This window comes from Halobellus sp. EA9, assembly GCF_051195055.1.
GTDB lineage: Archaea > Halobacteriota > Halobacteria > Halobacteriales > Haloferacaceae > Haloquadratum > Haloquadratum rubicundus.
Map to the genome: position 1 here is coordinate 166,508 of NZ_JBNTJW010000008.1, position 45,591 is coordinate 212,098.

Below are 45,591 nucleotides of genomic sequence, written 5' to 3' on the forward strand. Positions count from 1 at the left end.
GCGATCGCCGCCGACAGCGTACAGCCCGAGCCGTGGGTCGCGTCGGTGTCGACTCGCGGATGCGCGAACTCCCGAGCCCCGTCGGCGGTCACGAGCACGTCGCGGACGGCCGTGCCGTCGCCGTGGCCGTCGGTGACGAGCGCGGCGTCGGCCCCCATCTCGACGATTCGTTCGCCGGCCTGGCGGGACGTCAGATCCGCGTCGTCCTTATCTCCATCCCCGACGAGGACGGCCGCCTCGTCGCGGTTCGGCGTGACGAGCATCGCCTCGGCGACGAGGTCCGCGTAGGCGCGCTCGCCGGCGGGCTCCAGGAGGCGGTCGCCGGACGTCGCGACCATCACCGGATCGACGACGAGCGGGAACGGAGCGTCGGCGACGCACTCTCTGACGGTGCGGACGATCTCGGCGGTCCCGAGCATTCCGGTCTTCGCGGCGGCGACCTCGAAGTCCGCGGCGAGGGCCTCATACTGGGCGCGGACGTCGGCAGGATCGAGGACCGTCGAGCGCTCGACGCCCCGGGTGTGCTGTGCCGTGACGCTCGTCACGACGCTCGTCGGGAACGCGTCGTGGGCCGCCATCGTCCGGACGTCCGCCTGGACGCCGGCGCCGCCGCCGGAGTCGCTGCCGGCGATCGTGAGCGCGACGGGGAGCGAGACCGGCGCGGGGGTGCGCGCTCTCGCTCCGGTGCTTCCGCCGGTCCCGGCCATCAGGCGGACACCTCCCACGTCTCCCGCGTGTAGGCCATCTCCCAGAAGCGGTGTTCGAGCCGCGCGCTCGTCAGGAACGCCTCCCGCATCGCCTCGCGCTCGCCGGGGTTTGTCTCCGCGCAGCGGTCGACCAGTTCCCGCATCCACGACACCGACTCGCGGAAGGCGTCGCTCGTGTACTTCTCGATGAACGGCGTGTAGCGGTGCTCCTCGTCGGCGAGGTCCGCTATGTGCTCGGCGACGTCCAGGTACCCCTGGCCACAGGGGTAGATGGCGGCTGCGACCTCCGGGAACGATCCCTCGTGGGCGGTCCGCAGCAGGAAGTTCGTGTAGGCGACGCAGGTCGGCGCCTTCTCGGTCGACTCCAGATCGGCGGGCGCGAGCCCGTAGTCCTCGGCGAACTCGCGGTGGAGGTCCATCTCGTAGTCGACGACCGTGTGGGCGACGTCGAGGAGCCGCCGCATCCGGTCTTCGTCCGCCGCCTTCGTCCCCGCGACGGCGAACACGCGGGCGTAATCGAGCAGGTAGCGGTAGTCCTGGGTGACCCAGTGCCGGAAGGCGGCCTCGTCGAGCGTCCCCGCGGCGAGTTCGCGGACGAAGGGATGGTCCTTCTGGGCGGCCCAGATCGCCGCGCCGTCGTCGAGCAGCCGGTCGCTGAAGGCCGCGCCGTCGTCGGCTCCGGCCATCGTCAGTCGTCGGCGGAGGCGGGCGCGTCGCCCGGGAGGTCGACGACCGGCGCGTTCGAGCCGAGCTCGTCGAGGGCGACCTGCGCGGCGCGCTTGCCCGACAGCAGCATCGCCCCGAACGTCGGCCCCATCCGGGTGAGGCCGTGGGTCGTCGCCGTCGACAGGCCCGCAGTAATGAGCCCGTCGTGGACCTTCCCGGTCTTTTCGACGACCTTATCCTCGCTGTCCTGGGCCCACATCGAGTCGTGGCCCGGGGAGTCGTGGCCGGGCGCGCCGTACTCGCCTTCTTCGGTCGTGTCCATTCCCGTCGCGTGCGTCTCGGCGTGTTCGATCCCCGGCGCGTCGATGGCGCCGCGCTCCTGCAGTTTGGAGACGACGACGGCCTCGTGGCCCGTCGCGTCCACGACGAGATCGGACTCAACGGCGATCGGGTCGACGCAGGTGAGCTCGCGGGGGAGCGCGTGGACGGGCGACCAGTTCATCACGATGCCCGCGACGCGGTGGCCGTCCCGGACGACGACGTCTGTGAACTCCGTCATGTTCTGGATCTTCGCGCCGGCGTCGCAGGCGGCCTTGATCAGCGCGGAGCACGCGTGGGGGCCGTCCGCGAGGTGGAGGCCCGCGGTGTCGGACTCCTCGTGGGGAACGCCGAGTTCGTCGAGCACCTCGTCTGCGGGCTCGCGGACGGTGAGCTTGTTCATCAGGAAGCCGCCGAGCCAGAAGCCGCCGCCGAGGTAGTTGTTCTTCTCGACGACCATCACGTCGACCCCGCGCTCGGCCAGTTCCTTCGCGGTGACCAGTCCCGAGGGGCCGCCGCCGACGACGATGACCTCCGTGTCGGTGAAGTCGAGGAACTCCTCGCTCCAAGACTCCGCGATGGCGTTCGTGACCTGTGCGTCCGTCGCGTCGCTGAATCCGCTGAACGACATATCACCTAGTGATATCACTTAGTAATTAGTCGTTGCGGTCGACGGTCAGTAAGCCAACGGGGTCGAAGAACGGGATCCAAGAGGAAACCGAACGGCGGTGCGGCCGCTCTACGGGACAGAATACGGAGAAACGGGAGTCGACAGGAGTCCGAGCGCGCCGAGGCCTACTCCTCGCCGGACTCGTAGTACTCGCCGGCGGCCTCGGGGATGCGCGTCCGGCCGACGAGCGCGAGGACGACGATGACGACCACGAACGGCGTGATCCGGATGAGCTGCCGCGGGACGCCGATGCCTCGGAGCTGGAGGACGGTCTGCATCGCGTCCAGTCCGGCGAAGAGCAGCGTCGAGAAGAACGCGCCCACGGGGTTGTAGTTGCCGAAGAGGTACGCGACGATGGCGATGAACCCCTTGCCATTGACCATCGTCGGGCCGTTGCCGGTGAACTGCCCGAGGTCGAGCGAGAGCGCGGCGCCGCCCATCCCCGAGAGGACGCCCGAGAGCAACACGGCGGCGTAGCGGACGCGCGCGACGCTCACGCCCGCGGTGTCGAGCGCCTTCGGGTTCTCGCCGCTCGCGCGGACCCACCGGCCGAACGCCGTCCGCTCGAAGACGTACCACGAGAGCGCGACCGCCAGGAAGAGCAGGTAGACCGACGGCGACGCCGAGAAGAGCGCGCCGAAGAACGGGATCTGCGAGAGCACCGGAACCGAGACCGCGTTCGGCGTCGCCACCGTCGGCGTGTTCGGCCCGTTGTAGATCACCTGCGAGGCGAAGGGCGCCAGTCCCAGGGCGATGAGCCAGACCGCGAGTCCGGCGATGATCTGGTCCGCCCGGAACTCGATCGTCACGATGGCGAAAAGCCCCGCCAGGAGCGTGCTCGCGACCACGCCGCCCGCGAAGCCGATCCAGACGCCGCCCGTGACGTCTGTGACGTAGATCGCGGAGAACGCCGAGATGATGAGCAGGCCTTCGAGGCCGATGTTGATCACGCCCGATTTCTCGGCGAAAATCCCGCCGAGCGCGGCGAAGGCGATCGGGACGGACAGCCGCAGCGCCGACGCGAGCGTGTTGCGGTCGGTGATGACGTCCGCGAGCGTGCCGGCCAGCGAGTCGGGGAAGAGCCGGCCGGCGACGAGCAGCACGACGAGTCCGACGACCGTCGCCCCGGCGATGAGCGCTCGCGTCGAGTACCGCTCGACGAGGCTCTCGTCGGCGTCGACCGGGCCGTCCGAGACCCCCGCCTCACTCATCGGCGTCACCTCCCTCGGACTCGCTCCGACCGCCGTCGGTCGCCACGGCCCTCGGTTCCCGGCCGCCGACGAACCGCCCGCCGAGGAGCCGGAAGAACTCCGGCATCGCCACGAAGAGGATGATCAGCCCGCGGAGGACGCCCACGAGCTGCGGCGGCACGTCGGTCGCGAACTGGACGACCGTCGTCCCGCTCTTGAGGATCCCGAACAGCAGGGCCGCGATCCCGACGCCGATCGGGTTGTTGCCGGCGAGGATCGAGACGGTGATGCCGTCGAACCCGTAGGCGGGGAGGCCGGTCTGGAACGTCCCGAGCACCATCATCACGTACATCGCGCCCGCGACGCCGCCGAGCGCGCCCGACAGCGTCAGGCTCGTGACGATCGTGCGCGCGGAGTCGACGCCGCCGTACTCCGCGGCCCGCGGCTGGATCCCGCTGGTCCGGACGTCGTACCCGAACGCCGTGTGTTCGAGGACGTAGTAGAGCGCGCCGATGGCGACGAGGCCGAACGCGAGCGCGACGAGCGAGAAGTCCTGGCGGGCGCCGAACGCGATCGACGGGAAGCGCGCGTACTCCGGCAGCGGGACGGTCTGGTTCGCGGCGCTGTTGGGGTCTTTGAACGCTCCGCTGACGAGATACAGCGTCACGCCGGTCGCGATGAAGTTGAGCATGATCGTCGTGATGACCTCGTTGGCGTCGGCGTAGGCCTTCAGCAGGCCGGGGATCGCCCCGTAGAGCCCGCCGAAGACCGCGCCGACGAGGACGCCGAAGGGGAGCAGAAGCACCGTGCCTACGACGCCTGAGACCAGCGAAGACGCCCAGAGGACGCCGATCCCGGTCGCCAAGGCGCCGACGACCATCTGGCCCTGCGTCCCGATGTTGAAGATCCCGGCGCGGAAGGCCAGCGCGACCGACAGGCCCGTAAAGAGCAGCAGCGTCGTCTCCCGGAGCGTGACGGCGAACTGCCCGTTCGGCGACCAGTTCCCGCGGAACGGCTCGCCGAGCGCGCCGAGGAACAGCCGGTCGAAGACGGTCACCGGGTCGTAGCAGAAGCCGGTCCCGAAGTAGTACACGGCGTCGGTCGGCGCGCACGTCGTCATCCGTCCGGCGACGAGGACCAGGAGCGCTCCCAACACGATCGAGATGACGAGCGCCGCCGTGCTGATCAGGAGCCGCTCGGTCGCCGACGCGGACACGAGCCGTTCGAGCGCGTCGCGGGCGCGGTCGGCGGCGCTCACGCGCGCTCACCGCCTTCGTCCGCTCTGTCGGTCCCGCCGTCGGCCGCCGCGTCGGCCTCCGCCGCGCGGTCGCGCTCGTCCGGCCGCTCGCCGGCCATCAGCAGGCCGAGTTCCTCCTCTGTCGTCTCGGCGGGATCGACGACGTCGATGAACTCGCCCTCGTAGACGACCGCCAGGCGGTCCGAGAGCCCCTGGACCTCCTCCAGTTTCGAGGAGACGAGCAGGACGGCGACGCCCTGGCGCCGGAGCTCCAGCAGGCGCTCGTGGATGAACTCGATCGAGCCGACGTCGACGCCGCGGGTCGGATGCGAGGCGACGACCAGTTCGGGGTCGCGCTCGAACTCCCGGCCGACGATGAACTTCTGTTGGTTGCCGCCCGAGAGCGACTCCGAGGTGGCGTCGGGGTCCGGCGGGCGGACGTCGTACTCGTCGATGATCGCCTCGGCGTGCTCGCGGGTCGCCGGCCAGTCGATCCGCCCGTTCGGGCCGAACTCCTCGCTGTGTTGGCTCCCCAAGAGCGCGTTCTCGACGAGGTCGAAGTCCATCACGAGGCCGCGCTCCTGGCGATCCTCGGGGATGTAGGCCATCCCGGACGCGATCCGCTCGCGCCGGGACGCCGTGGTGACGTCCTCGTCGCGGAAGCGGATCGCCCCCGACTCGGGCTCGCGGAGCCCCGTCAGCGCCTCGACGAGCTCGGACTGGCCGTTGCCGTCGACGCCCGCGATACCGAACACCTCGCCCGCCCGGACGTCGAAGGAGACGCCGTCGACGGCGCGCACGCCGCGGTCGTCCTCGACGACGACGTCCTCGACGGCCGCGACGACGTCGCCCGTCTCCGCGGGCTCGCGGTCGACGTCGAGCAGGACCTCCCGGCCGACCATCAGCTCGGCGAGGTCCTCGCGGGTGGTCGCGTCGGCGTCGACGGTGCCGACGTTGCGGCCGTCCCGGAGGACGGTGATCTCGTCGGCCGCGCGCATCGCCTCGCCGAGCTTGTGCGTGATGAAGATGATCGTCTTGCCCTGGGCGGTGAGCTCTTCGAGGACGCCGAACAGCTCTTCGACCTCCTGGGGCGTCAGCACGGCCGTCGGCTCGTCCAGGATGAGGGTGTCGGCGCCGCGGTATAGCGCTTTGAGGATCTCGACGCGCTGTTGCTCGCCGACGGAGATCTCCTCGACGCGGGCGTCGGGGTCGACGTCGAAGCCGTAGCGCTCCGAGAGGCCGACGACCGCCTCGCGGGCGGCCGCGCGGTCGACCGCGAGGCCGCCCCACTTCCGCGGCTCGTTGCCGAGGGTGATGTTTTCGGTCACGGTCATCGGGTCAACGAGCATGAAGTGCTGGTGAATCATCCCGATCCCGGCGTCGATGGCGTCCCGCGGCGAGTCGAACGAGCGGGGCTCGCCGTCGAGGTGGACCTGCCCGGACGTCGGTTCGTAGAGGCCGTAGAGAACGTTCATCAGCGTCGTCTTTCCGGCGCCGTTCTCGCCCAGAAGCGCGTGGACGGTGCCGCGCTGGACTTCGAGATCGACGTCGTCGTTCGCCACGACCCCGGGGAACCGCTTGGTGATCCCCTCGAGGTGGACGGCTGTGGCCATAGATCTGTTACTCCCTGGTTCGAGGACGAACGAATAGGTTTGGATCTGGTCGCTGCCTCGCTACTGCGGCGAGGTCGGGACCGAGATGGTGCCGGCGATGATGTCTTCGCGGGCGCTCGCGATCCGGTCTTTGACGCCCTGCGGGATCTCCGAGCCGAGCTGTTTGCCGTAGATCAGCGCGACGCCGTCCTTCTCGAGGCCGAGGGAGACCGCCGTCCCGCCGGCGAAGTTGTCGTTGACGACCGCCTCAATCGAGTTGTAGACCGCGGTGTCGACCCGCTTGACCATACTCGCGAGGATGACGTTCGCGTAGGAGGGCTTCGTGATCGACTGGTCGCGGTCGACGCCGATCGCGAACTTGCCCTTCTCCTGGGCCGCCTGGAAGACGCCGGTCCCGGTGTTGCCCGACGCGTGGTAGACGATGTCGGCGCCGCTGTTGTACATCGCCAGTGCGGCCTCCTTGCCCGCGGCTGGGTCGTTGAAGCTCCCGGTGTAGTTCACGAGAACGTCGACGTCCTCGTCGCCGGCCTTCACGCCCGCCTCGTAGCCCGCCTGGAACTTCTTGATCAGGTCCGACTCGACCCCGCCGACGAAGCCGACGTTCGTCGAGTCGCCGGTGGTCGACCCGGCTCCCGCAGAGAAGTCCCGAGTGGTGAGCAGGCTCGCCAGCAGCCCCGCGAGGTACGAGCCCTCGTGCTCCTTGAACGTGTAGCTCGCGACGTTGGGCTCGTCGACCACCGAATCGACGATCATAAAGTTCTGGTCTGGATACGCCGGGGCCGTCTGACGGAGCGAGTCGGCCTGCAGGAAGCCGATGCAGCAGACCAGTTCGTAGTCGGGGTTCGTCGACTCCGCGAACTGCTGCTGGAAGGCGCCGAACTGCGACACCTGGTCGGGCTGGGCCTGACTGAACGAGATGCCCAGTTTCTCTTCGGCCTTCAGGACGCCCTGCCGGGCCTGGTCGTTGAACGACCCGTCGCCGAGGCCGCCGGTCGCATAGACCATCCCGATGTTGGCCGTCGGCCCGCTCGCGGTGGTCTCGGCCGCGGTCGTCTCCTCGCCGCCGCCGTCGCCGCCCGCGTCGGTCGGCGCCTCGGTCTCCGTCTCAGTCGATCCGCCGGTCGGGCCCCCGCTACAGCCGGCCAGTCCCGCGATTCCCGCCACGCCCGTCGCCTTCACGAAAGTGCGTCTATCCATTGCTATGGACACCTACCCAGTAAGGGACGCGATATGTTCATAAATTCGTCGCTTCCGGCCCCGCACACCCACTCCCGGGTGTGAAAACTGGACGGGTATTGGAAACCCGACCGCGGGGCGGCGGCTCGGGGCAACGCTACCGACGGCTCAGTCTGCGTCCTCGACCGCAGACTCGACGGCGGCCGTCACCTCGTCGACGAGGGCGTCGACGTCGTCGGACTCCGCGTAGACGCGGACGTACGGCTCCGTCCCGGAGGGGCGGACGAGCGTCCACGACGCGTCCGCGAACTCCAGTCGGACGCCGTACTCGGTGTCGACGTCGGCGTCGGGGAAGGCCTCCGGAAGCGACGACTCCAGGCGGGCCATCGCCTCGGCCTTCCGCTCGTCCGGACACGGGACGCTCACTTTCCGGTAGGGGCGCTCTGTGACCGGCGCGCGGAGGCCGTCGAGCCCCGACTCGGCGACGAGCCGCGTCAGGACGGCCGCCGAGGCGACGCCGTCGATCCAGCCGCCGTGTTCGGGGTGGATGTGCTTCCAGGGCTCGGCCGCGAAGACCACGTCCCCGCCGCCGGCGCGTGCGGCCGCGATGCCCTCGTGGAGCGCGCCGAGTCGGACCCGCTCGACGCGACCGCTGGCCGCGCGGACCCGCTCGTCGATCCGCCCCGAGGCGTTCGGCGTCGTCACGACCACGGGGTCGTCGGCGTCGGCCGCCTCGGTGAAGCGCTCGGCCAAGATCGCCACGACGGTGTCCTCGTGGACCACCTCGCCCTCGCCGTCGACGATCACGATCCGGTCGGCGTCGCCGTCGTGGCCGATCCCGAAGTCGAAGTCGCCGTCGCGGACGAACGCCCGGAGGTCCGCGAGGGACTCGGGGGTCGGCTTCGACTCCCGTCCGGGGAAGTGGCCGTCGACCTGGCCGTTCAGGGTGACGACGCGCGCGCCGAGCCCCCGGAGGACGCCCGGCGTCCCGAGCGCGCCCATCCCGTTGCCGCAGTCGACCGCGACGTCGAGGCCGTCGGCGTCGGCGCCGTACTCGCGGGCGTAGGCGACGACCGCCTCGCGGTAGTCCGGGAGCACCGTCTCCTCGGCGGAGTCGCCCCAGGCGTCCCACGGGGCGGGCCGCTGCTCGCCCGCGACGCGCGTCTCGATCGCCTGTTCGAGGTCTCTGTCGTACTCCTCGCCGTCGACGAACACCTTGATGCCGTTGTCCGTCGGGGGGTTGTGCGACGCCGTGAGCATCACGCCGCGGCGGCCCCGCGAGGCGTACGCGAGCGCCGGCGTCGGGACCACGCCCGCCCGACGGACGTCGACGCCGGCGGATTCGAGCCCCGCCTCGACCGCGGCCGCCAGGGCCGGGCCCGTCGTTCGCCCGTCCCGCCCCACGACGACGCTCGGCGTGCCGTTCGCCGCTCCCCCGTCCGGTTCGGTCCCGGTGACGTCGGTGCCGACGGCGCGACCCACCGCGAGCGCGAGTTCGGGCGTCACCCGCTCTTCGGCCGATCCGCGGATCCCAGCCGTCCCGAAAAGGTCCATACCCACAGTGGGTCCGCCGATCCCCTATAACTTCACGCTTGCCCGCCGGCCGTCGGCGATGTTGTCTGATAATGTGAATGCCATACATACAAATATCCAGACAGGTCGAGAATCCGTGACGTCTTTACGTCCGGAAAATCCGCGTACGCTGGTTCCTACTTAGTAGGAGCCACCCGCGATTATATATTAACTGGTGGGTATCATCCGAACGGAGGGCGAGACGTATGTCATCAAGCACGCGAAAACTGGACGCGGAGATTCTGGGTCGGACGACCAACTTCGAGTACTCCGAGCACTGGATCGGGTACGCCATCCTGATCCTGCGGGTCGTGATGGGCTGGACCCTGTTTCAGGGCGGCATCACGAAGCTCGTCACGTATCTCGACGCGAACCCCGAGAACAACTGGACGGCCGCGGGCTACCTCGCGAACGCGATCCCGCAGGCGAATCCCGCTCGGGAGCTGTTCATCTCGATGGCCGGGAGCCCGCTCATCGACATCCTCAACATGTGGGGGCTGACCCTGACCGGCTTGGGTCTCATCCTGGGCGCGCTCGTGCGCTGGAACGCGTTCTGGGGCGCCTTGATGATGCTGTTCTACTGGCTGTCGAGCCTCCAGGGCGGCCTGCTCGCGGGCCTGCCGCTGGCGCACGGCTGGGTCGTCGACGACCACATCGTCTACGCGGCCCTGCTGTTCGGCCTCGGCGCCATCGGCGCCGGCCGGATCGTCGGCGTCGACGAGTACCTCGAAGAGACCTCGATCGTGCAGAGCAACCCCTGGCTCAGGTACCTCCTCGGCTGACTCCCGGCTCCGGATTTTTCGCGGTGGCGACGCGGTCTCGGAGTCGGACGGTTCGACCGCGGATCTCCCGGACCGCCATCTTTTCCGTTCGGCGTCCGTACGCCGATCCGATGACCGACGACGCCAGCGACGCAGCCGACGCCGTCAGAGCGCACGTCTTCGTGAGCGGGACCGTCCAGGGCGTCTACTACCGCGCGTCGACGCGCGATGCGGCCCGCGAGCGCGACGTCGACGGCTGGGTGCGGAACCTCGACGACGGCCGCGTCGAGGCGGTGTTCGAGGGCTCCGAATCCGCCGTCGAGGAGATGGTCGAGTGGTGCCACACCGGGAGCCCGGCCGCCTCGGTCGAAGACGTCGCGGTCGAGTACGAGACGCCCGAGGGCGAGTCGGGCTTCCGCGTGCAGTGGTGAGCGCGAGTACGAGCACGGGCCCGAGCCCAAGCCCCGAGGGCGTGAGCGTGAGCGGAAGCGAGCCCCGCCTCGCCCGCTCACTCCTCGCCGAACGACCCGTTGAGGAAGGAGTCGATGCTGTTCTCGATGACCCGTGCGAGGATCTCGGCCATCGCCGTGTCGGCCGACCAAATCGCCGTCTCGTCGGCGCCCTCGCCGGGCGGCGTCGCCGAGAGCAACACCACGCGGTCGTCGACGATGAGGACCCGGCCCGGATGATCCATCGGCGGGTCGATCGCCTCGGCGACCTCGACGCCCTCGACGTCCGCGAAGATCGCTCTGACGTCCGCGTCCTCGCTGAGGACGCGAGCCGACGCCCCGGCGGCGATCCGCGACTGGAGGGTCGCCGGGAGGTCCGGCGGCACGAACGCCGGCGAGGGGGCCGCAAACAGGATCGAATCCGTCGCCTGGCGGGCGAGCTCCTCCACGCGGTTGTGGACCGGCTCGCGGCCGTGGATCGTCCAGACGTCGTCGCGGGTCTCCCGATCGGTCCGGGCCTCGCGCTGGGCTTCGAGGAACGAGAACGCGCGGTCGGCCTCGCGTTTCATCCGCTCTGCGAGCTGCCGCCGCGCGGTGTCCAGACCCACCGGCCGGTAGCGCTTCGGCGTCGACTGCTGGAGTTCGACCAGTCCGAGGTCGAGCAGCTCCTCGGCCGCGCCGTAGACCTGCGAGCGCGGCACGTCGGTCTCCTCGTGGATCTGCTTTGCCGTCGCGACGCCGAGGCGCTGGAGCGCGACGAACACGCGCGCCCCGTAGTTCGAGAGCCCGAGGCGTTCGAGCGCCTCCACGGCCTCGTGCTCGGAGACGTCGGTGTCGACCTCCGGGCTCATACTGATCCCCCGTCGACGTTCGTTCCGTCGAGCGGTTCGTCCGCGGCGGCCTCGGCCCCGGCGTCGCGGGGCCCCATCGCGGTGGTGGGATCGCCGTTGACGACGCGGTCCCAGGCCACGAGCGCCGACGGCAGGACGAGAAGCGACGCCAGGAAGGAGTAGACGATCGAGATCGCCGTCAGGATGCCGAACTGGCCGAGCACCGAGAGGACGGCCAAGACGAGCACGCCGATCCCGAACGCCGTCGTCGCCATGCTGCCGAGGAGCGCGCCGCCGGTCCCGATGACGGTGCGTTCGAGCGCCTCGACCAGCGGCCGCTCGCGGCGCTCGTCGATGAAGCGGTGGACGACGTGGACGGAGTAGTCGATCCCCAGCCCGATCGTCAAAGAGAGGATCGTCGCGGTGAAGGCGTTGAACGAGATGCCGAGCACCCGCATCGTCCCCGCGACGGCCGAGACCGCGACGACGATCGGCACGAGGTTGGCGATCCCGAGCGACGGCAGGCCCTCCAGGACCCAGTAGACGAGCACGAGGAACAGCACGGTCGCGCCCAGCGCGATCGAGAGGCTCGTGATCGCGGACTCGAAGATCAGGTCCGAGACCTGCTGGAAGACCACGGTGTTGCCCGTCGCGGTCGCCTCCGCGCGGAACCGGTCTGCGACCTCGCGGGCGGCCGCGGTCGCCTCGTCGTCGGAGGCGTCGGCACTCGTCGAATAGACGATCCGGACGCTCCGGTGGTCGTCCGCGAGGTACTCCGAGGCCCGGTCGCCGACGGGCGACCGCTCGAGCTCGCGGTAGATCGTCGCGAGGTTGTCGTCCGGCACGCCGTTGTCGTTGCGGTCGTTCCGCTCGACCAACTCGGCGAACTCGGGGTTCCGGTCCGCGTAGTCCTGGATGATGGTCACGATGCTCGTCGACTCCGCGCGGCGGTCGCCCGCGCTGACGAGGGCCTCGGGCGGGTTCTTGCCAGCGCGGTAGATCCGTTCGAGGGCGGCGTCGTTCTCCATCCGCCCCTCGACGTAGACGGTCACTGATCCCCCTTGAGTCCGCGTGAATTTGTCTTCGAGGAAGTTCAGCGTCGCGACGACGCCGTAGTCGCTCGGGGCGAACGGCTCCGGCAGCGACTTCAGGAACGGCGAGACCTCCTCGGGCGGGAGGAAGTCCTCCTGTGAGAACGAGGTGTCCACGCCGGTCGCGTAGCCGGCGGCGCCCGCGCTGAACAGGAGGGCGAGGACGATGACGGCGACGGGCACCTTCCGCGCGAGGAACACGCCCACCGAGAGGACGCGACCGAGGCTCGACCCCTCGCGACCGAGCGGGCTCCGACTGAACGTGGGGATGGGCCAGCCGTCGCGGCGGCGGTCGAGCCACACCTTCGCCGCGGGGAGGAAGATGCCGAAGATCAGGAAGGTGAACGTGATCCCGACGCCCGCGACGATCCCGAAGTCGCGGATCGGCGGCAGGCTCGACGAGAGGTTCGACAGGAAGCCGATGACGGTGGTGCCCGTGACGATGAAGAACGCGACGAGCAGCTGGTCGGTCGTGACGGTCATCGCCGACTCCACGTCGAGGCCGGTCGCGCGGTCCTCGCGGTAGCGGTTGATCGCGTGGATGCCGAAGTCGATCCCGACCGCTAAGAGCAGGGGCGGGACCGAGATCATGATCTGATTGAACGGGATCCCCGCTAAGCCGAGGAACCCGAACGTCCAGACCACCGCCATCAGGAGCGAGACCACCCCCAAGATGAGGTCCAGGAGGTCGCGGTAGGCGACGATGAGGAAGCCGACGATGAGGAGCACGGCCGCGGGCGTGACGATCAGCAGCGAGTCGGTGATGACCGTCCCGAACTCGTCGGCGATGATGCCGCTGCCGAAGACCGTGATGTCCGCCGAGAGCTCCGCGTCGATGATCCGCTGGGCCTGGTTCTGGATCGGCGTCATCGGGCTGTCGCCGGACTGGCCGGTCCCGCCGCCGACGTCCTGCGGCAGGTCGTGGGTCACGACGCCGATCGTCGCCGAGGCCGACGCGGCCTTCCGGTTGAAGTCGTTGCTCAGCGTGCCCGTGAACCGCGGATTGTCCGCGTTCTCGCGGACGGCCCGCCGGATCTCGGTCGGGGTCGCCCGCTCCAGGGCGACGATCTGGGCTTCGAGCGTCGTCGCCTCGGGATCGATCGTCTGGGCGATGACCGTCGCCGCGGACGAGGTGTCCGAGACGTACATATCGGTGCGGTCTTCGAGCGCCTCTTGGGCCCGCAACATCGCGAGCATCGACGGCTTCGAGAGGACGTTCGGGCTCCGCTGGACGAGCTGTGTGCTCCCGGGGTCGTCACCGAACACCGGCAGGAACTCGTTTTCGATCCGATCGAGCGCGTCCGCCGCGGGGACGTCCTCGGCGAACTGCTGGGTTCCCGCCTCCGTGGAGACGTTCCCCAGGCCGACGCCGAAGACCAGCGTGACGAGGACGAACGCCAGCATCACTTTCTTCGGACGGTTGACGATGTTGTCGTCCGCCCAGTCGACGAAGCGCTGGTAGTCGACTGCCATCGTCAGCCCTGTCGACGGTAGTAGAGGTACCCGCCGCCGACGACGAGCACGAGCGCGCCGCCGACGATCGGCAGCACGGGCGGGCCGCCGCCCCCGGAGCGCTCTGTCACCTCGACGGGCACCTGGTAGGTGTCGGAGATGATCGTGTCGCCGTCGGGCTGGTCGTACTGGAAGTCCATCTTCACCGGGTACGTCTTCGCCGTGGCGCCGCTGCCGGCGCTGAGCTGGAAGCGGATCGTCTGCGACTCGCCGGGTTCCAGCCGTTCGATGAACGCCTCGTCGTTCGTCGACGACAGCGGCGAGTCCATATAGATCTTCGCGGAAACGTCAGTCAGAGGCCGATCACGGGTGTTCGTCACTCGCAGCTCCAGCGTCCCGCTCGATCCCCCCGCGAACGTCGCGTTGATCGGCGTCACCTCGAACTCGGGGGTCGCCCCACTCACCTCGACGAGTCTGGGGATCGTCTCGGCCTGGCGAGTCGCACCGTCGCGATCCTGGTAGGTCACGCCGAACTCCAGCTGTCGCGGTCCGGCAGAGGCGCTACTGGTAATCTCGATGTCGAACGAGAACGGCGCCGACTGTCCCGGATCGAGCGTGCCGACCGCAACGGACGTCTCGATGGGGGTGACCGTCGGGCCAGGATCGGTGAGGGTGACGACCGCGCTGTCGGCCGCCATCGGTCCGGTGTTGGTGACCGTCCCCGACACCGTCCCCTCCTCGCCCACGCGGAGCGAGCTCTGGAGGTCGGAGACGTCGAACGTCATCTCCGGGAGGGCGCGGAGCGGAACCGTCAGCGAGGGCGTCGAGCCGGTCGTCCCGTCGGGTTTCTCGAAGTCGATCTGCGCCGACAGCGAGTAGTTGCCGACGCTCGCGCTGTCCCGCAGGGACGTCTCGAACTCGAAGGTGCGGTTCTCACCGCGCTCCCAGGTGTCGACGAACCGGGTGCTCGACGACCCCGAGCCGAGCGAGACGTCCGGGGCCGACGAGGAGAGCGTCAGCGTCGAGTCGTACGCGGTCGAGGTCCCGACGTTCCTGACCGTCACTTCGAGCGTGCCCGTGCCGCCCACGGTTGCCGTCGAGTTGGTGTCGACGACGTCGAACTGCGGGCCGGACTCGACGCGCACGGGGAGGTAGATCGTCGTCTTCCGCTCGACGTCGTTGCCGGCGCCGTTTTCGTACTCGTAGGAGAGTCGGAGGGGGATCCGGTAGGTCCCGCTCTTGACGTTCGCGGGGACGTCGAGCCTCAGCGAGAGGTCGGCGGGCTCGCCGTCGGGGAGCGACTGGACGTACAGCTCGCGCGTCTCGACTTCGATCGGACCGACGCGGCCCGCCGGCCGGACGTGGACGTTGTACGCGTCGCGCGTCTCGTCCTCCGCGCCGGTGCCGTCGTTCAGGAGCTTGAACGAGACCTCGTTGACGCCCCCCGGCTGGAGCGTGGGGTTCGACGTTACCGTCTGGATGTTGGGATTCGAGGTCAACGCGACCGCGGGTACCGCGCTCGCGAGGAGCGATGCGACCATCAGAGCGGCGAGTAGCTTCCGTTTCATTGGTATCGCCACGCCGCGCCGCGGCGGGTCGGCGGCGGTCCGCCCTCGCGACGGACGTGGTCGTTACCGCAGTCATAGAGGCCCTAGTATAAAAGGTATTGTAAATTTCTACAAACACCGTGTGCGTTCCCGCCCGGCCGGCGGATACGTCCACGGTCGCCGCGACGACGCGACGTCCGACACTGTCAATTATCCGTCAGAAAAGCAAAAAAGTGTCCCCAAACCCCGGTTACACCGCTGTCACCCGATATCATCGACGTCCGCAAACTGATATAACAGTTCGTATCGATACCAACTAACGAGATGATACCTGATATCTCAACGACGGTGCTACAGCTCGACGCCGGATCGAACGGAGTCGCGCTCCTCCTGGGACGCCTGCTCTTCGGTCTGGTGCTGGCCTTCATGGGCCTGAACCACTTCCAGAGCGCCGACCAGTTGGCCGGCTACGCCGAGGCGAAGGGGATTCCCGCGGGCCGCGCGTCGGTCCTCTTCAGCGGCGGGATGCTGCTCGCCGGCGGCCTCGGGATCGCGATCGGCGCGTTCCCCGCCCTGTCCGCGGGCGCGATCGCGCTGTTCCTCGTCGTCTCGACGCCGACGATCCACGACTTCTGGGCCGTCCCCGAGGAGCAACAGCAGTCCGAGATGACGAACTTCCTGAAGAACGTCGCGCTCCTCGGCGGCGCGCTCGTCTTCCTGGCCCTGTCCGGGACCGCGTGGCCGTACGCGCTCAACGTCGGCATCTGAGACGATAGTCGGCGAAGCCGACGCACCCGGCCCCCGTGTGGTGGCGCGCCATCGGGACGTTTAACCTCGCGTCTCTCCCGCGTTGAGGTATGAAAGCCACCGCCAGGGCGCACCCGATCCAGGGCGTGATCAAGTACCACGGAATGCGGGACGACGAGCTCCGCCTCCCGTATCACGACAGCATCAGCGTCTGCACCGCGCCGAGCGCGACGACGACGACCGTCGAGTTCCGGCCGGACGCGGCCGACGACGTCTACCGGATCGACGGCGACCGCGTCGACGGCCGCGGCGCAGAGCGCATCGACGGCGTCGTCGACCGCGTCCGCGACCTCGCGGGGTTCGACCACCCCGTCCGGCTCGAATCCGAGAACTCATTCCCCTCGAACATCGGGTTCGGCTCCTCGGCCTCGGGCTTTGCGGCGGCGGCGATGGCGCTCGCAGAGGCCGCCGGACTCGACCTGACGCGCCCGGACGTCTCGACGATCGCCCGCCGCGGCTCGGCCTCGGCGGCCCGCGCGGTCACCGGCGCCTTCTCCCATCTCCACTCGGGGATGAACGACGAGGACTGCCGCTCCGAGCGGATCGAAACCGACCTGGAGGACGACCTCCGGATCGTCGCCGCGCACGTGCCCGCCTACAAGGAGACCGAGGAGGCCCACCGCGAGGCCGCCGAAAGCCATATGTTCCAGGCCCGGATGGCGCACATCCACCACCAGATCGACGCGGCGCGGGACGCCCTCTACGACGCCGACTTCGACCGCGTCTTCGAGCTGGCCGAGCACGACTCGCTGTCGCTGGCGGCGACGACGATGACCGGCCCAGCCGGGTGGGTCTACTGGCAGCCCGACACCGTCGCCGTGTTCAACGCCGTGCGCGAACTCCGGACCGACGAGGACGTGCCCGTCTACTTCTCGACCGACACGGGCGCGAGCGTCTACGTCAACACGACCGCCGAGTACGTCGACCGCGTCGAGGAGGCGGTCGCGGACGTCGGCGTCGAGACCGACGTCTGGGAGGTCGGCGGCCCCGCGGAGATTCTCCCGTCGTCGGAAGCGCTGTTCTGATAGTGATTACTCTCACTGTGTACCGCCGAACGCCATCCTCGGTGACGGCGTTGGGCGGGAAGAGACGAGAGTAATCACTATGAGAGAGGGCCGACTCCGGCCCGCCGCGGCCGTACGACATTTGCGCGTTCGCCCCGTGGCTTCCGTATGCGAGTGACTGTCCTCGGTGCCGGCTACGCCGGCGTGACGCTGGCTCACCGGCTGGAATCGGCGCTGCCGCCGGACGTAGACCTCATCGTGGTCGACGAATCGGAGACCCACCTCGTCAAGCACGAGGTCCACCGGGTCATCCGTCGGCCGAGCGTCGCCGACGCGATCCAGGTCTCTTTGACGGAACTGTTCGACCGCGCTGACGTCCGGACGGCCCGCGTGGACGGCATCGACCGCGAGCGACGGACCGTCCGATTCGCCGACGGCGACGCCCTCTCGTACGATTTCGCCGCGGTCTGCCTCGGCTCGGACACCGCCGACTACGGCATCCCGGGCGTGGCCGACCACGGGCTTCCGCTCACCTCGGTCGCGGACGCGACGGCCATCCGCGAAACGTTCTTCGATGCCGCCGCCGAGACGGACCCCGGCGAGTCGATCGACGTCGTGGTCGGCGGCGCGGGGCTCTCGGGGATCCAGACGGCGGGCGAACTGACCGCCCTCGCCCGCGAGGAGGACGTCGCGACCGACGTCACCGTCCTCGAACAGCAGTCCACGGTCGCGCCGAACTTCCCCGCGAACTTCCGGGCCGCGGTCCGCGACGAACTCGAATCCCGCGGCGTGGCGGTCGAGACCGACACGACGGTCGAAGCTGCGACCGCGGAGGCCGTCGAGACCGACCGCGGGCGATTCGCCGCCGACGTCTTCGTCTGGGCGGGCGGGATCCGCGGCACCGACGCGATGGAACGGGACCGCCCGGTCGTCCGGGGCGACCTCCGACTCGACGAGCGGACCTTCGCGGTCGGCGACGCCGCCAGGGCCATCGACGCCGACGGCGAGCCGGTGCCTGCCTCCGCCTCCGCCGCGATCCGCGAGGCGCGGACCGTCGCGGACAACCTCGCGCGGTTGGTCACCCACGAGCGGTCCGGCGAGGGCGGGTTCGAGCCGCGGTTGGATCCCTACCGCTTCGAGGTGCCCGGCTGGATCGTCACGGTCGGCGACGGTACGGTCGCCCAGATCGGTCCGGAAGTGGTGACCGGCGCCCCCGCGAAGGCGATGAAGACTGCCGTCGGCGCGGGTCACCTGAGTTCGGTCGGTGCCGTCCGAAACGCGGTGGAGCTGGCCGAGGCCGAACTCAAAAGATAAGATAACTTTTAATCTGCTAAATGGTAAAACAAAATTTATGAGCTGAATTCTGTATATGGTCTACTGAACTTCTCTATCGAACTAATGCTGAAGTACACTCTGAATACTAAATTTAGTAAAGAATATATTTATACCGATATGATCGGGTAGAGATGGGGATCGATTTCTCCCAACACAGAGCGATTCGAGCGGGTCGCGACCGCTCGATTGGATAACACTGGTACATATGTTATTGGGAGCGCGCCCAACCGCCGGACGGCGATGGCGAATCCACACACAACGATTATGTTGGTTCGGTCGTCAGTGAGCCTATGGCCGACGACTGGCAGAGCGACGATCCGAACCTCGAACTGGGCCTCGAACGGGTGATGGAACTGGACGTGGAGGTCGAATCCCCGATCGAGATCGGCGACACCGGCGACGGACAGCGGCGCATCATCCCGATCCTCGGCGGCACCGTGACGGGGAAGGTCGAGGGCAAGGTCCTCGATGCGGGCGCGGACTACCAGATCTACCGCGACCGACGCCCCAGCGAACTGGTCGCGAAGTACGCCATCGAGACGATCGACGGCGACCGCATCTACGTGGAAAACCGCGGAATGCGATTCGCCGATCCGGAGGTCAGCGAGCGGATCCGCGAGGGAAAACCGGTCGATCCCGAGGACGTCTACTTCTGTTCGGTCCCGGAGTTCGAGGTCGCCACGCCGGAGCTCGAATGGCTCGAAAACAGGATCTTCGTCGCGACCGGAACGCGTCAGCCGAAGGGCGTCCGACTGGCGATCTACCAGGTCGGATAGCCCGTCCCGGCCGCGACGTCCGACCGATCCGTCCGGCGCCGCCGGAGCGCTCCGCGCCTCGGAAGAACCGCGTCCGTTTCCTTCCGAACGATAGGTATAATGCCCCGAACGATCCTTCATATTCTATGGACGCCAGCCCCCCGGAACCGAACACGCCCGTGAAGACAGCACAGACGACGTTCCGGATCGTCGAGGCGCTGAAGTCCCTGGACGGCGCGACGGTGACAGAGCTGTCCGACCACCTCGACATTCCGAAGAGCAGCGCGCACAACTACCTCCGCACGCTCGAACACGCGGGGTACGTCGTCCAGCGCGATCAACGGTACGAGGTCGGTCTCCGCTTCTTCGACCTCGGCGGGTACGCGCGCTCCCGCGAGCGGCTGTACTCGATCGCCATCCCGGAGATGGAGCGCCTCGCGGACGCGACGGGCGAGTACGCCAATCTCCTGGTCGAAGAACACGGCCTCGGCGTGTTCCTCGCGCGCGAGCGCGGCGACGACGCCGTCAGTCTCGACTCCTACACGGGCCAGTCGGTCCGGCTCCACACGACGGCGCTCGGCAAGACCGTCCTCGCGTACCTCCCCGAGGAGCGCGTCGAGGAGATCGTCGACCGCCACGGCCTCCCGGCGAAGACCGAACACACCATCACAGATCGCGAGGAGCTCTTCGAGGCGCTCTCGGAGATCCGACAGCGCGAGTACGCCTACGACCGCCAGGAGCGGATCAAGGGCCTGAACTGCGTCGCCGTGCCGATCCTCTGCGACGGCGAGATCGCGGGGTCGCTTTCGGTCTCCGGCCCGGTCAGCCGGATGGGCGAAGACCGCATCGAGTCCGAGATCCTGCCGGAACTCCGCCGGGCGGCGAACATCATCGAACTCAATCAGACGCACTCGTAGCCGGGGTCCCGATCGGCGTCTCGCGGCGAACCTCAGGATCGTTAATCATAGATTTCGACCCCGCTTTCGTCGTCTCCGAACAGCGTCGGACCGCGACGCCGACACACGAACGTTCACGCTCGGGGCCACGGAGTTCGCGTGGCGTGGAACCCGCGTATGCAGCGATATGTTCGTCTCCTACAGTTAAAAATTCGTAAAAAACGAAAGAAGGCACGCGTCTCGGGAACTTTTCACCGAGCGTTCGCGAATCTCGAACGCCTCGAAGCTCGGTCGACGGGACCGTGCGTCAGACGATTCGGTTCCACGGCGTCCCGTCGTCGTCGAGGCGCCCGAGGTTCGTCTCGACGAGCTCGGCGATCCGGTCGCCGTACGTGACCGCCTGGGCGGCCGCGTGAGGCGTGACGATGACCTCCTCCATCTCCCAGAACGGCGAGTCCGCGGGCAGCGGTTCGTCGTAGAACACGTCGAGGGCCGCGCCGGCGATGTCGTCGCCCTCCAGCGCGTCCACGAGCGCGTCCTGATCGACGATCTCGCCGCGGCTGACGTTGACCAGGTAGGCGTCCTCGCGCATCGCGTCGAGGACGTCGGCCCCGACGAGTCCGCGCGTCGCCTCGGTGAGCGGCGTCGTCAACACGACGAACCGCGCGTCAGCGACGGCTTCTTCGATGCGAGAGGCGTCGTAGACGCGGTCGAGACCCAGCCCCGAGACGGGTCTGATGTCGACGCCGTCGACGTCCATCCCGAGGACGCCGAGCCGCGTCGCGGCGCTCCCGCCGAGTTCGCCGAGGCCGACGACGCAGGCGCTGGACCCGCTCACCTCGAAGGGTCGGCGCCACGGGAGGCGCTCCCACTCGCGGGCGGCCTGCTTGTCGCGGTAGCGGTGGAAGCCCTTCGCCAGCGAGAGCACGAGGCCCGTGACGCTCTCGCCGACGAGGTCGCCCGCGACGCCCGTGCTGTTCGTCACCGTGATCCCCCGCTCCTCGTAGGCGTCCAGCGGGAAGTCCTCGTAGCCCGAGCGGATGTTGTGGACCCACCGGAGGCCCGATTCGAGGAACTCGTCGTGGTGATAGAGCGTGACGACCGCGTCGAAGGCCGCGAGGTCGTCGGTCTCACACAGTTCGAACTCGCAGTCGGGGAGGGACTCCGAAAGGAGATCGCGGAGGTGGTCGGGCGGACACGGGTGCGTGCCCCAGTCGTGGATGCCGATGCGCTCGATCGACGTGTCTCGGGCCATACCCCAGCCACCGCACGACGGAAAATAGTTCCTTGGTTCGGGGACGCCGACGGTCGGCGTCGGACGCTCAGCGGTTCAGCGTGTGGATCGCCTGGCCCTGCGCGTTCTCGGCGGCCTCCATCACGGCCTCGGCGAGCGTCGGATGCGTGTGGACCGTGCCGGCGACGTCTTCGAGCGTCGCGCTCATCTCGACGGCGAGGGCGACCTCCGCGACGAGCTCGGAGGCGTTGGGGCCGACGAGCTGGCCGCCCAGGACGATGCCGCTCGCCTCGTCGGCGACCACCCGGACGAAGCCCTCGGACTCGTTCATCGAGAGCGCGCGACCGCTGGCCCGCAGCGGCATCTCGCCGACGACGGGCTCGAAGCCCTCTGCTTCGGCCTCCGTCTCGGTCAGCCCGACGGTCGCGATCTCGGGATCTGTGAACACCGCGGCGGGGATCGCCTGCTGATCGAGCGCGTCCGGCTCGCCCGCGGCGACCTCGGCGGCGACGATGCCCTCGGCGCTGGCCGCGTGCGCGAGCATCGGCTCGCCCGCGACGTCGCCGATCGCGAAGACGTTCTCGACGTCGGTCCGGGCGCGGTCGTCGGTCTCGACGAAGCCGTTCTCGTTCGGCTCCAGGCCGATCGACTCCAGTTCCAGGGTGTCGGTGACGGGCTGGCGCCCGACCGCGACGAGGACGGCGTCGCCGGCGTACTCCGACACCTCGCCGTCTTCGGTCTCGGTCGAGACGACCACGCCGTCGCCCGCCTCCCCCCAGGCGGTCGCGCCCTCGCCGAAGTGGAACTCGACGCCGAGGTCCTCGGCGCGCGAGCGGACGATCCGCTTGATGTCGTCTTCGTACGTCGGCAGCACGTCGTCCAGCATCTCGACGACGGTCACGTCGGTCCCGAGCTTCGCGAGCATCGTCGACAGCTCCATCCCGATGTAGCCCGCGCCGACGACGACGAGGCTGTCCGGGACCGACTCCATCTGGAGGAGTTCCGCCGAGGAGAGCACCGGCTCGTCGTCGAAATCGAAGCCGGGGATCCGGAGGGGGCGGGACCCGGTCGCGATGATCGCCTGGTCGAACTCGACGGTCTCCATTCCCTGGCCCTCGCCGCCGTGGGCGATCCGCGCGGTGTGTTCGTCCTCGAAGGCGGCCGTGCCCTCCAGGAGCGCGACGCCGTTGGCCTTACAGAGCTTCTCGACGCCGCTCGTGAGCTGGTCGACGACGCCGGACTTCCACTGCTGCATCTGGCGCATATCCACTGCGGGGTCGGCGTGGATGCCCAGTTCCTCGGCGTTCGCGGCCTCGTGTGCGACGTCGGCGCCGTGGATGAACGCCTTCGAGGGGATGCAGCCACGGTTGAGACAGGTGCCGCCGTAGGCGTCCTTTTCCACCAAGGTCGTGTCAAGTCCGAGCTGTGCGCCGCGGATCGCGGCGACGTACCCGCCCGGTCCCGCACCGATGACGAGGAGGTCCGTCGCCGTCGCGATGTCGCCCATTACCATACCCGACTCCTCTCGGCCGCGAATCAAAAAGCCATCCGTCTGCGGTCGGGCGCCGGGGGAGGTCCGGGCCTACTCCAGGAGGAGCCGCGTCGGGTCCGCCAGCAGTTCCTTGACGCGGTTCGAGAACCGCGCGGCGTCGGCGCCGTCGACGAGGCGGTGGTCGACCGACATCGAGAATCGCATCGTCGTCCGCGCGAGGACCTCGTCGTCGACGACCCACGGGCGCTTCTTGATCGGGCCCATCGCGAAGATGGCGGCCTCGGGGTGATTGATGATCGGCGAGGAGTACTCGCCGCCGATGACGCCGATGTTCGTGATGGTGAACGTCCCACCCTGCATCTCCTCGGGCTTGATCTTCCGACTCCGGGCCCGCGTCGCGAGGTCGTCGATCTCGCGGGCCAGCTGCTTGAGCCCCTTCTGGTCGGCGTCGTCGACGACGGGGACCATCAGCCCGGCGTCGGTCGCGACCGCGATGCCGACATTGTACTCGTCGTGGAGGACGATCTCTTCGGCCTCCTCGTCGAGGCTGGCGTTGAGGTACGGGTACTCTTCGAGCGCCGACGTGATCGCCTTCACGACGAGCGGGAGGTAGGTGAGCTTCACGTCCTCGCCGGCGGCCGCATCGAGCTCCTCGCGCAGCGAGACCAGATCGGTCGCGTCGAACTCGTCGTGGTGGGAGACGTGCGGCGCGGTATACTTCGAGCGGGCCATCTGCTCGCCGATCGTCCGCCGGACGCCGCGGTAGGGGACGCGCTCGCCGGGGCGGTCCGAGCGGTCCGCCTCGCCGCCCGCGCTCGCGGCGTCGGCCGAGGTGTCCGCTTCCGCCGTCGACGCCACGGCCCCCGCCTCCGTTGCGGATTCGGTCGTCGCCGACGCGTCGGCGCCCGATTCAGCCGCCTCCTCGGCCGCCGCTTCCCCCCCGCGCTCGGCGAAGGCCCGGACGTCCTCGGGCGTCACGAACGGCTCGCCCTCCCGCTCCTCGCTGGCGGGCACGGCGTTCAGATCGACGCCGAGCTCCTCGGCCAGGCGCCGCGTGGCCGGCATCGCCAGCGTCCGCTCGCGGTCGGCGCTCTCGCCCGTGACGGCGACCGGCGCTCTGCCAGCACCCCCCGAGTCGTCGCTCCCGACGACGCCGTCTGTTGTCTGCGCGACGCTCGCCGTATCGCCGCCCGATTCAGCCGCGCTCGCTCCGGCCGCCGCGGCTGTCCGGCTCGCTTCGGCCTCGCCCTCGGCGTGCGCTCGGACGTCCGACGCGGTCACGCGACCGCCCGGCCCGGTGCCCTCGACGCCGCCGATGTCGACGCCGAGCTCTCGGGCGAGCGAGCGCGTACTCGGGGACGCGAACACGCGGCCGCTCGGGACAGAGGGCTCCTCGGCCCCGGCGGTCGATTCCGGCTCCGCGTCCGCGGCTGCGTGCGCGTCTGCCTCCGCGGCGTCGTCACTGCCTGCGGATTCGGTCGTCTCGTCGGCGTCCGTCGTCGACGGCTCGGCCGCCGATTCGGCCTCGCTCTCGGCGTCGGCGGTCCCGGCCGCTCCCTCCCCCTCGTCGACCTCGAAGGTCACGAACGTCGCGTCGACGTGGACGGTCTCGCCCTCGTCGTAGTGGAGTTCGGTCACGACCCCGTCGTACCGGCTCGGGATCTCCACGAGCGCCTTGTCGGTCTCGACCTCCGCGATGACCTGGTCTTCCTCGACGGGGTCTCCGGCCGCGACGAGCCAGGAGACGAGTTCGCCCTCGGCGATCCCCTCGCCGAGGTCCGGCAACTCGAAGGTGCGTTCTACCATACCGACCGGTCGACGCACAACCCTTTCAGTATTTCCCTGCGGCGTCGGACGGGGGGAAGCTCAGTCCGACAGCGCCCGCTCGATCCCGTCGCGGATCCGCGGCGGGTGCGGGAGGTAGAAGTCCTCCATCGAGAGCAGCGGGACCTGGGTGTCGAAGCCGGCCACGCGCTCGATCGGCGCCTCCAGATACATCAGCGCCTCGTCGTTGATCCGCGCGACGAGCTCGCTCCCGACGCCGAGCGTCCGCGGGCCCTCGTGGACGACGACGCAGCGGCCGGTCTTCTTCACCGACTCCGCGACCGTCTCGGTGTCCATCGGCGAGATCGTCCGGAGGTCGATCACCTCGGCGTCGACGTCGCCGTCTTCGACCGCCTCCAGCGTCGGCGGCATCATCGCGCCCCAGCCGACGACGGTGACGTCAGCGCCCTCGCGGCGGACCGCCGCCTCGCCCAGCGGCACCTCGTGGTCGCCCTTGGGGATCTCCTCGCGCACGGAGCGGTAGATCCGCTTGGGCTCCATAAACAGCACCGGGTCGGGGTCGCGGATCGACGCCGTGAGCAGGCCCTTCGTGTCCGCGGGCGTGCTCGGCACGACCACCTTGAGCCCGGGGATGTGGGCGTAGGCGCCCTCCAGGCTCTCAGAGTGGTGTTCGAGCGCGCGGACGCCCGCCCCGTACGGCGTCCGCACCACCATCGGGGCGGTGAGTTCGCCGCGGGTCCGCCAGCGGATCCGGCTGGCGTTCGTGACGAGCTGGTCGAACGCCGGCGGGAGGAAGCCCGAGAACTGGATCTCCGCGACGGGTCGGTAGCCGTACATCGCCATCCCGGTCGCGCCGCCGACGATCGCGATCTCCGACAGCGGCGTGTCGACGACGCGGTCGCTCCCGAACTCCTCGAGGAGGTCGTCGGTGGCGCGGAAGACGCCACCGCTCTCGGCGACGTCCTCGCCGAAGACGACCACCCGGTCGTCGCGTTCCATCTCCCCGTGCAGCGCGTCGTTGACCGCCTGAACGATTGTTGCCTGCATCGTCATCCCTTGGGCCGCTGTTCGATGTGGTCGTACATCTCGGGTCGCTTTTCTAACAACGCCTCGAACGCCTCCCGCTGTCGGGAAAGCTCCGGCGGGAGCTCGTCGTAGACGTGCGCGAAGATCTCGGCGACCTGCCGCTCTTGCATTTCGTTGGCCGCCGCCAGCGCCGCGTCGAACTCGGCTTCGACGTCCTCGACGACGGCGTCGTGGTCGATCTGGGACCACAGCCCCTCCGACTTCAGGAAGGAGCGATAGCGCTCGATGGGGTCGTTTTCCTCCCAGGCTCGGACCTCCTCGTCCTCGCGGTAGCGCGTCGGGTCGTCGCTCGTGGTGTGGGCGTCCAGCCGGTAGGTGACCGACTCGACGAACACGGGCGTGCCGTTCTTCACCCGCTCGCGGGCGGTCTGGACCGCGTCGTAGACCGCGAGGACGTCCTGGCCGTCGACCCGGATCGCGTCGATGCCGTACGCCAGCGCCTTCTGTGCGAGCGTCTTCGCGCCGGTCTGTTCGTCGACCGGCATCGAGATCGCGTACTGATTGTTCTGGCAGAAGAACAGCGCCGGCAGCGAGAGCGCGCCCGCGAGGTTGATGCCCTCGTGGGCCGCGCCGGTGCTCGTCGCCCCGTCGCCGATGTACGCGGTCGCGACGGCGTCGGCGTCGTCCAGCTGCATCCCCCACGCCAGTCCGGCGACCAGGGGGACGTGCGAGCCGATCGAGATCGCGATCTGGGAGTTCTGTTTCGCGAACGCCTGTTGACCCTCCTCGATCCCGCGCCAGAAGCGAATCGTGTCGTCCATCGACGCGCCGCGCATAAACATCGGCGTCCACGCGCGGCCGACGTACAGCCAGTCCTGCGGTTCGAGGGTGAACGCGCTCCCGACGATGCTCGCCTCCTGCCCGCGGGTCGAGCCGAAGGTCCCCAGCTCGCCGCGGCGCTGGATGTTCACCATCCGCCGGGAGAACACCCGATCGGTCACCATCCAGCGGTAGAGGTCGCACAGTTCCTCCTCGGAGAGGTCGGGGACCACCTCGGGGTCGTAGGACCCGTCGGGCTCGACGATCTGGTGGGTGGGCACCGCGAGGTCCGCCTGGCTCAGGACCGCCACCTCTCCGTCGCCGTTGCCGACAGCCGACGGTACTCGCCTGTCTGATGCTCTGTCGCTCATTCGACGGCGGATGTGTTTCGTGGGCCCGGTAATAAAATCGCGGGTGCGCGGCCGTAGACGTCGGTGCCGCCGCCGGCGGTCTCCGCGCGCGCGGAATCGGCACCACGATTTATGTGGACCCGCTCGGAGTATCCGGATATGACGATACTGACAGCGGTCGACGGCGAGACGACCCCGAGCGAGGCTGTCGAGCGGGGCGCGGAGCTGGCGGCGGCGCTCGGCGTCGAACACGTCGTGCTCCACGTGATGCCGCAGGACGTCTTCGAGGAGTTCCGGTCGGCCGCCGGCGGCTCGTCGGGCCGAGCGGTCACGACGCCGGCCTCCTACGGGGGCGGCGACGCCCGGCCGCACCAAGAAGTCGACGAGTACACGATCGAGGATGGAGAGCGCCACGCGACGGGCGTCGCCCGCGACGTCGTCCGCGGGACTCTCGACGATCCCACCGACACGGTCCTGATGGGTCGCGTCGGCGGGCCCGTCGAGGAGATCCTGGCCGAGGCGGACCGGCGCGAGGCCGACTACCTCGTCATCGGCGGCCGGAAGCGCTCGCCCACGGGGAAGGCCCTCTTCGGGAGCAAGACCCAGTCGATCCTGCTCTCGGCCGACCGCCCCGTGGTCGCCGTGATGGCCGACGAATAGTCCGGCGGCTGACTGTCTTTTTCGCCCGGCCGTCGTCGAAACCGGCCGGAACGCATCACCCGATACGTAGTTTTATGTACCATCGAATCTTTCCCTTTCGATAATGGCATTTGATAGCATACGCCGTCGGTCGTTCCTGAAGGCCGGCGCAGCGACGGGCACCGTCGGACTGACAGGCCTCGCCGGATGCTCCGGCATCACGGGCGGCGGGACGCCCAAACTCGGGCTCGCGTTCACGGTCCCGGTCGAGAACTTCGGCTCGTTGTTCGCGATCGAGGAGATCCGGAACGAGCTCACGAACGTCGGCTCGGAGTACGAACTCAGCGTGACGAGAAACGAGAGCACGCCGGACTCGCTGAACGCGATGGCCGCCGGCGAGGTCGACCTCGCGCTGCTCTCGACGGTGAGCTACGCCTCGGCGGTCACTCAGGAGGCCGTCCCGGGCAACATCTCGATGGTCGCTACCGACTTCTGGGACGCCCACCCCGAGTGGTACGGCTTCACGATCTTCTCCCGGGCGGACTCGGACATCACCCAGATCTCGGATCTGGAAGGAAAGAACGTCGGCGTCAACGCCCGGGGGACGGGGACCCACGCAGTCCTCCGGAAGGGCGCGCGGCAGGCGGGCTTCGAGTACGGGAGCGACGCGCAGATCGTCGAGCTACCGTTCCCGACGTTCGTCTCCGCGCTCAAGGACGGCCGGCTCGACGCCGGGATCTTCCCCGCGCTGTTCGCCGTCTCGGCGCGTTCGGAAGGCTTCAACGCCGTCTATTCGAGCCAGGACCTCTGGGACGAGGCCTACCCGTTCGCCTTCACGGTCGCCTCCAACAACTCCATCGACCAGAAGTCCGAGGCCATCGGCGCCTGGGGCGAGGACCTCGCCGAACTTGTCGAGTACTCCTACAACAACCGCTCGCGAGTCGTCTCGCTGGCCGCGGAGCACTTCGGGCTCCCGGAGCCGGTGGTCGACGGGTTCTTCCTCAACCACAACGACTATTACCGACAGGACATCACCATCGATTATCAGCGTCTCCAGTTCGCGATGGACGAACTCGTCAACCTCGGATTCCTCGAAGAGAGCTTCGACGTCAAGCAGTACGCGACCAACGAGTTCGTTCCCTCGAACTGAGTTCCGGTCCGACGGTCGGAGCGGCCATCCCGCGGCGTGAGCCGCACTCGCAGCCGCGGACGCCGCGAGCCGGTCCCGGATCGTCGCGAGGCGCCGCCGGCGAACGAACGCATCGCGCGGGAACGCAGAGGCACCCCAGACACCCCCGCGTGATCGGCTTTCGGCCGAAAACCCACCCCCGGCGGTCGACCGCTGACCACCGGCCGCCACCCACGCTTTCTCGCTGTCGCTCCGGCGTCAGGGTAGGTCTGCCCGCACCGACTCGTAGGCCCGCCGGAGCTCCGCCGACTCGCCGTCTGTGAGGTCCCACTCGTGGATCGCCGCGACGCCGCCGGCATCGAGGTCGACCGGGACGCCGAGGGAGACGTCTTCGAAGCCGTATTCGCCGTCGAGCGGCGTCGACAGACAGAACGTCCAGTCCTCGCCCGCGGGCTCGACGCCCGCCGTCGTTCCGTCTATCGGGACGTCGCCGTCCGCGGCGGCCATCGCGCGGACCACCCGCGAGACGCCCGCGCTCGTCACCCACCGCGACGTCTCGTCGACGCCGCGCTCCTCGGCGATGTCGAACGGGATGTCGCGGACGTACTCCATCAGCTCTGTGCGCTCGGACTCGGTGACGTCGAGCGGATCGCCGTCGACGCGAGCCCGGCTGAAGACCGCGACCATATGCTCGCCGTGTTCGCCCATCATCGGGCAGTAGACGTCGTTCCGGTGACCGTCGACGAGGTCGGCGATGCCGTCGGCCATCCGCGCGGTCTCCGAGAGCGAGTAGCCGATGAAACACCGCCGCGGCCACTCCAAGAGGGTATAAAAGTGGTAGACGATCCGATCGATCGGGTTCGTCACCACCAACAGCGGCGTCGGATCCAGGGACCGGAGGTCCTCGGCGACGTCACGGACGATCGAGAGGTTCCGCTCCAGTTCGGCCTCGCGCGCGCTCGGGTCGGTGGCGTCGTCGGGCTGTGGCGCCGCGGCGTTGAAGACGAGCAGGTCCGGGTCCAGTTCCCCGAGTTCGTCGGGCGTCGCCGAGCGGATCGTCCCCACGGAGTCCGCGTCGTGGCCGGGCACGGCGCCCGGCGCGTGCGCGAAGTGGTAGCTCGCGTGTTCGATGTCGGTCCCGTGGGCCCACGCGGCCCCCTCGTCGATGTCGACGAGCGAGACGTCGACGCTCGGGGCCAGCCCCGACAGTGTGTACGCCACGGTCGTCCCGATCGTGCTCGCGCCGCCGATGATCGCAACGTGCATACCCGGACCTCGCCGCTCGGACACAAGTAGATTGTCCCGGGGACTCCCGAAGTCCCCCGAAGGCGCCCCGTTCAGTCGCCCTTGTCGACGTAGACGATGCCGTCGTCGACGACGACGTCGTAGGTGGGGACGCGGATGCGGTCGTCGCCGATGTGGATGCCCGTCTCTAACTCGAAGGACCAGCCGTGCCAGGGGCAGGAGATGATGTCCGTGTCGCTGTACTGTTGGTCGACGCGCTTGCCCGTGCCTTTGAATTCGCCGACCAGTTCTTTCTGGACGTTGCCCTTACAGACGGGGCCGCCGTCGTGGGGGCACTGATTGCGGATCGCGTAGAACTCTCCCTCTGCCCGGATTACGCCGACTTCCGTGCGGCCGACCTGGATGATTTCCGCGTCGCCGTCCTCGAACTCCGAGGCGGGCCCGACCTCGACCAGATTCTCCGAGTCGCTCATATCTCGAACACCTCCAGGGCGTTGCCGCCGAGAATCGACCGGCGCTCGTCGTCGTCGAGCATCGGGAGTTCGTTGATGATCGAGGGGCTGTCGAAGTCCCAGTGGGGGTAATCGGAGGCATAGAGCAGGCGGTCGGTGCCGATCATATCGAAGCACAGTTCCAAGAGATCGTTGCGCGCAGAGACCTCCAGCGGTTGGGTGCCGAAGTAGAAGTCAGTGATGTACTCGCTGGGACGCGTATCCAAGAGCGGCGCTTCCTCGGGGCGTTTGAGGTACTCCTCGTCGAGTCGACTCACGAGCCCGGGGATGTAGGTGACGCCAGATTCCATAAAGACGATGTCGAGGTCGGGGTACTTCTCGGGGACGCCCTGGCAGGCGACGCTGACGATCTGGGACATGTTCGACTCCAGGAAGCCGAGCGTGTGGGTCTCGATCATCTCCTGGTAGCCCGCGCGGACGTACTCGTCGAGACCCGATCCGCCCGTGTGATAGACGACGGGGAAGTCCATCTCCTCGCAGCGCTCGTAGATCGGGTCGTACTTCCGATTGCCGAGCGGGGGGCTCGCGCCCGCGGTGACGAAACACGCGCCGACGTAGGCTTCCTCGTCTTCGACCCGTTCGAGGATGTCGAGGGAGGCTTCGACGTCGCCGTAGGGCATCGGGGCGAGGCCGTAGACGCCCTCGTCGGGGTCCAGGACCTCTTCGAGCATATACTCGATGTAGCCCTTGGTGAACGCCTGAATCCGCTCGTCGTCGGCGGTGACGCCGCCCATCGCGAGGATGAGATGCGAGATCTGCAGTGAGATATCGATATCGAGGAAGTCCATTCCCTCGGTGACGCGCTCGGGGTCTTCGGGTTCTTCGGGGTAATTCGAGTGTTCGCGCAAGACCTTCCCGTAGTTCTGCCGATCCCCCGTCGACGTCGGGAAGAACGAACTGAGGTTCTGCTTCACGCCGGCGTCGTCCCATTTGCTGTTCTTGTACTTGGTGTACCAGGGCTCGGGCATGTACTCGGCGACCTCCTTGAACGAGTCCTGGTAGTGCCAGTCGCAGTCGACGACGAGCTCCGACTCGGCGTCGATCATCGGTCTCCCTCCCGCTCACCTACCGTCGCGCTCGCGACCGCTGGAGGGCGTTTCGACTCCGTCCGAACGTGCCTGGGTATGGCTGGCATACGGACGTATCTTTGATGGACGACCATTTATGTTTTTGCGCTAGTACGCGGGCCGCCGGCGGGCGAAGAGAACGGGCGGCGAAACGAGAGACGGGGAGGGAGACGTCAGGTCCAGTGTAGGAGTCGGCTGCGGGCGACCCGGAGCAGTCGGTCGAGGGCGATCCCGATGAGCATGATCGCGATGATCGCGGCGTAGACCTGGGTGGACTCGAACGACCGGACGCCCGCGATCTCTAAAGCGCCGAGGCCGCCGCCGCCGGCGACCATCTCGAAGACGAAGGTGATGATGAGCGACAGCGGCATCGCGATCTGGAAGCCGGTCAGGATGCCCGGCAGCGCGGCCGGCATCACGACCCGCCACAGCAGGCGGCGGTCGTTCGTCCCCATCATCTTCGCCGACCAGATGAGGTTCGTCTCGACCTGGCGGGTGCTGTCGCGGGCGTTGACCGCGACGGGCCAGAACGTCCCGACCGCGACCATGATGATCTTCGAGATGTCGCCGATGCCAAACCAGAGCATAAACACCGGAATCAGGGAGATGATCGGCACCGGGTACCCGATCTTGATGATCGGATCGAAGAACCAATCGACGAGGTCGTTCCGCGCCGACAGCACGCCGACGACGACGCCGAAGACCGTGGCGATGGCGAGTCCGACGAGCGCGCGCATCAGCGTGAGATACGCGTTGTAGAGCATCTGTCCGTTGAGCGTCAGCTCGACGAACCGCAGGATGATGTCCGAAAGCGGCGGGAGGAAGTAGTAGTGAATCAGTCCGAGCTGGGCGACGGCCTCCCAGAGGACCAACACGATGACCAGCGAGTACACCGACTTCGCCATCTCGACCGCCTTCGAGAGATCGAACCGCGGGTTCGCGTCGGCGGTCACGTCCATGCCAACCACCTCTCTCTGACCTCCTCGAAGAGGCGGACGGCGATGAAGGCGACCGCCGAGATGACGACGATGTTGGCGAACATCCGCGGGTAGTTGCCGATCTGTCCGGAGGTGAGAATGAGGTATCCCATCCCCTGATTCGACGCGATGAGTTCGGCGCTCACGAGGGCGATGAACGCGATCGGGACGGCCTGTCGGACCCCCGTCAGGATCTCGGGGATCGTCGCCGGAAAGACGACCTTGAGCAGGACGTCGCGGCCTTCAGTCCCCATCATCTTCGCCGACCAGATGAGGTTCTGGTCGACGTTGCCGGCGGCGTTGTACGCGTTGAGCACGATCGGGAGGAGACACGCGAGGAAGACGATGAGGATCGCGGTCTTCGTCCCCACGCCGAGCCACAGGATCGCAAGCGGCACCAGGGCGGTCTTGGGGATCGGGTAGGTCATCGCGAGGAACACGTCGAAGAAGTTCTCGATGGGGTCCGAGCGCGCCATCCCGATTCCGAGGAGGACGCCGACGATGATGCTCAAAGCGAGACCCACGAGGACGCGGAACAACGAAATGAAGAGGTGCGAGAACACCTGGCCGGTGACGAAGAGGGCGACGATCTCGCCGGCGACCATCGCCGGTGCGGGCAGGACGGCGGTCGCGACGATCGCGCCGCTGACCAGGTCCCATAGGACGACGACGATCGCCAGCGGGATCCAGTCGACGAGCGTCTGCGCGGCGCGCTGCAACGGCGCCGGGAGCCCTTCGATGCGTCGCGAGGTCGCGTATCGCACGGTTACAGGGTCACCTCTGTTTTCGTCTCCTCGTGGAGGGATTTCCAGACGGTGTTCTTGTACTCGGCGAAGGCGTCGGACGTGACGATATCCTCACGCGATCCCGAGCGATCGAGGTCGACCTCGGTGACGGTCTTTTTCGTCCCGGGGTGACGCGTCATGATCATCACGCGCTCGGAGAGGTAGACCGCCTCCTCGACGTCGTGGGTGATGAACACGACGGTCTTTTCGAGGTCGCCCCAGATGTCGAGCAGTTGATCCTGGAGCGACTCCCGGAGGGGCTGGTCGAGCGCGCCGAAGGGCTCGTCCATCAGCAGGATCTTGGGCTCGTACGCGAGGGTCCGCGCGAGCGCGACGCGCTGTTTCATCCCGCCCGAGAGCTCCTTCGGATACTTGTCCTCGAAGCCGTCGAGGTCGACCATGTCGATGTACTGCTGGGCGATGCTCTGGCGCTCCTCCTTGGGAACGCCGTCCTCTTCGAGGCCGTAGGTGACGTTCTCGAAGACGGTCCGCCAGGGAAACAGCGCGTAGTCCTGGAAGACGACGCCCCGGTCCGTGCCCGGTCCCTGGATCGGGTTGCCGTCGACCGAGATGGCGCCGCTCGTCACGTCGAGAAAGCCCGCGATGAGGTACAGGAGCGTACTCTTCCCGCAGCCGCTGGGACCGACGACGCTGACGAACTCGCCGCCGTCGACCTCGAACGAGAGGTTCTCGATCGCCTTCGTTCGCTCTGCGCCCTCGCCGTACACCTTTTCGAGTTCGGAGATCGTGACCCGTCCGTCCATCAATACCACACCTCTGTTCTGGTGCGTCGAGCGTTCCGGTTCGTCGCGTGTTCGCCGTCGTCGCTGTCGTTCGTGATCATATGAACCTCCGTGTGTACCGCGCCGTGTCCCGTGTCCCCTCGCGCCGGCGGTCGCAAAGCGAAGACATCACCGACATCGCACCACCGGAGTACCGGACGAGATCCGCACGTATGACACGTTCAAGTGGTCGAGACCGCTATTGCTACCACGTAACACGATGTCGATACGGTCACCATCGTACAAAAACCTTCCTTCCGGCGCATCGTGTGCCGCGCCGCGGCGATTCTGTCGTGGTATGTTAGAAGATTAATACAGATTACAAATTTCGATACTGTTTTAGTTAACAAAGTATTATACAATTCAGAAGCTATTCCAGTCCAATTTGCGGTCGAAAATATAGAAACAACTTTTCTAAGTTTATTCAATGACTCGCTTTCTTCCCTGTCGCCGTCGATTACACGCCGATCCGAGACCGCGATTCCGACGGCCCCGCAGCCACCATCGTGCTTTTTTATGGTTGGTATGCTACCTTCACCTATGTACAGTGACATCCTGCTCGCGACCGGCGGCGAGGCCGCATCGGACCGGGCGACGGACCACGCGATCCAGCTGGCGGCCCACCACGACGCCACGCTGCACGTGCTCTACGTCGTCGACAGCGACGTCTACGACGCCTACAGCGGCGACGAGTACGTCGACGAGCGCGAGGGCCCCGAACACGGGCTCGAAGAGGTCGGCGAGGAGGCGGTCGGGGCGGTCGCCGACCGCGCGCGGGACGCGGGCGTCGCCGTCGAGACGGCGCTCCGACACGGGCGCCCGCCCGAGACCATCGTCGAGTTCGCTCGCGAGACCGACGTCGACCTGGTCGTGATGGGGACGCGCCGCCGCCCCGACGAGTACCGGAGCCTGCTCGGCAGCGTCACCGACCGCGTCCTTCGGCTCGCCGAGATGCCCGTCACCGTGGTCAAAACCCCCGTCGAAGCCGTCGAGGGGTAGTCCACCCCGCCGGCGACCGTGGGCCCAGAGGTCCGCACCGCGGCTTTTTTGCGAGCGCGACGGAAACCGTGCGACGATCCTCCCCGATGATAGACATTCTCCCCTCCAGACGACAGTTTCTCGGCGCCATCGCGGCGTCGTCCCTGGTCGCGACCGCCGGCTGTCTCGTAGTGATTACTCTCACTGTTTACCGCCGAACGCCACCCCCGGTGACAGCGTTCGGCGGGAAGAGACGAGAGTAATCACTATCAGTTCGTTCGACGGACGCACAGACGAGGCCGACGAGACCACCCTCGCGCTCGCGCTCTCGCGGTCCGGCGACACGCTCCGGGACTCGTTCGTCGTCGACCTCGCGGATACGACCCCCGACTGGGACGAGGCCGCGTTCGAGGCCGTCCTCGACGGCGAGACGTACACGACCCAGCACCGGAAGCCGTTTTTCGCCACTCCCGATGATCCCGTCTACGCGAGGCGGGACGGGACGTACTACCGGCTCGGATCGATCGTCGTCGGCGAGGCCGAGGCGGTTCACCCGGTCCTCCGTCTCCGACGGACGACGCCGACGCCGAGGACGGAGCCGACGCCGTCGCGGCCGAAAGCCTCCCCGAGGGCGACGCGACCGCGGTTCGGATCGCGCAGATGGCGACCCGGGCCCGCGGGAACCCCGGCGGCGCGCCGTGGGGGCTCGTCGAGCGCGGCGGCTTCGTCTACCGGGGAACCGATCGGATCGAGTCGAGCGAACTCCTCGCGGACGAGCCGGCGTACGTCACCTATCGCGACCGGCGGTACGCAGTCGAGATCTCGCGGGAGACGTTCTACGAGCCCATCTACCGCGCCGTCGCGGAGCCGGTCGCCGACTCGCCCGCGGAAATGGAGGCGATCCTCCGGGCGAGGTTCGTCGACGCGCGCTTCGACCGCGCCGACCTCTCGGCCGGCGCCCGCGACGTCGTCGACGCGGCCCGCCGGGACGCCTACGAGGAGTCACATCCCTACTCGGCGGCGTACCGGGAGCTCCTCCGGGCGATGCACAAGCGGGCCTACCTCGACGGCAACATCAGGAAGGACGCCGGCGTCGACGACGAGGGGCGGACGCTCCTCCGCTACGACGGCGTGAACTACGACTATCGCCTCGCGTTCAGGGGGGCTCGGTCCTGACGGGCGGCGGTCGATCCCGACGGAGTAGTCGCATCAGGTATCCCTGATCTCGAACCGCGCGCCGCCGAGTGCGCTGGCGTCTGTGACCTCGATCTCCCAGCCGTGTCCGGCGACGACCTGGCGGACGCTCGCCATCCCCAGTCCGACGCCCGTACCGTCCGGCTTCGTCGAGAACCCCGGCGCGAACAGTTCCTCCCTGATCGATGGATCGACGCCGGGACCGTCGTCCTCGTAGAAGAACCCGTCTTCGAGCGGGCCCATCCGGACGGTGACGTCGTCGTCGCCGTGCTCGATCGAGTTCCGCAAGAGGTTCTGGAGGAGCCGGTGGAACGCCTCGGGGTCGGCCTCGATCTCGACGGGGTCGACGACCTCGTATGACGCCCCCGCGCCCGGGTCGGCCGTCGCCCACACGTATTCGAGGGCTTCCTCGACGGCGATCGGCTCGGGGTCGGCGACGACCTCGCCGTTCCGCAGGGTCTCGGCGAGGTCCGTTCTGAGCTCGTCGATCCGGTCGACGGCGTCGATGGCCCGCTCGATGTGCGCCTCGTCGTCGGTTTCGAGCGCGAGTTCGAGCCGGCCCCGGGCGGTCGCGATCGGCGTCTGGAAGTCGTGGGAGATGAAGCTCGCGAAGTCGTCGAGCCGGTCGTGCTGCCGCCTGAGCTCCCGCTCGCGCTCCCGCCGGGCCGTGACGTCCCGCCCGGAGACGACGATCGCGGTCACGGCCCCCTCGTCGTCTGTGACCGGCCGGAAGATCCCCTCGACGAAAACCGAGTGGCCGCCCGGAACGGGGTGTTCGCTCTCGAATTCGACGTACGCTCCCGAGGCCGCGCGTTCGATCCACTCGTCGACGTCCGGCCGCGACGTCTCGGACCACCACGGCGTCTCCCGGAACGCCGTCCCGATCAGCTCCTCGCGCTCGGCGTCGACGTACTCCAGTGCGGTGCGGTTGACGTCCCTGACCGTCCCGTCGGGCGCGAGCAGTCCCACGAGGACGTTCGGGTCCTCGAAGATGGCGCGGAACCGCCGCTCGCTCCGCTCCAGTTCGGCCTCCCGCTCTTTGAGCGGCGTGATGTCCGTGATGAACCCTTCGAGCACCCGTTCTGTCTCACCGTCGACGGCCGTGAGCTCGGCCGCGCTCGGCGGCCGCTCGGTGATCCGTCCGCGCTCCCACATCCACTTGATCGAGCCGTCGGCGGCCACGACCCGATAGGTACACTCGAAGGGCTCGTCGTCCTCGATCGCCTCCTGGACGATCTCCCAGGTCCGCTCGCGCTCGTCGGGGTGGAGGACGTCCGCGCCCCACCCGACGTCCCCGGACTGGAGTTCCTCGGGCGTGTATCCGACGAGGCGTTCGGTCTCGCCCGCGACGTACTCCATCGGCCACCCGGACTCGTTCCGGCACCGATAGATCATCCCCGGGAGGTTGCTCACGAGCGTCTCCAGGCGTCGCTTGCGGTTGTTCGCGGTCCGCTGGGACCGGAGCCGCTCGACCGCGTGCTCGATGCGGTTCGCCAGCAGCTCGAACTGTTCGGTCCCGCGCTGCTTCTGGAGGTAGTCGGTGACGCCGGCGGAGATGGCGCGGCTCGCGACCTCCTCGGACCCCTTGCTCGTGAAGAGGATAAAGGGGAGATCCGGATAGCGCTCCCGCACCGTCTCGAAGAAGTCGATGCCGGTGGTCGCCGTGAGGTCGTGATCGGAGACGACGCAGTCGATCCGCTCGGCGTCGAGACGGGCGAGGGCGTCCTCGACGGTGTGGGCCGACTCGACCGTCAGGCCATCGCCGTGTCTCGGCAGAAACGCGGCGGCCAGGTCGGTGAACTGGGGATCGTCGTCGACGTGCAGAACCCGGATCCCCCGGATCCCCGAAGCCATAGACGATCCGTTCACGGGCGAGCGTATTAGAGATTTCTCGTCGCGACGACAGTTACGTGCTGGATCGACCGTGACGGTCGGCCCGGTCGCACGGGAGATCGAGGTCGGCGGCGGCCGCCTCCAGCGCGTCGAGCCGCTCGCGGAGGTCGGCTCCGAAGTCGGGGTCGTCGAGCCACGCGAGGCTCCGGCGGGCCGTCGCCAGCGATCCCCGGAACGCGCTCTCGGTCAAACAGATCCCCGTTTCGGCGTCGGCGACGACCGCGCCGCGTCCCAGGTCGACGACGGTCTCGGCGAGTCTGAGGACTTCGAGTGTGGTCTCTGCGACCGTGAACGGAACGGTGGCGGCCCGCTTCCGGTCGCGCGCCGTCGACTCCCCCGACCCGCTCCCGAACAGTTCGTCGACGACGGCGGCGTCCTGGTCCGCGAGCGCGAGGAGCGTCACGCGGTGGCGTTCGAGCGCCGCACGGCAGTCGGCGAGGCGCTCTGCGTCCCGGTCCGGAACGTCGCCCGCCGAGTGGACACAGCACATCTCACAGAGCGCGGCCCCCATCGCTCCCGAGACGGCGAGCGCCGTCCCGCCCGCCGGCGCGACGCGCTCGGCGGCGATCCCGCCGGCGAGGTCCGCGACGGTCCGCTCGGTCGGGTCCATCACCCCCCAGTTGTTCGAGCGCGGTTTTGAGGCTGTCGGGTCTCGGGGAGTCGCACGTACTGTGAGAGACAAACTCAAGGAGATCCGTCCCCACCCGACCGTCGGCCTCCCCGCCGATATTGACAGATATTTGGTAATTATCAAGCCGTCCGGCGTCCCAGAGTCGGGTATGACGTCAGATCACCGTGACCACGCGGGAGGCTACGCTCGCCCGAGCATCTCTTTCGACGGGGCGTTCGACTCGCCCGCGAACGTCTGTCTCGTCGTGCTCGACTCCGTCAGGGCGGCGAACTGCTCGCTGTACGGGGCTCGACGGGAGACGACGCCGTTCCTCGCAGAACTGGCCGGGGAATCGACCGTCTACCACCAAGCACGCGCGCCCTCGAACTGGAGTCTCCCGAGTCACGTGAGCCTCTTTACGGGGCTCGAAACCCACGTCCACGAAGTCACCGTCCACGACCGCCTCGAACCCGGACACACGGTCTTCGAGGAACTCGCCGGAGAGTACGGGTACGCGACGGGGCTGTTCACCGAGAACGGGTTCGTGGCACAACACGAGGTCGGGCTCAACGGGGCCTTCGAGACGGTCCGATCGACGCCAGAGGAGTACGCCGACGAGTACCGGACCAGCGCGATCAACCCCGGGCCGAACGGATTCTACTACGCGGATCGGTTCCTCGAGTGGATCGACGACCGCGGGGACGGTCCGTGGGCCGCCTGCGTGAACCTGATGGACGCACACCGACCGTTCGAGCCGGTGGACCGATACGACCGGTGGGGCGACGACCGGGCCCGAGCGCTACAGGCCGACCTCGACGTCCGATGGGAGTGGGACTTCCACACCGGCGAGGAACCGATGTGGGCCCTCCGCGGACTGGAATCGCTCTACGACGGGGCGATCAGACAGGTCGACGCCGTCGTCGAACGGCTCGTCCGCGGGCTGCGGCGGCGGGGCGTCCTCGACGAGACGCTCCTCGTCGTCTGTGCGGACCACGGCGACGGGTTCGGCGAACCGGGACGCCTCCCCGACGAACCGACCGCGGTGTCTCACATCGTCCCGATGTCGGAGGCGTTGCTCCACGTCCCGCTGCTCGTGCGGCACCCCGGGACGGACCGACGGCGCCGGGACGTCGTGCGACCGGCGTCGCTGACGCAGTTTCCGCAGATCGCGCGCCGGGTAGCCGATGGCCGCCACGTTCCGCCGGACGCCTTCGTCCCGGTGGGGCCGGTGGTCGCCTCGAAGCAGCCCGTCACCGCAGATCTCCGCGACCGCTACGAAGAGGTATCGGACCCCGAGCGGTTCTTCGCTCCGAGCAGGGCGGTTTACACCCCGGCGTCCGGTCCGGCGACGACGCCCGAGTCGCTGTCGGGCATCGTCAGGAAGACCTACCACTGGGGATCCGACACCTGCGAACTCCTCGTGATGGACGCCCAATCGGTGTCGCGACCGCGGGGGCACGCGGCCCCAGAGACGGCTGCTTCCGGGACTCCGAGCGCGGACGGCGGTGTGACTCCCGACGACCGTGGCAGCCCGGTGTCGGATCGTCGCCGCGAGCGGATCGAGGCGGCGTTCGATTGGTTCGCCGAGGTGGACGTCGCCACGCCCCGCGAGGACCGATCGCTCTCTGCTGCGACCAAGGAACAACTGGCGTCGCTCGGGTACTACTGACGGACTCGGGCCCCGAGCCGCGGTGGTCAGTTCGTCGTGACGATCTCGACGACGTCGCGGTGGGCGAGTTCGTGGTCGGCGCCGACCTGACGGTTCGAGCGGCAGTCGATGCCGTGGAGGAGGCCGTCGCCGATGTCCGAGTGTAGGTGGTAGGCGAAGTCCTCGGTCGTCGAGCCCTCGGGCAGGACGAAGCAGTCGCGGAAGACGCCCTGGGTGTCGGCGCGGCCGTTCGCGCTCCCGGGGAAGACCGCGATGGCGCCCATCACGTCGAAGAGCGCCGATTCGAGTACGTCTTGGACGCCCGTGCCGTCGTACTCCGCGACGTACTCGCGGATCTGTTCGAGCCCCGTCGCCTGCTCCTCGGAGGGGTCGCCGACGATCTCGAAGGTCGACGCGCCGGGCTGGTAGTCGACGACGTCAGCCTCGTCGGCCTTCTTGAGCGCCTTCTCCGCGTGCGCGCTCGTGGGGACGAAGGTGAGGTGGTCGTAGTCGGGGTCGGCGGTGATCTCCGCGTAGTTCTCCTGGGCCGCGTCGGTGTCCATCTTGTTCGCCGCGATCACGATCGGCTTGGTCCGCTTCCGGATCTCGCGGGCGACGCGCGCTTTCGTCTCGTCGTCCCACTCGTCGGGGTCGAGGCCCGCGCCCGTCGACAGCAGGACCTGCTTGATCTCGTCTTTGTTCGTCTTGAACGCCGACATCTGCTCTGCGAGGTCCTCTTCGACGTTCGCCTCCTCGCCGTGGTAGCCCGAGCGGTAGCGTTCGAGCCCCTTCTCCAGGATGTCGAGGTACCACATATCGAGCTCCTCTTCGAGAAAGTCGATGTCGTCGCGGGGGTCGTGGCCCTCCGTGGGCTCGCCCTCGATGTCCGTCGTCCCGGAGAAGTCGACGACGTGGACCAGGACGTCGGCCTCGTTGAGGTCGGTCAGGAACTGATTGCCGAGGCCGTTGCCCTCGTGGGCGCCGGGGATGAGCCCCGCGACGTCGACGAGCTTGACCGGGACGAACCGCGTGCCGTCGTCGCAGAAGCCCACCGAGGGCGTGCAGGTCTCATCGAACTCCGGGGCCGCGCAGTCGACGCGGACGTACGCTTCCCCCACCGAGGGATCGATCGTCGTGAAGGGGTACGCGCCCTCGGGCACGTCGTTCATCGTCGCCGCGTTGAAGAAGGAGGACTTGCCGACCGAGGGCTTGCCGACGAGTCCGATCTTGTAGCTCATTGGGTCACGACAACCCCTCGCCGGTCAAAAGGCGTGCTATCTATGCCCGCGCTGTGACGTGATCACATAGCTCAGCGTGACCGTGCGGCGATGGCGTGACGGTCGCGCGCGGGTCGCTTCGGCCCCATCCACCGCGGGGTATTTGCCTGACGCGCACGCACTGGCGGGTATGACAGAGACGGGAGACGGGGACGACGGCGCGTCGTCCGCTGACGCCGACATCGACGGCGAAGGCGGCGCTGCCGACCCGGACGCCGACACTTTCGGCGTCGGGATCCACGTCACCGAAACGGAGTTCCAGTTCGTGGTCCACGTGCCCGCCGACATCGACTCGGGCTGGTCCGATCCCGACGCGTTCCAGCGGCTCGTCGAGCGGACGGTCTGGGAGCGATTGGACCGGGAGGCGACGCTCCGGCGGATCGCGAAGGAGGCCGAGACGGGCGAGACGGTCACGCTCGGGCGCGTCTCGCTCCGCCCGGACGGGACCGTGACCGACGCCGACTTCCGGGAGACCGCGGTTCCAGCGTGACCGACGCGCTCGAAGACGTCGTCGACGCGGCGCTCCGACGGGCGCTCGTCGACGGGACCGACGCCCGCCGGTACTTCGCTCTCGCGGGGGCGCTCCACCGTGCGGGCGCCGGCGCGGAGGCGGACTCGCCGTCCGCGGAGTCCGTGAGCGTCGACCGCGCGGGCGCGGCCCTCGTGAGCACCGTCGCCATCCGGGCGCTCTCTGCCAGCCCGCGAGACGGCATCGACGCCGGTGCCTGGGTCCCGGGCGACACCGACCCGCACGAAGAGCTGGTCGTCTCGGGGGCGCGGCTCGCCCGCCGACGCTTCGACGTCGACGCCGCGACCGTCGCGGCTGCGGCCGGCGTCGATCCCGTCAGGGTCGTCGACGCCGAGGCGTCGCGGTGAACTGACTGACAAAAACGAACCGCGCGGAGTGTCGGAGAGCCGTTCGATGGGGATTCAGGGAGTCATAGTGATTACTCTCGTCTCTTCCCGCCCAACGCCGTCACCGGTGGTGGCTTTCGGCGGTAAACAGCGAGAGTAATCACTATCAGTCAGGGATCACGGAGTATACATCTCGACAGGCGCGGATCAGAGTCGATTCGGGACTCATATCAGTTCGTGAATACCCGAAACGGGTTTATATAACCTCTAGAATATGGGGTTGTAGACGAGGCTACGCCGTTGTTTAGTGCAAGAATGGGGCCGGAGGGATTTGGAACCCCCGACCTCGCCGCAGTAATGCGATTACTGCGGCTCGGTTGCGCTTCGCGCGGGAGACGCTGAAAGAATCCAGCGCCTTGACCTCCAGAGGATGCCTGAGCGGTCCCAACAAATGGAGTTCAACCCGACCGAAGACCGTGACCCGAGCGAAGTAACGCCACTACAGAAAGCCCGACGCGACTTTCTGCAATACAAACAACAAACCCAGAAGGCCTCTACCGCGCGAGCCTACAAGTATCCCACCAAGGATTTCATCGAATACTGCGAGAACGTCGGCGTCTCAGTCACCGGCGACATATCCAAACGGAACATCACGAAGTGGATTGACCAGCGCCGCGAAGAAGTGAAGCCGGTCACCGTCCACAACAACGCGAAACACCTCCGCGTCTTCATCAAGTGGATGGCTCACCGCGAGTTAGTCGAATGGGGGCTTCACGAGAAAATGGAGATACCAGACGTTCCCGAAGACGAGGACGTGAACCAACAGGTTCTCCGAGAGGGGCACGCCGAGAGTGTGCTGCAATATCTCGATACGTACCACTACGCAAGTATCTATCACGCCCTCTTCTACACGATGTGGCATACGGGCTGTCGGATCTCTGGGGCTATTGCACTCGATCTCAACGACTTCGAACCCAGTCCACACGACGACAGTATCCTCAAGTTCCGTAACCGCCCATCCGAAGGAACCCCACTGAAGAATAAGAACAAGAGCGAACGAGACGTAACGATCTCGGACGGACTGGCGAACGTCCTCTCCGATTACGTTAATTCACCCCGAGAGAGTCGTGAGGACGACTACGGGCGCGAACCACTGTTCACCGTTCCGAGTGGCCGACTCTATCGACAACGGGCGTACAAGAACATAGTCGCCCTCACTCGACCGTGTGTTAGCGGCGGGAAGTGCCCCCTGAACCGAGAGATAGAGTCGTGTGAGGCGGCACAGGACAAAGAACAGGCCCCTTCCTGTCCGGACTCCGTCTCTCTCCATCCAGTACGGAAGGGGTCTATCACGAATCACATTAACGAGGGATGGCCGAAGGAACCGCTATCGGAACGTGTTGATGTGTCCGTGGAGGTACTGGAGAAGCACTACGACTTCCGAACGAACGAGCGGAAGCGACAGAATCGGCGGGAGTTCCTTCACGAATAGGTCCGCAGAGAAGACTATATCAACAGCGTCTGATCCCGCTGGATTGGAATAAACACCTCTCTCATCTTTTCAGTCGTTTTTGAGGGCGTCAAGTAGATTGATCTTAGCCCGATACCCGGCCTCTTTGTTAGTATGTTCAATTGTGATTCCTTTGGCATACTGATAGACTGCTCCGTCAAGTCGGTCAGTATAGGCCAGAGTAACGTCGGTGAAATATCCAATTATAAATGTCACGACGCCTGACGAAATGAGAGCCAGCACCCACTGATCCGGGAGCAAGATTACTGTTCCGACTGGAAGCCCGGAGTACAAGAATAGCGATCCCAGATAGTACTCCGTTCTAAGGCTATTCTCGGTGAGGTATGCGAGGATTCCTACGATCCCCAGTAATAATCCAACATCAGCATAGACGCCGAACCAGAACCCGACATTCGATCTGGTTGCCACGTGGGCGACAAGTGCCAGTGAATTGGCGAAGGCTGTTACTCGGCTAACATAGTGACGTTCTATGAGAATACCTACAAAGATAAGTCCGAGTTGGGGAAGCGCCAAAGCGAGCGCGGGAGGCAAATTTTCCGTGAACATCTAACGTTGGCGTTGTCTTCATTTTAATTAAATTTCAGGTATTGACTGGATCGTTTTCTTTCCTGCCGATGATAATACTTAGTAAAGAAAATCGAGCGACGGAGAAACCACTTGAGAAAAGTATAACTCGGAGTTATTGGCTATGGAGTCTGTTCTCGAATAGTCCCTCACCGGCGAGAACGCGCCGCTGGTTCTATCTTTATTCGCTTATATTCAGACGGGTTCTCAACCAGACTAAACGCTACAGGCCGAACTGCCGGGTCCACACCTCGGAGTGTTTTGGAACAATAGTGACAACCATATAATAAAAATACTACTCACCGATTAACCGAACGACATTAGAAGCGGGGGGAAGGGGCAGTCACAATTTATAAGTAAATTAAAAGAAAGCACAAATCAAGATGGCACGTCCGTTCCGTCTTTTTAGCGTCTATGACTTCTTCAGCGTCTTTATACCGGGATTGGCCACACTCTTATCATTCTACCTGCTTCTCCCAAAGCCCATTACAATAGGTATAATAGCGGCTGTAATTCCGATCCTTGTCCTTTCTTTTGTTTTCGGTCAGGCTTTACACGCTCTTTCAGCGTTGTTTGAGAGCAAATTCTCAAACTGGACTCGAATAATGAGTCACCGAGATCACTTCGGGCACAAATTGGCTAATCCGGATGAAAGAGAGCAGAGAATTATTAATAGGTTCAAAAAGGAATGCGGGTTTATGCTTGGAGATACAGATATAATGAAACAAACTGATCAATTAACTAAGGACGAATGGAAAAAACTCTATCCAATTATCCAGAGCCACGTGTACCAGACCCAAAGCGGAAGATCTCAAACATTCCAAGCGATATATGCGTTTTCCCGCAGTATGTTAGTTCTGCTAACTGGATTGCCTATACTGTATCTGATACACTATTTTTTCCGTACCGTTATTCCTCGGGTTGATAGAGATCCGAAGTACCTACTATATTTTCCCTCATTTTGGGACTTTATTGAGGTAGCCATACCGCTTTGTATATTAGGGGCGCTTCTATTTGCCTACTCATCATACTCCTATAAGAGATATTCAGTCGATCACATCGGGTTAGAGGAAGTGTCTGCTTTGGGAGGATGTGCAACCAACCGAAGCAGACAGCGAGATAG

The 45,591-nt window shown here is 67.1% G+C and carries 43 protein-coding genes (1 of these 43 running past the window's edge); 16 read left to right on the forward strand and 27 right to left on the reverse strand.

The window, feature by feature from the left end; all coding sequences use genetic code 11:
• The 8 genes from thiD to ACQUQ0_RS12160 all read right to left on the reverse strand — a co-directional run.
• On the reverse strand, positions 1-707 hold the 5' portion of the coding sequence (gene thiD / locus ACQUQ0_RS12125) for a bifunctional hydroxymethylpyrimidine kinase/phosphomethylpyrimidine kinase (protein ID WP_435185342.1). It extends 691 nt beyond the left edge of the window; only the first 707 of its 1,398 coding nucleotides appear in the window; it begins with the start codon at positions 705-707; its stop codon lies off the left edge, out of view.
• A complete protein-coding gene (gene tenA / locus ACQUQ0_RS12130; RefSeq protein ID WP_435185343.1) occupies positions 707-1,393 on the reverse strand; it encodes a thiaminase II in 687 nt (228 codons plus the stop codon). Before tenA ends, thiD begins: the two co-directional genes overlap by 1 nt.
• A 2-nt stretch (positions 1,394-1,395) precedes the next feature.
• Positions 1,396-2,322: a sulfide-dependent adenosine diphosphate thiazole synthase gene (locus tag ACQUQ0_RS12135; protein ID WP_435185345.1), complete on the reverse strand. Its 927-nt coding sequence runs from the start codon at positions 2,320-2,322 to the stop codon at positions 1,396-1,398.
• A gap of 164 nt (positions 2,323-2,486) precedes the next feature.
• Positions 2,487-3,572, reverse strand: a complete 1,086-nt coding sequence (locus tag ACQUQ0_RS12140) for an ABC transporter permease (protein ID WP_435185347.1) — start codon at positions 3,570-3,572, stop codon at positions 2,487-2,489.
• The gene (locus ACQUQ0_RS12145) at positions 3,565-4,809 is read right to left on the reverse strand and encodes an ABC transporter permease (RefSeq protein ID WP_435185348.1); all 1,245 of its coding nucleotides are present in this window, start codon (positions 4,807-4,809) and stop codon (positions 3,565-3,567) included. The genes ACQUQ0_RS12140 and ACQUQ0_RS12145 overlap by 8 nt, the downstream gene beginning before the upstream one ends.
• Positions 4,806-6,401, reverse strand: a complete 1,596-nt coding sequence (locus tag ACQUQ0_RS12150; RefSeq protein ID WP_435185350.1) for an ABC transporter ATP-binding protein — start codon at positions 6,399-6,401, stop codon at positions 4,806-4,808. The genes ACQUQ0_RS12145 and ACQUQ0_RS12150 overlap by 4 nt, the downstream gene beginning before the upstream one ends.
• A 60-nt stretch (positions 6,402-6,461) precedes the next feature.
• Entirely contained in the window at positions 6,462-7,598 is a 1,137-nt protein-coding gene (locus ACQUQ0_RS12155) for a BMP family lipoprotein (RefSeq protein WP_435185352.1), read from the reverse strand.
• Positions 7,599-7,745: 147 nt separating this feature from the next.
• Positions 7,746-9,131 carry a phosphopentomutase/phosphoglucosamine mutase gene (locus ACQUQ0_RS12160; RefSeq protein WP_435185354.1) on the reverse strand — a complete coding sequence of 462 codons (1,386 nt, stop codon included), beginning with the start codon at positions 9,129-9,131 and terminating at the stop codon, positions 7,746-7,748.
• A gap of 224 nt (positions 9,132-9,355) precedes the next feature.
• Here ACQUQ0_RS12160 and ACQUQ0_RS12165 point away from each other — a divergent pair, with 224 nt between their 5' ends.
• Together ACQUQ0_RS12165 and ACQUQ0_RS12170 are read left to right on the forward strand one after the other, a co-directional pair.
• On the forward strand, positions 9,356-9,931 hold the full coding sequence (locus ACQUQ0_RS12165; protein ID WP_435185355.1) for a DoxX family membrane protein: 576 nt from the start codon (positions 9,356-9,358) through the stop codon (positions 9,929-9,931).
• A gap of 110 nt (positions 9,932-10,041) precedes the next feature.
• Entirely contained in the window at positions 10,042-10,341 is a 300-nt protein-coding gene (locus tag ACQUQ0_RS12170) for an acylphosphatase (protein WP_435185357.1), read from the forward strand.
• Between the two features lie 77 nt (positions 10,342-10,418).
• On the opposite strand, the gene ACQUQ0_RS12175 is transcribed toward ACQUQ0_RS12170, so the two are convergent.
• The 3 genes from ACQUQ0_RS12175 to ACQUQ0_RS12185 are packed head-to-tail and all read right to left on the reverse strand — an operon-like array spanning position 10,419 to position 15,273.
• Positions 10,419-11,210 (reverse strand): TrmB family transcriptional regulator, encoded by a 792-nt coding sequence (locus tag ACQUQ0_RS12175; RefSeq protein WP_435185359.1) that lies wholly within the window; start codon positions 11,208-11,210, stop codon positions 10,419-10,421.
• On the reverse strand, positions 11,207-13,753 hold the full coding sequence (locus ACQUQ0_RS12180; RefSeq protein ID WP_435185361.1) for an efflux RND transporter permease subunit: 2,547 nt from the start codon (positions 13,751-13,753) through the stop codon (positions 11,207-11,209). Before ACQUQ0_RS12180 ends, ACQUQ0_RS12175 begins: the two co-directional genes overlap by 4 nt.
• Before the next feature lie 2 nt (positions 13,754-13,755).
• Positions 13,756-15,273 (reverse strand): COG1361 S-layer family protein, encoded by a 1,518-nt coding sequence (locus ACQUQ0_RS12185; RefSeq protein WP_435185364.1) that lies wholly within the window; start codon positions 15,271-15,273, stop codon positions 13,756-13,758.
• A gap of 330 nt (positions 15,274-15,603) precedes the next feature.
• Between ACQUQ0_RS12185 and ACQUQ0_RS12190 the strand changes: the two genes are divergently transcribed.
• From ACQUQ0_RS12190 to ACQUQ0_RS12210, 5 genes are all read left to right on the forward strand, one after another.
• Positions 15,604-16,047, forward strand: coding sequence for a DoxX family membrane protein (locus ACQUQ0_RS12190; RefSeq protein ID WP_435185366.1), 444 nt, complete (start codon positions 15,604-15,606; stop codon positions 16,045-16,047).
• Positions 16,048-16,136: 89 nt separating this feature from the next.
• Positions 16,137-17,111, forward strand: coding sequence for a phosphomevalonate decarboxylase MvaD (mvaD, locus tag ACQUQ0_RS12195; protein ID WP_435185368.1), 975 nt, complete (start codon positions 16,137-16,139; stop codon positions 17,109-17,111).
• A 147-nt stretch (positions 17,112-17,258) separates the two neighbouring features.
• Positions 17,259-18,404, forward strand: coding sequence for an NAD(P)/FAD-dependent oxidoreductase (locus tag ACQUQ0_RS12200; RefSeq protein ID WP_435185369.1), 1,146 nt, complete (start codon positions 17,259-17,261; stop codon positions 18,402-18,404).
• A gap of 311 nt (positions 18,405-18,715) precedes the next feature.
• Positions 18,716-19,201 (forward strand): DUF3237 domain-containing protein, encoded by a 486-nt coding sequence (locus tag ACQUQ0_RS12205; protein WP_435185371.1) that lies wholly within the window; start codon positions 18,716-18,718, stop codon positions 19,199-19,201.
• A gap of 125 nt (positions 19,202-19,326) precedes the next feature.
• Positions 19,327-20,097, forward strand: a complete 771-nt coding sequence (locus ACQUQ0_RS12210; protein ID WP_435185373.1) for an IclR family transcriptional regulator — start codon at positions 19,327-19,329, stop codon at positions 20,095-20,097.
• 286 nt (positions 20,098-20,383) lie between these two features.
• Here the strand turns inward: ACQUQ0_RS12210 and ACQUQ0_RS12215 are convergent, their stop codons facing one another.
• The 5 genes from ACQUQ0_RS12215 to ACQUQ0_RS12235 form a co-directional block, all read right to left on the reverse strand.
• Positions 20,384-21,331 carry an NAD(P)-dependent oxidoreductase gene (locus tag ACQUQ0_RS12215; RefSeq protein WP_435185375.1) on the reverse strand — a complete coding sequence of 316 codons (948 nt, stop codon included), beginning with the start codon at positions 21,329-21,331 and terminating at the stop codon, positions 20,384-20,386.
• A 67-nt stretch (positions 21,332-21,398) separates the two neighbouring features.
• Positions 21,399-22,823, reverse strand: coding sequence for a dihydrolipoyl dehydrogenase (lpdA, locus tag ACQUQ0_RS12220; protein ID WP_435185377.1), 1,425 nt, complete (start codon positions 22,821-22,823; stop codon positions 21,399-21,401).
• Positions 22,824-22,892: 69 nt separating this feature from the next.
• Positions 22,893-24,608 carry a 2-oxo acid dehydrogenase subunit E2 gene (locus tag ACQUQ0_RS12225; RefSeq protein WP_435185379.1) on the reverse strand — a complete coding sequence of 572 codons (1,716 nt, stop codon included), beginning with the start codon at positions 24,606-24,608 and terminating at the stop codon, positions 22,893-22,895.
• A gap of 60 nt (positions 24,609-24,668) precedes the next feature.
• Positions 24,669-25,634 (reverse strand): alpha-ketoacid dehydrogenase subunit beta, encoded by a 966-nt coding sequence (locus ACQUQ0_RS12230; protein WP_435185381.1) that lies wholly within the window; start codon positions 25,632-25,634, stop codon positions 24,669-24,671.
• 2 nt (positions 25,635-25,636) lie between these two features.
• Positions 25,637-26,803, reverse strand: coding sequence for a thiamine pyrophosphate-dependent enzyme (locus ACQUQ0_RS12235; protein WP_435185382.1), 1,167 nt, complete (start codon positions 26,801-26,803; stop codon positions 25,637-25,639).
• A gap of 138 nt (positions 26,804-26,941) precedes the next feature.
• On the opposite strand from ACQUQ0_RS12235, the gene ACQUQ0_RS12240 reads away from it, so the two are divergent.
• Complete coding sequence (locus ACQUQ0_RS12240; protein WP_435185384.1) at positions 26,942-27,442, forward strand: universal stress protein; 501 nt, start codon at positions 26,942-26,944, stop codon at positions 27,440-27,442.
• Between the two features lie 103 nt (positions 27,443-27,545).
• Positions 27,546-28,571, forward strand: a complete 1,026-nt coding sequence (locus ACQUQ0_RS12245) for an ABC transporter substrate-binding protein (RefSeq protein WP_435185386.1) — start codon at positions 27,546-27,548, stop codon at positions 28,569-28,571.
• 237 nt (positions 28,572-28,808) lie between these two features.
• Here the strand turns inward: ACQUQ0_RS12245 and ACQUQ0_RS12250 are convergent, their stop codons facing one another.
• The 6 genes from ACQUQ0_RS12250 to ACQUQ0_RS12275 form a co-directional block, all read right to left on the reverse strand.
• The gene (locus tag ACQUQ0_RS12250; protein WP_435185388.1) at positions 28,809-29,816 is read right to left on the reverse strand and encodes a malate dehydrogenase; all 1,008 of its coding nucleotides are present in this window, start codon (positions 29,814-29,816) and stop codon (positions 28,809-28,811) included.
• A 71-nt stretch (positions 29,817-29,887) separates the two neighbouring features.
• Complete coding sequence (locus ACQUQ0_RS12255) at positions 29,888-30,268, reverse strand: Rieske (2Fe-2S) protein (RefSeq protein ID WP_435185390.1); 381 nt, start codon at positions 30,266-30,268, stop codon at positions 29,888-29,890.
• Positions 30,265-31,353, reverse strand: a complete 1,089-nt coding sequence (locus tag ACQUQ0_RS12260; RefSeq protein WP_435185392.1) for an amidohydrolase family protein — start codon at positions 31,351-31,353, stop codon at positions 30,265-30,267. Before ACQUQ0_RS12260 ends, ACQUQ0_RS12255 begins: the two co-directional genes overlap by 4 nt.
• A 194-nt stretch (positions 31,354-31,547) precedes the next feature.
• The gene (locus tag ACQUQ0_RS12265; RefSeq protein ID WP_435185424.1) at positions 31,548-32,333 is read right to left on the reverse strand and encodes an ABC transporter permease; all 786 of its coding nucleotides are present in this window, start codon (positions 32,331-32,333) and stop codon (positions 31,548-31,550) included.
• A complete protein-coding gene (locus ACQUQ0_RS12270) occupies positions 32,324-33,115 on the reverse strand; it encodes an ABC transporter permease (protein WP_435185394.1) in 792 nt (263 codons plus the stop codon). Before ACQUQ0_RS12270 ends, ACQUQ0_RS12265 begins: the two co-directional genes overlap by 10 nt.
• Positions 33,116-33,117: 2 nt before the next feature.
• Positions 33,118-33,900, reverse strand: coding sequence for an ABC transporter ATP-binding protein (locus tag ACQUQ0_RS12275; protein WP_435185396.1), 783 nt, complete (start codon positions 33,898-33,900; stop codon positions 33,118-33,120).
• Between the two features lie 558 nt (positions 33,901-34,458).
• Between ACQUQ0_RS12275 and ACQUQ0_RS12280 the strand changes: the two genes are divergently transcribed.
• Positions 34,459-34,917, forward strand: coding sequence for a universal stress protein (locus ACQUQ0_RS12280; RefSeq protein ID WP_435185398.1), 459 nt, complete (start codon positions 34,459-34,461; stop codon positions 34,915-34,917).
• 187 nt (positions 34,918-35,104) lie between these two features.
• Here the strand turns inward: ACQUQ0_RS12280 and ACQUQ0_RS12285 are convergent, their stop codons facing one another.
• Entirely contained in the window at positions 35,105-35,344 is a 240-nt protein-coding gene (locus ACQUQ0_RS12285; protein ID WP_435185400.1) for a hypothetical protein, read from the reverse strand.
• A 212-nt stretch (positions 35,345-35,556) separates the two neighbouring features.
• Here ACQUQ0_RS12285 and ACQUQ0_RS12290 point away from each other — a divergent pair, with 212 nt between their 5' ends.
• Positions 35,557-36,072, forward strand: a complete 516-nt coding sequence (locus ACQUQ0_RS12290) for a hypothetical protein (protein ID WP_435185401.1) — start codon at positions 35,557-35,559, stop codon at positions 36,070-36,072.
• A 33-nt stretch (positions 36,073-36,105) separates the two neighbouring features.
• Here the strand turns inward: ACQUQ0_RS12290 and ACQUQ0_RS12295 are convergent, their stop codons facing one another.
• Positions 36,106-37,944 carry a PAS domain S-box protein gene (locus ACQUQ0_RS12295; protein WP_435185403.1) on the reverse strand — a complete coding sequence of 613 codons (1,839 nt, stop codon included), beginning with the start codon at positions 37,942-37,944 and terminating at the stop codon, positions 36,106-36,108.
• Between the two features lie 52 nt (positions 37,945-37,996).
• A complete protein-coding gene (locus ACQUQ0_RS12300) occupies positions 37,997-38,593 on the reverse strand; it encodes a cyclodeaminase/cyclohydrolase family protein (RefSeq protein WP_435185405.1) in 597 nt (198 codons plus the stop codon).
• Between the two features lie 169 nt (positions 38,594-38,762).
• On the opposite strand from ACQUQ0_RS12300, the gene ACQUQ0_RS12305 reads away from it, so the two are divergent.
• Positions 38,763-40,262, forward strand: coding sequence for a sulfatase-like hydrolase/transferase (locus tag ACQUQ0_RS12305; RefSeq protein ID WP_435185406.1), 1,500 nt, complete (start codon positions 38,763-38,765; stop codon positions 40,260-40,262).
• 26 nt (positions 40,263-40,288) lie between these two features.
• On the opposite strand, the gene ACQUQ0_RS12310 is transcribed toward ACQUQ0_RS12305, so the two are convergent.
• Positions 40,289-41,479, reverse strand: a complete 1,191-nt coding sequence (locus ACQUQ0_RS12310) for a redox-regulated ATPase YchF (RefSeq protein ID WP_435185408.1) — start codon at positions 41,477-41,479, stop codon at positions 40,289-40,291.
• 169 nt (positions 41,480-41,648) lie between these two features.
• On the opposite strand from ACQUQ0_RS12310, the gene ACQUQ0_RS12315 reads away from it, so the two are divergent.
• The 3 genes from ACQUQ0_RS12315 to ACQUQ0_RS12325 all read left to right on the forward strand — a co-directional run bounded on the left by ACQUQ0_RS12315 (position 41,649) and on the right by ACQUQ0_RS12325 (position 43,865).
• Entirely contained in the window at positions 41,649-42,008 is a 360-nt protein-coding gene (locus ACQUQ0_RS12315) for a hypothetical protein (protein ID WP_435185409.1), read from the forward strand.
• Entirely contained in the window at positions 42,005-42,394 is a 390-nt protein-coding gene (locus tag ACQUQ0_RS12320) for a hypothetical protein (protein ID WP_435185412.1), read from the forward strand. The genes ACQUQ0_RS12315 and ACQUQ0_RS12320 overlap by 4 nt, the downstream gene beginning before the upstream one ends.
• A 430-nt stretch (positions 42,395-42,824) precedes the next feature.
• On the forward strand, positions 42,825-43,865 hold the full coding sequence (locus tag ACQUQ0_RS12325) for a tyrosine-type recombinase/integrase (protein WP_435185414.1): 1,041 nt from the start codon (positions 42,825-42,827) through the stop codon (positions 43,863-43,865).
• A 69-nt stretch (positions 43,866-43,934) separates the two neighbouring features.
• Here ACQUQ0_RS12325 and ACQUQ0_RS12330 read toward each other — a convergent pair whose 3' ends face one another.
• Positions 43,935-44,450 (reverse strand): hypothetical protein, encoded by a 516-nt coding sequence (locus ACQUQ0_RS12330; protein WP_435185415.1) that lies wholly within the window; start codon positions 44,448-44,450, stop codon positions 43,935-43,937.
• A gap of 401 nt (positions 44,451-44,851) precedes the next feature.
• Here ACQUQ0_RS12330 and ACQUQ0_RS12335 point away from each other — a divergent pair.
• Positions 44,852-45,591: hypothetical protein (locus ACQUQ0_RS12335; RefSeq protein WP_435185417.1), on the forward strand; the 740-nt coding region annotated here is incomplete at its 3' end.

Excerpts from the sequence above, each read along its gene's own strand:
- tenA (WP_435185343.1), bottom strand. The coding sequence starts at position 1,393 with ATGGCCGGAGCCGACGACGGCGCGGCCTTCAGCGACCGGCTGCTCGAC.
- ACQUQ0_RS12135 (WP_435185345.1), bottom strand. The coding sequence starts at position 2,322 with ATGTCGTTCAGCGGATTCAGCGACGCGACGGACGCACAGGTCACGAAC.
- ACQUQ0_RS12140 (WP_435185347.1), bottom strand. The coding sequence starts at position 3,572 with ATGAGTGAGGCGGGGGTCTCGGACGGCCCGGTCGACGCCGACGAGAGC.
- ACQUQ0_RS12150 (WP_435185350.1), bottom strand. The coding sequence starts at position 6,401 with ATGGCCACAGCCGTCCACCTCGAGGGGATCACCAAGCGGTTCCCCGGG.
- ACQUQ0_RS12155 (WP_435185352.1), bottom strand. The coding sequence starts at position 7,598 with ATGGATAGACGCACTTTCGTGAAGGCGACGGGCGTGGCGGGAATCGCG.
- ACQUQ0_RS12160 (WP_435185354.1), bottom strand. The coding sequence starts at position 9,131 with ATGGACCTTTTCGGGACGGCTGGGATCCGCGGATCGGCCGAAGAGCGG.
- ACQUQ0_RS12165 (WP_435185355.1), top strand. The coding sequence starts at position 9,356 with ATGTCATCAAGCACGCGAAAACTGGACGCGGAGATTCTGGGTCGGACG.
- ACQUQ0_RS12170 (WP_435185357.1), top strand. The coding sequence starts at position 10,042 with ATGACCGACGACGCCAGCGACGCAGCCGACGCCGTCAGAGCGCACGTC.
- ACQUQ0_RS12175 (WP_435185359.1), bottom strand. The coding sequence starts at position 11,210 with ATGAGCCCGGAGGTCGACACCGACGTCTCCGAGCACGAGGCCGTGGAG.
- ACQUQ0_RS12180 (WP_435185361.1), bottom strand. The coding sequence starts at position 13,753 with ATGGCAGTCGACTACCAGCGCTTCGTCGACTGGGCGGACGACAACATC.
- ACQUQ0_RS12185 (WP_435185364.1), bottom strand. The coding sequence starts at position 15,273 with ATGGTCGCATCGCTCCTCGCGAGCGCGGTACCCGCGGTCGCGTTGACC.
- ACQUQ0_RS12190 (WP_435185366.1), top strand. The coding sequence starts at position 15,604 with ATGATACCTGATATCTCAACGACGGTGCTACAGCTCGACGCCGGATCG.
- mvaD (WP_435185368.1), top strand. The coding sequence starts at position 16,137 with ATGAAAGCCACCGCCAGGGCGCACCCGATCCAGGGCGTGATCAAGTAC.
- ACQUQ0_RS12200 (WP_435185369.1), top strand. The coding sequence starts at position 17,259 with ATGCGAGTGACTGTCCTCGGTGCCGGCTACGCCGGCGTGACGCTGGCT.
- ACQUQ0_RS12205 (WP_435185371.1), top strand. The coding sequence starts at position 18,716 with ATGGCCGACGACTGGCAGAGCGACGATCCGAACCTCGAACTGGGCCTC.
- ACQUQ0_RS12210 (WP_435185373.1), top strand. The coding sequence starts at position 19,327 with ATGGACGCCAGCCCCCCGGAACCGAACACGCCCGTGAAGACAGCACAG.
- ACQUQ0_RS12215 (WP_435185375.1), bottom strand. The coding sequence starts at position 21,331 with ATGGCCCGAGACACGTCGATCGAGCGCATCGGCATCCACGACTGGGGC.
- lpdA (WP_435185377.1), bottom strand. The coding sequence starts at position 22,823 with ATGGTAATGGGCGACATCGCGACGGCGACGGACCTCCTCGTCATCGGT.
- ACQUQ0_RS12225 (WP_435185379.1), bottom strand. The coding sequence starts at position 24,608 with ATGGTAGAACGCACCTTCGAGTTGCCGGACCTCGGCGAGGGGATCGCC.
- ACQUQ0_RS12230 (WP_435185381.1), bottom strand. The coding sequence starts at position 25,634 with ATGCAGGCAACAATCGTTCAGGCGGTCAACGACGCGCTGCACGGGGAG.
- ACQUQ0_RS12235 (WP_435185382.1), bottom strand. The coding sequence starts at position 26,803 with ATGAGCGACAGAGCATCAGACAGGCGAGTACCGTCGGCTGTCGGCAAC.
- ACQUQ0_RS12240 (WP_435185384.1), top strand. The coding sequence starts at position 26,942 with ATGACGATACTGACAGCGGTCGACGGCGAGACGACCCCGAGCGAGGCT.
- ACQUQ0_RS12245 (WP_435185386.1), top strand. The coding sequence starts at position 27,546 with ATGGCATTTGATAGCATACGCCGTCGGTCGTTCCTGAAGGCCGGCGCA.
- ACQUQ0_RS12250 (WP_435185388.1), bottom strand. The coding sequence starts at position 29,816 with ATGCACGTTGCGATCATCGGCGGCGCGAGCACGATCGGGACGACCGTG.
- ACQUQ0_RS12255 (WP_435185390.1), bottom strand. The coding sequence starts at position 30,268 with ATGAGCGACTCGGAGAATCTGGTCGAGGTCGGGCCCGCCTCGGAGTTC.
- ACQUQ0_RS12260 (WP_435185392.1), bottom strand. The coding sequence starts at position 31,353 with ATGATCGACGCCGAGTCGGAGCTCGTCGTCGACTGCGACTGGCACTAC.
- ACQUQ0_RS12265 (WP_435185424.1), bottom strand. The coding sequence starts at position 32,333 with ATGGACGTGACCGCCGACGCGAACCCGCGGTTCGATCTCTCGAAGGCG.
- ACQUQ0_RS12275 (WP_435185396.1), bottom strand. The coding sequence starts at position 33,900 with ATGGACGGACGGGTCACGATCTCCGAACTCGAAAAGGTGTACGGCGAG.
- ACQUQ0_RS12280 (WP_435185398.1), top strand. The coding sequence starts at position 34,459 with ATGTACAGTGACATCCTGCTCGCGACCGGCGGCGAGGCCGCATCGGAC.
- ACQUQ0_RS12290 (WP_435185401.1), top strand. The coding sequence starts at position 35,557 with ATGGCGACCCGGGCCCGCGGGAACCCCGGCGGCGCGCCGTGGGGGCTC.
- ACQUQ0_RS12295 (WP_435185403.1), bottom strand. The coding sequence starts at position 37,944 with ATGGCTTCGGGGATCCGGGGGATCCGGGTTCTGCACGTCGACGACGAT.
- ACQUQ0_RS12300 (WP_435185405.1), bottom strand. The coding sequence starts at position 38,593 with ATGGACCCGACCGAGCGGACCGTCGCGGACCTCGCCGGCGGGATCGCC.
- ACQUQ0_RS12305 (WP_435185406.1), top strand. The coding sequence starts at position 38,763 with ATGACGTCAGATCACCGTGACCACGCGGGAGGCTACGCTCGCCCGAGC.
- ACQUQ0_RS12310 (WP_435185408.1), bottom strand. The coding sequence starts at position 41,479 with ATGAGCTACAAGATCGGACTCGTCGGCAAGCCCTCGGTCGGCAAGTCC.
- ACQUQ0_RS12315 (WP_435185409.1), top strand. The coding sequence starts at position 41,649 with ATGACAGAGACGGGAGACGGGGACGACGGCGCGTCGTCCGCTGACGCC.
- ACQUQ0_RS12325 (WP_435185414.1), top strand. The coding sequence starts at position 42,825 with ATGGAGTTCAACCCGACCGAAGACCGTGACCCGAGCGAAGTAACGCCA.
- ACQUQ0_RS12330 (WP_435185415.1), bottom strand. The coding sequence starts at position 44,450 with ATGTTCACGGAAAATTTGCCTCCCGCGCTCGCTTTGGCGCTTCCCCAA.